This window comes from Pseudoalteromonas sp. SIMBA_162, from assembly GCF_046535955.1.
GTDB lineage: Bacteria > Pseudomonadota > Gammaproteobacteria > Enterobacterales > Alteromonadaceae > Pseudoalteromonas > Pseudoalteromonas marina.
The window spans coordinates 57,672-115,342 of record NZ_JAWJBQ010000002.1; the positions used below are offsets into that span (position 1 = coordinate 57,672).

Consider the following 57,671-nt stretch of genomic DNA (forward strand, 5'->3'; position numbering starts at 1 on the left):
AAGGAAAAGAAGAGTACGTCACACTAATTGCAAACTATATTCCATTACAGGATGCCTACGGCGGCCCTAATTATTTTGCAATGGACCCAGATGCAACTTACAGCATACACATAGATAACGATGGCGATGCCGTTGAAGACATTACTTTTGCATTTGATTTTCAAAGCATGCTACCAAACGATAATCAAGGTGTGCAATTAGCTGTAGGCCCAGAAGGCAACCAGCGTACTGTTTCTGTGCCACTTAAAAATGTGGGTGGTGTATCAGCCGGTGATAATAGCGCAACTAATTTCAGTGAATCATATACTCTGAGTATGATTAATGGGCCGCAGCGCACAGGTGTTGCAACCTCATTAAATAATACCACTACGGGCACATCAACATTCAGTAAGCCACTTGATTATATTGGTAATAAAACATTTACCTCTAAAGCTGACTATCAAACTTACGCAGATCAATTTGTATATAATGTGTCAATCCCAGGTTGTGAAAGCATGGCACAAGTATTTGTTGGCCAAAGAAAAGATGCGTTTGTCGTTAACCTTGGTAAAACATTCGATTTAGTAAACTACGTACCAGTAGAGGGCGACAGCGCTCCGGGTGCTGGTGATGCAGGTGGCTTCCCTGGAGGTATTACCCAATCGGCTGACAATGACGATCTTGCAGATAAAAACGTGACATCAATTGCTATTGAAGTACCAAAAAGCTGTATTGTAGGCGAAGGTAATGGCGTTATTGGTTCGTGGACCACTGCAAGTTTACCACAAGCTCGTATACTAAACCCGAATGCTAAATTTGCTAATAATGCAGTTAATGGTGGTGCACTTACTCAAGTATCGCGTTTGGGTAATCCACTTGTTAATGAGCTTGTTATTGGCATAAAGGATAAGGATACTTTCTCTACAGCACATCCCAAAGACGATGGACAGTTTTTAGATTATGTATCTCACCCAGCCCTTCCTGAACTTTTAAATATTTTATTCAAGGATGCTGTTAATACGACACTTGGCGCTAACCTCGAAACATTAGCCCCAACAAACTTTCCTCGTACCGATTTAATTACTGCATTTTTAACTGGTTTTGCTGGTGTTAATCAACAAGCAACCGTCACTCCCTCTGAAATGCTTCGTTTAAACACAAACATCGCGGCAACAGCGCAAAGTGAGCAGTCTGCATTTGGTGTTGCAGGAAACGATTTAGCTGGCTTTCCAAACGGCCGACGCCCTGGCGATGATGTTGTTGATATTGCTCTGCGCGTAGTAATGGGTCGTTTATGTCATCCTATTCCTGTTGCAGGCGAAGATACTGACCTAGGCTTATGTACTCCCGAAGATGCAAGCGTTGGTACAGTACCATTTACCGATGGCGCACCTGTTGATGCAACAATGATGGACTCAACCTTTCCGTACTTAGCTACCCCACTTGCGGGCTCTAAATAAGGAGTAAACTAATGCAACACTTAAAAATAACGCATATAGGTATTCTGCTTAGCGCATTAACGCTGGGAGCGTGTAGCAATGATGACGACAATAAAAAGCCGTTGCCTGTGGTTAATACAGCGCCTTCAGTTAACGACATCATGTTAACAACGCAAACGGAGGTAAATATTACCGACTCACTTACAGCCATAGATAAAGAAGGTGATTCACTTACTTATTCATTGGTCAGTGAGCCTTCATTAGGCATGGTAAATATTGACGCTGATGGCAACTTTACTTACACACCAAATAAAGAGGTTACGGGCACAGATAGCTTTACCTTTGGCGTATCTGATGGCGTTAACAGCCAAGTAAGTGCAATGGTTAATATCACTATTGAAGCTTTGCAAGTCGACTTTGCTCAGTTTACTAGCGATGCATTTAACCAAGCACCGAATGCAGAGCCACTCTCTGTAAATGGAAGAGAGTTTACAAATAAAGACACCGATATTAATAATTTAATTAGTAATCAGTAAATAAGCTGACCGGCCATGGATGGCTATTTTAAGGATACAAATATGAAATCACCTCTAGTAAACCTGATGATTACATTAAGCTTAGTGTGCTCATTTGAGCTTTTTGCAGCAGCTTATACACCTAATGACAACGACGTAATAGCAGTCACTAAATCGGATTTAACTGCCTCACTATCGATAAATGAAATAGAAAATCTTGTCAATAAAAGTCAATTCGTTGGACAAACGGAGCATATGCAAGGGATACTCAAAAACAGGCTCGCAGAAATATACTTAAATGAGCCAACGCCACAGGTAGGCTATTTATATGCACGCGTTTTACAAAAAGAGCATTTGTTTAATGATGCGATAAACATTGCTAATAGTGTTTTAAAAATAACGCCTGATCACAGCAACACTCACCTATTGCTGGCTAATTTGTACATGACACAAGGCCAGTTTAAACTTGCAAAACAGCATTGCTTAGCATTAATAACAAGGGTAAGTACATTAACGGCCAGTACTTGTGTATTAGACGTGCAAAGTCAGCACGGTAATTTATTAAGAAGTTATCAATCTTTAGTAAAGCTAACGAACAATAAGCCTATTGGACTCAATACAAAACATGTCCTAGCTGAAATGAGCTTTAGATTACAAAACTACACAAACGCATTAAAGCACCTTGAAAATATAAATTTAGTAAACTCTCCAGTAAGCCTAATTGCTTTATGGGCAGACATACAACTGGGCTTAAACAAGCCACAGCAAGTGATAACCAAATTAAGTAATTTATTAAAAGAATCGCACGATCTAGAAGATGCGCTTTTGCTGCGCTTAGCCATCGCAGAAAAAAAACTAAACACAACACAACACAAATGGCAAAACGCCATGAAGCAACGAGTAGAGCTCAGAGAAATTCGCCACGACAGCTTTCACGCAAGTGACCTCGCCAACTATTATATTCACGTGCAGCCAAACAAATCTAAAGCCTTGTATTGGGCCAATATTAACTGGCAACAAGCTAAAATGAATATCGACCAAGCGCTGATTGTTCAAGCAAAAAGGATGTAAATGTTATGAGAATATTAATACGCGTATTTTCTATTATGTTGTTAAGCTTATTATTTTCAACAGCAGCTTTTGCGCACCAGTTAAGCACCGGCTACATTACGCTTAATAGCAACAATACAGCTCAATACAGCGGCAATTGGGAAATCAATGTTGCAGATTTAGAGCACGTTATAGCACTCGACTTAGACCAAAACGCCAACATTACCTGGTCTGAAATAAAAGCAAAACGCGACTCAATTAACGCATTTATAAAAAACAATCTTATCGCAGAACAAAACGAACAAACTTGCGCACTCACTGTAAATAACAATTACCAGCTAAGTGAGCACTTTAATCAGCCTTACTTGGTATTACCTGTGTCATTTTCGTGTTTAACAAATAACGAGATTACGCTTAAGTATTCAGCCTTTTTTCAAGATGACGCAAATCATAAAGTCATTGTTAATGTGAATAACATAGCACGTGTGTTTAGTATAAATGAGCCTAGCCAAACCTTTAATACTAAGCAGTCGAGCTATTTAGATACCTTTACAGAATATGTGTATCAGGGCGTATTACACATTTGGATAGGCATCGATCATATTTTATTTTTAATTGCGCTATTACTAACTTGTGTTTTAACCCGTGATAAAAAAACCTGGCAGCCCATTAGCTCTAAAAAACACATTATCAAACACACTGCATGGATTGTTACAGCATTTACGCTTGCTCATTCTATAACGCTTACAGCAACAGCGCTTGATTTAATATCTCTCAATACTCGCTGGGTTGAACTAATTATTGCAATTTCTGTATTGTTTGCAGCCCTTAATAATGTTTGGCCCGTTGTTTTGCGTTTAGGCTGGCTGACATTTGCTTTTGGGTTACTTCACGGAATGGGATTTGCGAGTGTACTTGGTGAATTAGGTTTGTCGAGTAACTATCAATTAATGAGCATATTGGCATTTAATTTAGGGGTAGAGATTGGCCAACTAAGTATTTTATTAGTAGCGTTGCCTTTATTAATTGCATTTAGAAAAACCGCTTGGTATGTAAAATGGTTAATGCCTGCAGGGTCTATAGGTATTGCCGTTGTGGCTCTAAACTGGTCTATTGAACGCTTTTGAACATAACTATACCCATTCGCCTAATTAAGTGATCTATTTTGAAGATGGAAAAACGTCTTGATAACTAGGAAAACAATTCGCTATTTAGGTGTTATCGGCAATTTCTACTGCATTGCTCTGCATTCATGCAGTCGTAAATGAGAGTTTTTTAACGTAAATAGCGAGGCGTTTAGCCCCACAAAATGATTAAGTATTATTGCGACTTGGTATTACTTTAAACGGTTGTTAATACTATAAACCCGCTAATATAGCGGGCATATAGTTTATGCATTTTAATAGCACTATTTTAATCTTCAAACGGCATTAACAACGTTTTCATTGCCGGGCGAAGCGCAATTAAAACTGTCTCTTCAGTAAGTTCGGGGTAAAGCACTTTTCGCAAAAGTAAGCCTGCCATTACTGAAAAAATAACATTAATACGGCTTTCTAGCTCTACCTCATCTATGTCTTTTATCACACTGCGTTCACTTATTAGCAATTGGCGCATTCTATTTCGCGCTTGCGTGTCGGCATCACGTAATAGTTTAGCTACCTTTACGTTTCTACCAGCTTCAGCGAGCATTTCTAAATCAACCGCACATTCACCGGTATCCATATGCCTTTGAACGCCGATATTTAAACCGTTCAATAATACTGTGAGCGTATCTTCTGGTTGCCCTTCAAAATGCTCAAATATAGAAAACATTTCTTCCATATCTTTTTCAATAATACTTTCTATAATGGCTTCTTTACTTTCAAAGTAGTTATAAATATGCCCGGCACTCATTCCTGCTGTTCTGGATATTTCAGCCATACCTGCAGCATGAAAGCCTTTACGACGAAAGCATTCAGCCGCCGCAGTTAAAACCTGATCACGACGCGCTTTGGCTATCGCTGGATCTGTCTGTCTTTTAGTTTTCATACAAAGCTCCACTGCCAAGTGATTAGACTCGACAATAAGGCAAATACTTAATCATTTTGAAATACGCCTTTCACTCATAAATAAGTATTTAGCCCTATATAAATCTAGTTAATTAGCTGCAAAAAGGTGTTTACAGCTAAAACCCTTACTTAGTTGGTTTGATCGCTTTTCTCCCAGCCACCGCCCACTACTTTATAAAGGCTAATTTGGCTAGCTAACAAAGCCTGTTGACCCAAAATTTGCTGTTGATGTGCACTGTACCAGCTGCGTTGTGCATCAAGGACTTGTAAATAGCTATCAACACCTTTATCGTAACGCGCCTTTGATAGCGAAAACGTAGACTCTCGGCTTTGTAGTAACATATCAAGTGCACTTAATTGCGTTTGATAGCCTTCGTTATCTGCTAACGCATCGGCAACTTCGCGAAATGCTTGTTGAATTTTTTGCTGATAAGTAACTACAGCAATTTGTTGGTCGGCCTTAGCAACATCTAGCTGAGCTTGGTTTCTGCCCATATTAAAAATAGGTAAAGTAACTGATGGAATAAAACTCCACGTACCCGAACCTGCATCAAATAAATCACTTAAATCGTTAGAGGCAGTACCCGCATTAGCCGTTAAGCTAATACTGGGGTAAAAAGCAGCACGCGCTACACCAATGTTGGCATTAGCGGCCAATAACTGATGTTCTGCTGCTTTAATATCTGGGCGTTGAGTTAATAAATCAGAAGGTAAACCAACCGGTATTTTAGGCAACGCTAATAACGAGTCCAGCACCTTATTTGGCAGAAGTTCAGGGCTTACTGGTTTTCCTACTAATAAATCAAGTGCGTTTTTATCGCGCTTTAATAAACGCTTATACGTTGCAATATCAACCTTTGCGCTGGCAACGGTACTTTTCAATTGCTCTAACGTAATTTTAGATGCTGCGCCTAAATCAAAACTTTTTTGAGTAAGCCCAAGCGACGCTTGTTGCGATTTTAATGTTTCCTCAGCAAGCCCAAGTAACTGTTGATCGGTTGCATAATTAAGCCACGCATTAGCCAGCTCTGCTACCAGCGACACTTGCGTACTGTATTGAGTAAGCTCAGTAGAGTATAAATTTTGCAGTGCTTGTTGAGTTTGGTTACGAACCTTACCCCATATATCTAATTCGTAAGAGGTAATACCTACAGTAGCACTGTATTGCGAGCTTATACTCGCCTCATCAGTACTTGTTAAACTGGCAGGCAGACGCTGGCGAGTGCCCGAACCATTAACATTTAAGGACGGATACAATACTGAGTTTTCTATTTGATACAACCCACGTACCCGCTGCACATTGAGCATCGCAATTTGCAGATCTTTGTTGTGCTCAAGGCTTTGACCTATAAGCACCTGTAATTTTTTATCGCTAAAAAACTGCTGCCACTTTAATGTGTTAACTGTGGCTTGCCCTGTTTGAACTGAATACTTTTCGGGTACTGGCAGCGCCAAATTTTGCTGTTCAGGTGCCAACTGGCACCCACTTAAAGCAGCCAACGTAAGCACACTCAACGAAAAGGTTTTTATATGCATTATGCTATCTCCTCGTTAGTGTTTTTTTCTTTTGCAGGGAATACACGGCGTACTAATACAAAAAACAACGGCACAAAAACAACAACCAAAATAGAAGATGCGAGTGTTCCACCAATAATTGAAATGCCTAATGCGTTTTGCGCACCAGAGCCTGCACTTGATGCAATGGCGAGTGGAATAACACCACAAATAAAGGCCATTGAAGTCATTAAAATTGGGCGTAAACGCAGTCTTACTGCAGCCACAGCCGCTTCAACTAAATCAAGCCCTTTGTCCATTTTATGGATAGCAAATTCCACAATTAATATGGCATTTTTAGACGCTAACCCTATCGTAGTTAATAAGCCCACTTGCAAGTAAATATCGTTTGATAATCCGCTACCCAATGCAGCCATAGCAGCACCAAATATACCTAACGGAACAATCATCATAACCGCAAACGGTACCGACCAACTTTCATAAAGAGCCGCTAAACATAAAAATACAAATAACAACGACAAACCATACAATAAAGGTGCTTGGCCGCTGCTAGAGCGTTCTTGAAATGAAATACCGGTCCATTCAGACGATATACCATTTGGCAGCTGTTTTACCAAGCGCTCCATTTCATCCATTGCTTGTCCTGTGCTGTAACCAGGTGCAGCGGTTCCTTGTATTTCCATTGCTGAAAAGCCATTGTAACGCTCTAAACGCGGCGAACCATAAGTCCAATAGGCCGTTGCAAAGGCAGAAAACGGAACCATATCACCCTCATTATTACGTACATACCACTTATTTAAATCTTCAGGCACCATTCGAGATTCAGCATCGCCTTGCATGTATACTTTTTTAACACGCCCACGGTCAATGAAGTCATTTACATAACTACTGCCCCAAGCCGTAGCAAGGGTGTTATTAATATCGGTTTGCGACACACCCAATGCTTGTGCTTTAGCTAAATCGGTATCGAGTTGTATTTCTGGCATATCTTCTTGACCATTAGGGCGTACACCAGCCAATATCGGGCTTTGGCTTGCTAAACCTAATAGTTGATTACGTGCTGCTAAAAGCGCATCGTGGCCCAAACCTACACGGTCTTGTAAAAATATATTAAAACCATTTGCTGTTCCCAGTTCTACAATTGCTGGTGGTGGAAAAGCAAACACAAACGCTTCTTTAATACTGGAAAAGTACCCCATAGCTTTACCTGCTACACCTTGCACAGATAAATCATCACGTTGGCGTTCATCCCAATGCTTAAGATTAACAAACCCTATTGCTGAGTTTTGGCCAGAACCTGCAAAGCTAAACCCGGTAACAGTAAAAATACCGTTTACTGCTTCAGATTGTTCGTTCAAGTAGTGGTTTTCTACTTTTTTAACCACTTCAAGTGTTTGCTCGGTTGTAGAACCCGCAGGTAACGAAACTTGGTTAAATAATATGCCTTGGTCTTCATCTGGTAAGAATGCGGTGGGTAAATTTGAAAACACATAAGCCATTCCACCTACAATTAAAAAGTATATAACAAGGTAGCGTTTAGCATGTTTGATCATACGGCTCACAAAGCTTTGCGCACCCGAATTTGTTTTGTCGAACCCGCGGTTAAACCCTGTAAAAAATTTACCAAATAACGACTTATCATTATGAACATGGCTAGGCTTCAAAAGCGTTGCACACAGTGCCGGCGTAAGTATAAGCGCCACAAGTACCGATAAACCCATAGCAGAAACAAGGGTAATTGAGAACTGACGATAGATTATGCCCGTCGAGCCGCTAAAAAAGGCCATCGGAATAAATACAGCAGAAAGCACCATTGCAATACCAACAAGCGCGCCTTTAATTTCGTCCATTGATTTGCGGGTTGCATCAAGCGCTGAGAGTTTTTCTTCGGTCATCAGTCGCTCTACGTTTTCTACAACAACAATGGCATCATCAACTAGTAACCCGATGGCAAGCACCATGGCAAACATAGTCAATGTATTAATTGAGTAACCGAAAGTGTATAAAATACCAAACGTACCCAGCAATACCACTGGCACTGCAATTGTTGGAATAAGCGTTGCTCTAAAGTTTTGTAAAAACAAGTACATAACAACAAACACCAACACAACCGCTTCTATAAGCGTATGAATTACTTTTTCAATTGAAAGCGCCACAAATGGTGTAGTGTCGTAAGGCACAACCGCTTCAAGTCCCTCAGGAAAAAATGGCTCTAATTCGGCAATGGCATCTTTTACACCCTGCGCAGTATCAAGCGCGTTGGCGCCACTGGCCAATTTAATCCCTAAGCCAGAAGCTGGTTTTCCATCATAACGCGCGACAACCCGGTAGCTTTCACCACCTAGCTCAACACGGGCAACATCACTCAACTTTACAAAAGAGCCATCTGCATTGGTTTTAACTAAAATATCTCTAAATTGCTCAGGAGTTTGTAAGCGGCTTTGCGCGGTCACAGTCGCGTTGAGTTGCTGTCCCGCCACCGCAGGCATAGCACCTAGTTGCCCAGCCGACACTTGTGCATTTTGAGCACTGATAGATGCACTTATATCTGCAGGCGTTAATTTATAGTTTTGAAGCTTAGCCGGATCTAACCAAATACGCATTGCATACTGCGAGCCAAATAACTGAACTTCACCCACACCTTCAACACGCGAAACAATATCTTGCACGTTTGATGACACGTAGTCGCCAATATCAATGTTGGTCATGCTGCCATCTTTAGACATAAACGCATAAACCATCAAAAAGTTACGGGCTGACTTTGCAACCACAACACCTTGCCTTTGCACGGCTTCAGGTAATAGTGGCGTTGCAGTAGCTAACTTGTTTTGTACTTGAACCTGAGCAATATCAGGGTCGGTTTCAGCGCTAAACGACAGTGTGAGCGTTGCTGAACCGCTAGACTCTGACGTTGACGACATATATAACAAGCCATCTAAGCCTTTCATTTTTTGCTCTATCACTTGTGTAACAGTATCTTCGAGCGTACGCGCCGATGCACCTGGGTAGGTAGCCGTAATACTTATTGCTGGCGGCGCGATAGACGGATACTGCGCAATAGGTAAACTTTTAATTGCTAATATACCTGCTAGCATCACTACTATGGCAAGTACCCAAGCAAATATAGGTCTATCGATAAAAAATCGTGACATGTAAATTCTCCGTTATTGCGCTTTAGCAGTTTGAACTTCAGATGGGCTAACTGGTGCGCCTGGGCGAATTTTTTGTAGCCCTTCTACAATCAGTTTATCGCCTTCCATTACGCCATCAGTTACAAGCCAATTAGATCCAATGGTGCGGTCTGTTTTCAAAACGCGGCTCTCTACAGTATTGTTTTTGCTAACAACCATTGCGGTAGGTTCACCTTTCGAGTTTCGACTAACACCGCGCTGTGGAACTAAAATAGCGTCGTTTTTAACACCTTCAACAATTGAGGCGCGAGCATACATCCCTGGAAGTAGTAACTTTTCAGGGTTAGGAAATTTAGCACGTAATGTAACCGACCCTGTACTTGGGTCAACTGTCACCTCAGAGAACTGTAAAGTGCCTTTATGAGAATATAAAGAGCCATCTTCCATAGTGAGTTCAACATCGGTTTGACTGGTTGAATCCACACTTAGGTCGCCCGAAACAATCGCTTTTTTAAGCTTGGTTAATTCGCTACTCGACTGCGTTAAATCAATATAGATAGGATCAAGTTGTGTAACTGTTGCCAAAGAAGTGGCTTGGTTGGCACTTACTAACGCACCTACGGTGACATTCGATTTACTAATTTGCCCACTAATAGGCGAAGAGACATGACTGTATTCTAAATTAATTTTTGAGGTTTGCAGCTGCGCTTGAGCAGTAAGGAGTTCTGCTTTTGCTTGCTTGTAGGCTGCATCAGCCTCGTCGTAATCTTGCTGGCTAACCGCTTTAATTTTTAATAATTCACTATAACGAGACGCTTTAGCTTTACTGCTTGCAATGCTTGCTTCAGCGCGGGCAACAGCAGCTTCACTTGCCGCTAAGTTGGCTTCAAAAGTAGCAGGATTAATTTGGTAAAGCGCTTGACCTTTTTCTACTTGAGACCCCTCGGTAAATAAACGTGATTGCACAATACCGCTTACTTGCGGGCGTATTTCTGCAATTTGAAATGCACTAATACGTCCAGGCAACTCTTGCCTTAAAGTTAGCGATTGTTTTGTAAGCGTAATAACCCCTACCGGCACAGCTTTAGGAGCAGCTGCCTGCGACTGCTCTGTCACTTGGTCACAACCAGTCAACGCAACTGAACCTATGAGAATTGAAAATACAAATAAAGCGGTGCTAGAACGCTGCATGTTAAATACCTTTAATTTAGAGTGAACGATCATTCTAAATTAAATGTTAGTGAGAATACATCTTAATAAGCTGATCTTTACACAAAATTACACTCAATTATGCGACCTCATACTTAATCACGAAGTAATGTTAATAAGGCTTTTATAATAAATATTTGCACCTACAAGCTAACTATAGTGCTCAGCGCACTGTATTTTTTAAAAATAGAAAAGTACTTACGCAAAAACCTTCTTTGTTTAAATTAAAGCCTAAAAGTAGATAGTGAAGAGATTTAGATATTATATTTCAGTTAATTAGGGGGTGAGCCATTTAGCCAGATACCCATTAGGCTATAGCCAAATACAATTGTTATAACGAACAAATTTATAAACTTTCATTAACAAAAAAGCCAAGGCGAACTTGGCTTTTTTATTCATGACGTGGTTAAGCGTTTATAAAGAGATTAGGATGGCAAGCTTTAAACTAATCTAGATACAAGCAATTGCTCTACACGAATACCTTCAACATCAACAACTTCAAATTTAAAGCCCGCATAACTAATGTGTTCAGCGCGTTTTGGTATACGCTTCATTGTGTAAATTAAAAAGCCTGCCACCGTCTCAAAATGTATTTGCTCTGGGAACTCGTCTATATCAAGCACTTTAGCTAAATCGGTAATTGGCGTCAGCCCGTCAACTAACCAAGAGCTTTTATCTCGCTCGATTATTAGTTCATCCCCTTGGTGAGTTATTAAATCTCCCATAAAGCCTTTCATTAAATCTTTTACAGTAACAATACCAACAAGCAGCGCGTATTCGTTTACTACAATAGCAAATGGTTTAGCGGCGCTTTTAAATGCATTTAATGCCTCTGACAAACTTAATGTTTCTGGTAAGTAAAATACGTCAGTATCAACTAATTCGTCATTGATATTAGCGGCTTCACCTTTAAGTACTTGGCGTAAAATATCTTTTGATTCAACAGAGCCATGTAATTTGTCTAAGTTACCCGACACAACTAAAAAATGATTGTGCGGGTGATCAATAATTTTGGTCGCAATGTCATTACTGCTTTCGTTTAAATCGAAATACACAATTTGGTCACGCGGGGTCATTACGCTTGATAAAAAACGAGCTTCTAAATCAAACACATTACCTATTAAGTCATACTCTTGCTTTTGCAAACTACCATACTCAGCGCCAGCTTCCATCATGGCAACAATGTCTTCTGTGGTTACATTATCTTCACGCTCTGCGGGAACTTTAAACAGTCGCAGTACAAAGTTAGTCACGCCATTAAAAAACATGACTAAAGGCGTTAATGCAAATGTAACCCAACGCATTATGTTAACGACCTTAACGGCGACAGCTTCTGGCATGATCATCGCTAATCGCTTTGGCATTAAATCGGCGAATAAAATAAATAACGAGGTAATAGTAAAAAATGAGAATAAAAAGCTAATTTTCTCTACATATGCACCCTGATAAAATAAAACCAATACTTTTTCAACGTATGGCGATAACGCTTGTTCACCTACAATGCCACCTAAAATAGCGATAGCATTAAGTGCTATTTGTATCATGGCGAAGAACGCGCCCGGATTTTCTTGCAGTTTTAATACTGCAGCTGCATTTAAACTGCCTTCGTCTGCCATTACACGAAGTTTTATTTTTCGTGACGCTGCAATTGCTATTTCCGACATAGCAAACAACGCACTGATCAAGATCAATAGACTAATCCCGATTAAATCACCCATTTAACGCTCCAAAAAGTTAGCGCTTTTTATATAAAAAGCAGCTGATTATAGTCGCTTTTTTAATCGCAGCAATTGATATTTTTACTTTGTGTTTAAGTTTTTATTATTCAGCTAGTTAAATGATTTTTAGCCACTAATTAAGAGAGGAGGTTTGTCTAAATGCAAACTGTAACTGTGTAATTAACGACTCATCCATATTTATGTTACACGCAAAATATAATGGAGATTGAGCCGTATTTAAATCAAGCACTGGCTCGAGTAAATTTAACTTTGGTGATGTTTTGAGACGGTAATTAAATTGTTTTTTACTTAAAATGACAAAATCAAGAATGTCACGGCGTGCACTAATTAGCTTATCTATTTTATCTAAGTTATCAATCAGCAACAGATGCCGGGTTTCGTTAAAACCGCGTTCAAGTAAATAATGATGGCTAAAGTTATCTCTTAATACTGCTATTTTATAGCGCTTGGCATCATGTAAAGTCTTTAACTTTATGCCTCGAGATTTCAGCCCATAAATCGCTGACTCAAACTCTTCAAGTTCAGCTATCCACACAAAGTTATTTTCTCTTGGTGGCAAACGAACAATTGAGAAAATACAGGTGTTTTTATCTCGAAGGGCTGCGTTATAAGACACACTCCAATTGTTAGCCGACATAGTGTAACTAATACCAGCAGCATTAAGGGCGTTTTTTACCTTTTCTACAGAGCGACCAGCCAATTGCTTGTTTGCATCGAGATATTGAAAGTCAGGGAAAACTTCCGTAACTATATTAATTTCGTTAGCATGCGCAATAGGGTATAAAAAACAAAGTAAAAAAACGAATCCCTTCATTGGGTAAAAGCCTCAACTAAATTAGTGCAATTATTCAATAAATATAGTTGAGGCTTTGTAGACTGCTAGTTTTGAGTATTTAATAAAATAAGATTAAGTCAATAGTATTAGTTTTTAAGCACTTATTTATTCATCGCATTAATTAAAAACGCTGAAATTTTTGCGCCTTCTTTTAATGTTGTCTCAGAACTTGCTTGGCCCACAAGTGAACTGTCGGTAAATGGTGCTATTTCCATCATATCAGCGCCCGTAATAGGAAACTCATCGGCAATGGCCGATAAAATGTCTAGCGCGTGCTTTGGTGTTAAACCGTTATCTTCCGGTGTACCGGTTGCAGAAGCAAATTCGGCATCGAGTGCGTCAATATCAAAACTTACATACACTTCATCAACATTATCCGCTTTTAGTTGCGCGATAGTCTCTGCAGCAACAGCGGCTGCACCGCGTTCAATAATTTCATGCGCCCAATGTTGCTTAACCCCAAATGTGTTTTCCCAGTGTGATTTTGGTTTTCCACTTGAACGTATACCAAATTGAATTAAGTGATGGGGTGCAGGTAAAAACTCCAAAATATGTGTACACCAAGAGCCAAAACATAAATCTATACCCAAGCGCTCCACAAGCAAATCGGTGTGCGCATCAAAATGAATAATAGCTGTGCGCTTACCTTGCTCACGTTTAGCTTTTAAATACGCTTTGGTTAATGGATAACTAATAGAGTGGTCGCCACCAATACCAAAAATACCCTTATCTTTGAACGTCGCGTAAAAGCTGTCGCACACATCTTCAGTAATTGATAACGGACTTACGTAGTAGTCGTTATTTTCGTTTCCGTATAGCGCTTTTTGGCAATTAGAGATAGTTGCGTCGTTTAGGTATTTGTCATGTAACAAATGCGGAATAACACGCACATCGCCTAAGTCGAACGAATGACATTCAGGGTGCTGATCAATTAATGCTGAGCGAACAAACAAAGGCCCCCAATTGGCACCACGTAAAATACCGCCACCACAATCAGAACTAATTCCAAGCATGACCGCTTTATGGGGAGAGTGAGGCAACTCATTTAACGATTCGCGCCATAGCTTATCTACATTTTCGGTTTGACCATACAGTTTATTTCGAAGTGCCGCTTTTCGCTCTTTTGCAGTATTAACGGTAAAAACACCATCGCCAGGAGCACATAAGCAGTGCTCTACTTTACTATTAAATGCTTGAATTTCTTGACTCATAATAAATCCTTATGAATTGTTCAGTGCGTATTTTAGTGATTATTTATGCAAAACGATTAAACAGGCCTAAACTTTAAAAAATTAAAAATTAAAAATTTTCTTTGTCTGTATCATTAAAAACCCTTTCAAAACCAACTTAAAATAAAAACATAAGAAACTGATATTTAAAAACTTTTAATTAATGCAGGCAATCATCATTTATGACTAACCACTTAGTGAGTGATACTTATAATGCTTGCGCACACAAGTCAACCGCACAAGTAAACCAGCAATCCATGGGTGTGCTTGAATATTCATAGTTGATGAATAAAATACGCTAAAGCCCTATTTTACTGGCTTAAACAAGCACTCAATTATATTAATACGGACATACGTCCTGTACTTAAGAAAGGTTTCTAGCAATTATGCTAGATTGATAAAAATTATTTTAAAAAGGCTTAGATATGGAAAAGGTATTTCACTTAGGACTATGTATTGACGATCTACAAGGTGCAAAACTTGCGATTGTGCCCGGTGACCCAGATCGCGCTGCACGTATTTCTCAATTCCTAGACAACCCAACCTGCCTTGCTCAAACACGTGAGTTTCATGTTTATCTAGGTCAATTAAATGGCCACTCTGTGGTTATATGCTCAACCGGTATCGGCGGCCCATCTACATCGATTGCAGTAGAGGAACTTGCTCAATTGGGCGTGCGTCAATTTTTACGTATTGGTACTACGGGTGCTATTCAGCCGCACATTAATGAAGGTGAAATTTTAATTAGCCAAGCGTCTGTACGTTTAGACGGTGCAAGCCAACACTTTGCACCACTAAGCTACCCTGCTGTGTCTGATTTTTATGCAACACAAGCCATGGTTGAAGCTTGTAAAAACTTAAACATTGACTTTCATATTGGTATTACTGCATCTAGCGATACATTTTACCCGGGCCAAGAGCGCTACGACACACACTCGGGTTATGTACCAAAAGCATTCCAAGGTAGTTGTGAAGAATGGCAAAAGCTGGGCGTAATGAACTACGAAATGGAGTCGGCCACATTATTCACTATGTGTGCAGCTCTTGGCTTGCAAGCTGCCTGTGTTGCCGGTGTATTAGTTAACCGTACTCGTCAAGAAATTCCTAACGTTGACCACGGTGAAATAGAAAGAAAATCAGTGGCTGTTGTATTAGAAGCCGCTAAAGTGTTACTAGATTAATTTTACTTAATAAGTAAAATTAATATGTAAAAGCACAGCTTATTAGCTGTGCTTTTTTGACTCTACTTAAGCGCTGCACTAATTATTTTTAGCTCTGGCAAATCAGTAAATCCCGATAGTACCGCCTTCGAAACACCCGCTTGATTTTCGTGCCCTTTAGTTTCTAAAAGTGTGATGCCTTTCACCGTCTTTTTATCAAAACTAAGACCAGCTAAAAAGAACTGACTCAACGCGCTTTGCAAAGGCGATAAACTTGGGCTATAGGCTGCGTTTTCTGCATAACTGCCGTAAAAATCCCCATTATTAAATGTACTTAACTTGACCGCACTAAAATTTTGACTGTACGGTACATACGCATTTAACGCAAAGCCAGCAAAAGTCTCTTCGATCTGTTTGTCATCAAAAACCGCAAGCTGAGGCTTTGGGTTAAACAAGCTAAATTCGTTACCCAAATCGGTTGGTCCAAACGAGTGAGGTAATAGCTCTGCCAATTTAAAATGTTGACTTGGAAGTAAAATATCAAATTCTTTTGCATCGGCTAATTCATTCATAAATTGGCGACAGTAGCCACACGGAGCGTCGCTTATAGCAATTTTAAGAATTTTTTTAGCGCCATTTAACCAAGCATTATTAATGGCAGACTGTTCTGCATGAACAACGAGACTCAGTGCTTGGTGATCAAACTCTACATTAGCGCCAAAATAAAAATTAACTTGTTGCTGATCATCTAGAGCTTTGACAATAGCACCCACATGAAAATGTGATACTGGAGCTACTGAAAACTCAGACGCTAAAGGTACTAAACCTTGTAACAGTGAATCGACAGAAACATTAAACTCTTTGCAAAGCTGTTCAATGTTGTTGGTGTTTAATATGCCGCGTTGCGACTTTAATTGGCTACGTAAGGACGCGGTTTGCGCTACGTTTAACGTGATATGAGAATTTGTAAGGGCTGTATCTTCTTGTACAGTAAAAGTTGCTGAAGCCATAATGTATTTTAATTATTCAATGGCTAAGTAGTTTAAAAGTTTAAGAGCCAAATTGCTAGGGCCTGTTGACCTTTCAGGCTTAAAACTTGTTCAAACTAGAGACAATTTAATCGTGGCGCGAGGTTTGTAACCTAGTGGGCTAAGTAAAACCGAGCAAAGCTTCCTCGGGCAACGCGTGTTTGGTATTCATGCTGCGTTATCGCCTATTTATCGGGAATAAACACACTGCATAGGCGCTGCCTTGCCTAAGCACCAAATACACTGCTGAAAATTTAACCGCGAAAGGTAAATAGACCTTAGGTTATTAAACACAAAAAAAGGGAACACGGCGTGTTCCCTTTCTAAATAACAAACGTTAACGATTAACCAGTATTACGCATACCTGCAGCAATACCCGTCATAGTGATCATTAATGCATTATCGATATCACCTTCGTTGTGCTCCTCGTTAGAGCGAGCACGTCGAAGCAATTCAACCTGCAAGACATTGAGCGGATCGGTGTACGGGTTTCGTAAACTAATCGACTCTTTTATCCAAGGCTGAGCTGCAAGTAAGCTTTTTTGCGGGCTTAACGACTGCACAAGCTCAATGGCTTCTTCAAGCTCTTTTCGCAACGTTACACCTAACGGCTTGTACATATCTTCCACCAGCGCATTATCATAGTGCTCACTTAACCAGCTATCGGCTTTACTAAATACCATTTCAAGCATTTCTAAACGAGCTCTAAAAAATGGCCAATTGAGGCTCATTTCGTTTAGTGTTTCTAAGCCATATTGGTCTAGTGCCTTTTTTAAGCCTGTTAACGCACCTAACCAAGCAGGCAACATTAACCTGTTTTGACTCCATGCAAAAATCCATGGAATAGCACGTAAACTTTCAACGCCCCCATTAGGGTTGCGTTTTGCAGGGCGAGAGCCAAGCGGAAGTTTAGAAAGCTCTAATTCTGGCGTTGCCATTCTAAAGTAAGGAACAAAGTTTTCGTCGTGGCGAACAACATTGCGGTAATGCTCACACGACTGCTCACTAATAAGCTTCATAACTTCGCGCCATTGTGGCTTAGGCTCTGGCGGTGGTAATAAGTTACTCTGCAGTACTGCCCCTGCATATATATTTAGGCTTTGTAGTGCTACATCTGGCAAACCAAATTTAAAGCGTATCATTTCGCCTTGCTCTGTTACCCGTAAACCGCCTTTAAGTGAGCCTGGCGGTTGCGAATGCAGTGCTTGTGCAGCCGGTGCACCACCTCGACCAACAGTCCCTCCTCGGCCGTGGAATAACACAAGCTCAATGCCGCGCTCGTCTGCAAGCTGCACGAGTTTATCCATTGCTTCGTATTGGGCCCAACCTGCTGCCATCATACCGGCATCTTTAGCCGAGTCTGAATAACCAATCATTACATTTTGCGTATTTTGAATATGGCCGCGATACCACACGTTATCGAGTAATGTGGTGATCACGTCGCTACCATTATTTAAATCGTCTAATGTTTCAAATAATGGGGCAACTGGCAATTCAAAACTACAGCCGCTTTCTTTTAGAAGAAGCTGAACAGCTAAAATATCGGATGCAGTGCGTGCCATTGAAATAATATACAAACCAAATGTTTTTTCATCTTGCTTTGCAATTACATCGAAGGTGTCGAGCACTTCTTGTACATCAGGGCTTGGTTGCCAATGCTTAGGAATAAGCGGACGACGCGAATTAAGCTCCGCTAGTAAAAATGCTTGCTTGTCTTGCTCTTGCCACTGGTTGTAGTCCCCTAACCCTAAATAACGCGTAAGTTCAGAAAAAACGTCGCTGTGGCGCGATGAGTCTTGACGTACATCTAGTTTTGCCAAACGTAGGCCAAAACTGTTTAAACGATGCATTAAATCAAGTAGTAAGCCATCGGCAACGACTTTCATGTTACATTTTAATAGAGAACGATAGCACACCTCAATTGGGTGCTTAAGCTGGTTAATATCAGTAACAAGATCTTGTGCGTCAGTGCGTTTGTGTTTAATTTTTGCACCTAAATGTGCCACTGTTTCAGACACTTCGCCTTTAAGCTTTTTAAGCACAGTGCGGTAGGGTTCAAAATCTTGGCCTGCCAACTCAATGAGTTCGTCGCTAGCGTCAGACATAGATAGCTCAGCGCATAACGTATCAATATCTCGGCTATATAAATCAAGCGCCATCCAGCGACCATGGTCAAGAACTTGTGAAGTAACCTGTGCAGTAACAAATGGGTTACCGTCTCGGTCTCCACCCATCCAAGAAGTGAATTCAATTGGGCTGTAGTCAATGGGCAACTCTAGACTTAACTGCTCTTTAGCATGCTCCGAAAACTCACGTAAAAAACGCGGTACAGCATGCCAAAGGCTATTTTCAATAACTGCATACCCCCATTTAGCCTCATCAACAGGCGTTGGGCGCGAACGACGAATGTCGTCTGTATGCCACGCTTGGCTTATTAACTGAGCAATTCTATTTAAAATAGCTTCGCGCTCATGTTCCAAGTTATCTTTTCGCTCAAGCGATGCTAAACAATCGCTCAACTCAACGTGCTTGTTAATAATTGTACGGCGTGTAACCTCTGTGGGGTGGGCCGTTAGTACTAAATTAATGTGGAGTTTTGAGAGTGTGTCAGCAAGGTGGTTAGAGTCTAACTGACCTTCTTGTGCTTTAGCGGCTAACGTTTTTAATGTTTGAGTGAGAGGGTTTTGCTGGCCAAGACCAGCGTCATTAAAACGCGATACAGTATGAAACTGCTCTGCCACATTGGCTAAATTTAAAAAATGATTAAATGAACGGGCAACCGGTAAAAGCTCTTCATCACTAAGGGCATGTAATACTTCAATTAACGCCTTGCGATCGTCTTCATTACCACTGCGAGAGGATTTTGATAAAGCGCGAATTTCTTCTACTTTATCTAAAATTGCTTGGCCTTGGGCATCTTTTATAGTTTGACCTAATAATTGTCCAAGTAGACCTACATTACCTCGCAGGGCGGCATATTGTTCACTCATTTCTCAGTCTCCTTTGTTTCATGGAGGACTATTAATATCATTAAGAGCGCATATTTAATAGATCCATTTGCAATGTCATGTCGTAAAAAAGTATAGATAAAATAATCACAAAGCACTGATATGATCATTTTTTACGACGGTAACTGCCCACTTTGCAGCACTGAAATGCAACAGTTAAAACAAGCAGATAAACACAGCTTAATTACCCTTGAGGATTTAAATGCTGCTGATTTTAGCGAGCGCTACAGGCATATAAACAAAAACCAAGCACTTACATACCTACAAGCGCAACTAAAAAATGGCGAGTTAATTTATGGGCTAGACGTAACGTATCAAGCGTGGAAAACAGTTGGAAAACACCGCTGGTTGAAAATTTTTCGCTTGCCTGTTATTCGTATTTTTGCAGATTGGGGCTATATTTTTTTTGCAAAACATAGGCACTCTATAAGCAGGTTTTTAATGCCTAATACCCAGTGCAACAACGGCCAGTGCGCCATAAAATCAAAAGGAAAAAAATGAAGACAATTATTCTTTTTGGCGCTAGTAGCGCGATTGCTAAAGCCTACGTGAAGCACCTTCAAAACCAAACAATTGAATTTAACATTGTATGCGTCAGCTCAAGTAACCATGTTCCACAACACAGTAACAACATTACTTTTTACAATACTGATTACTCTACTGACAGCTTATTTGGCCTTACTCAACATTTAAAAGATGAGCAAGCCGACATACACCAGGTAATAATGTTCAACGGTAAGTTACATAACTTCGAGCACATGCCAGAAAAAAAGCTTGAAGACATCAACGCTGATTATTTTAATTTGTTACTAAACGCAAATACGCTTACCCCATTGCTCTGCTTACAAAGCGTTTTGCCTTTAATCAATCATAAAACGCACTGCACTATAACCGCGCTAAGTGCACGAGTAGGTAGTATTAACGACAACAAAATGGGAGGCTGGTACAGTTATCGAGCATCTAAATCAGCCCTTAACATGTTATTTAAAACTGCTGCAGTAGAGCTTGCTCGTCGTGCAAAGAACACCAAGCTTGTGCTATTTCATCCTGGTACAACTGACACTGACCTGTCTAAGCCTTTTCAAAAAAATGTACCCGAAGGCAAATTGTTTACACCTGAATTTGTAGCACACCAACTTTTTGACTTAACAAATAACAACCCTGATTTAGAACTAAATGGCGAGCCAGCTTATTTAGATTGGCAAGGCTCAACTATACCGTGGTAAGGATTTAAAATGCATTTTACTAAAGCGCGTATCGACGCACTTGAAAAACGTACTCGTACACATTTAATAAACTCGTTATCTGGGTTTAAAAGTGCAAACCTAATAGGCACACAAGACCTACTAGGCAACACTAATTTATCGATTGTTAGTTCGGTTATTCATTTGGGTGCTCACCCTCCCCTCGTAGGTATGATAATGCGCCCACACAGTGTACCGCGCCATACGTTTGAAAATATATTACAAACAGGTGTTTACACTATCAATCAGGTAAATAAGTCTATTTATAAACAAGCGCATCAAACCTCAGCACGCTACGACAAAGACGAATCCGAATTTGAGGAAACAGGGTTAACACCTGAGTACTTAAATGAGTTTTCGGCCCCTTTTGTAAAAGAGAGTCGCTTAAAATACTCAGTAAAATTTGTTGAAAGTAAACATCTTGAAATTAACGGAACTGAACTAGTGATTGGTGAAATTGTCGATGTGTATTTAGATGAAACCGCTCTGCAAAGCGATGGGTTTCTAGATTTACAAGCCATTGATACTGTTGCGGTTACAGGCCTTGACAGCTACCACACAGCAAATAAATTAACGCGCCTTCCCTACGCAAAAAAATAACTTTTAGGGGTGCATGTCACCCCTTTGTCATGACAAACGCACAACCCAACTTAACCCCAACGCACTAAAAACCTCAATCGATGTTGCTGATCGCAGAACATTGAATTTTAAAAATGCATTGCGCACAATAGCGAAAATTCCAAGGAGAATCCCATGAGCACAATCGGTATTGGCACGCAAACCCCAGAGCAAGCATTGGCCAGCTTAAGTAATATGACCCAATCGTTAACACCTATTCAGACTGACGAACACATTGAACGTATAGCAAAAGCACAAGCTTATATGACAGCTAATAACATTGATGCAATTTACCTAAATGCAGGGACCAACCTAACCTACTTTACGGGTATGAAGTGGTATGCGAGTGAGCGTATGGTTGGCGCAATTTTACCTGCGATTGGTGAAGTACAGTACATAGCACCTTATTTTGAAATTGGTACTCTAGATGGCTTTAAAGTGGTTGAAGGGCCAATACACGGCTGGCAAGAGCACGAAAACCCTTATGCGCTATTTGTTAGAGTATTAAAGCAACTAAACATTAGTGACGACGCCACCATCGGCATCGATGAAAGCGCACAGTTCTTTATATTCGATGGTATTAACAAAGCGCAAAAAGGCTTGAATATTATCAATGCACAAAGTGTTACTGCACATTGCCGTATGCACAAATCGGTTAACGAATTAGCACTTATGCAGTGCGCAATGGACATGACCTTAGCCGTTCACCAAGCCACTGCGAGTATGCTTTACGAAGGTATTACCACCACAGAAGTAGAAGCCTTTATAAAAAAAGCGCATCAAAAAGTAGGTGCTCCGGGCAACTATTTTTGTATTGTACTGTTTGGCGTAGCAACGTCGTTTCCACATGGTGTTAAAGATGCGCAAGTGCTTAAAAAAGGCGATATGGTATTAATAGATACCGGTTGTAAAGTACACGATTACCTTTCAGATATAACCCGCACCTATGTATTTGGTGAACCAACACCGCGCCAGCGCATGTTTTGGGATCACGAAAAAGCAGCGCAACTGGCCGCATTTAACACCGCAAACATTGGTACTACATGCGAAGATGTTGACGCAGGTGCTCGTAACTATTTAGCGGCTCAAGGGCTGGGCCCGCAGTACCAAACACCGGGTTGCCCGCATCGAACTGGCCATGGTATTGGTTTAGATATTCACGAATGGCCATACTTAGTTGGCGGTGATAAAACCCCACTTGCCCCAGGCATGTGCTTTAGTAACGAGCCAATGCTAGTGATACCCGATGAATTTGGGGTGCGTTTAGAGGATCATTTTTATATGACCGACAACGGTCCGCATTGGTTTACAGAGCCTAGCCACAGTATCGACGACCCATTTGGGCTTAACGCTTAATTCCTTCAAGAGCAGCTGTTTAGCTGCTCTTTTTATTTTATTCGTTGATAAAGTCCAGTTCATCCCAATATCGTTTGTTATACCAAAGCAATCCGCAAAAGGATGAATATGAAAAATTTTAAAATTGATATCGTGTCAGACGTAATGTGCCCATGGTGTGTAGTAGGTTATAAAAATCTTGAGACAGCACTTGGCCAACTTAAAGACGAAATGAGTGCAGATATTACATGGCATCCTTTTGAGCTAAATCCAGATATGCCAGTTGAAGGTCAAGACTTAAATGAGCATTTAATGCAAAAGTACAACCTAACTGAAGAACAAGGCGATGAAAATCGTAAAAACATGTTTGAAGCAGGAAAGCGTGCTGGATTTACGTTTAACTTTGATGGCAAACGTATCATGATCAACAGCTTTGATTTGCATCGTTTATTAATGTGGGCACGTGAAGAAGGTAAGCAAACCGAGTTAAAACTCGCATTTTTTGAAGCGCACTTCACCGATTTAAAATACTTAAACCAAGAAGACGCTCTGCTTGATGTTGTCGAAAGTGTTGGCCTTGATAAAGAAGAAGCCCGAAATATTTTGCACTCAGACAAATACGTTCAAGCTGTACGCCAAGAGCAAAATAACTTTAAACAAATGGGTATTACCTCAGTCCCTACGTTTATCATAAACGATAAATACGCACTCACTGGCGGACAACCAAGCGACTCATTTATTCAAGCACTAAAACAAATTAGCGAAGAAGAAGCCAAGCAAGATGCTTGATATACAAATAAATTTTAAAACAAAAAAAGGCTGCACATTGCAGCCTTTCTTATATATTTATGAGTTCAAAAATAATACAAACTTGTTATTTACCTTCGTTCTCTTTTGGTGTCATTATAGAAACTACATTTAACAAATCAATAATAGTACCTATAAAGGGATTTATAATGAAATATATAATTACAACACTAACTTCACTGTTTCTTTTAACTGCATGTTCGACAACACCTTTAGCTGATAGCCCTCACTCTACGCTTATAATGCCGAGTCCTCCGGAATATCCAATTAAAAACGCCCGTGAAAAGATAGAAGGTAGCGTGACAATGTCTTTTGATGTAGATACATCTGGTAAGCCAATTAATATTAAGGTGATCAAAGCTGAGCCTGTTAAAACTTTTGATAAAGCTGCAATTCGCTCTCTTTCTAAATGGCGTTACGCACCTAAAGTAGTTAATGGTATTGCAGTAGTTGATGAAGACTTAAAAATGACTATAGATTTCAATTTAGAAAAATAATAACTAACTAAAACAAAAAAAGGCTGCACATTGCAGCCTTATTTATATACCCAAAGATACATCTTTAATTAAAGTGAACTAAGTACGATAAAGTACTTTAATAACATGCCAGCCAAATTTAGTTTTAACTAGGTGTGGCTCTAAAATAGCGCCATTAAAGGCTATTTTGTCAAACTGCGGAACCATTTGCCCGCGTCTAAACTCACCTAAGTCACCGCCTTTTTTACCCGATGGGCACGACGAATATTTTTTAGCTAAGGTTTGAAATTTTGCACCTTTACCTAATTGCTTAATAATGTCTTCTGCTATTTCTTTGTGCTTAACCAATATGTGGAGTGCGTGCGCTGTACTTGCCATTTCAAAGCCCTGATAATTTAAAACGCGGCGATTTTAGCACAGCCCCTGTTTGAGGGCATCTAATTGATTCTATAAATAGTGAAGTTCATCACATTTAGAGGGAATACGGCAATACTGATATTTTCCAAATAAGGTATAACGGTTTAAAGCAATTTTATCGTACAGCCAATTATTAAAGGTATTAGGTAAAACACTAAAAATAGTTGCTAATTTGTAAGGGTAACCAAGCTGATTCACTACTTCAAAAAAAGCATGGCTTTGTGTGAACACTTTGCCGTTTTGTAAGTACACCATAGAGGCGTATTGTGTAGTTGAAAAACCAAAGTGAGTTAATAGCACTTCACCTTTTGGAGATTGCACGCTACATAATTTAAAAATGGCATTGGTATCATTACTAATTATAAAATTACACCACGCACTGCATAATTTACATTGTGAGTCGAATAATATAATTTTGCGATTACGCATTAGTGTGACTGCATTTTCACTCATTTATTTTCCTTAAGCGATTAGTGCTGGACCGGCTTTTTTTGTAACTTACGTTGCAATGTGCGTCTATGCATATTTAATTGCCTAGCTGTGACCGATATATTGCCATTATTACTGTGTAGCACTTGCTGAATATGCTCCCATTCTAAGCGTTCAGGCGACATAACAGCATCATCAATACTCGTTTGAAGCTCACTTGTTTCGTTATTAAGTGCTTTTAATAATGTTGCCATATCAATAGGTTTAGTTAAATAATCGTTTGCCCCTAAGCGCATTGCTTCAACCGCAGTGGCAATGCTTGCAAACCCGGTTAGTAACACTATATGTGTATTTTCTAATAAGTTGCGCAGTGGCTTTATAAGCATTAAGCCGTTGTCGTCCCCGAGTTTCATGTCTAATAAAATAGAGTCGGGTACTATTTGGCGCGCACGAAGTAACGCATCACTTTGGTTATGCGCAACATCACATATAAAGCCTTGCTTAGTTAAACGCCTAGCAAGCGTACTGGCTAAATTTATATCGTCTTCAATTATCAGTAACTTCATTGTGCTGCTTGCTCACTATTAATGATGGCTAATTGTACCTTTGCTACGGCACCGCCTTCTATATGGTTAAATAAGGTTAGCGAGCCATTTAGTCGCTCAAATGTGGCGTTAGATAATAACACGGCCAAACCCATGCCTTGTTCGCTAGGCATTACCTGCCCCCCTAGTTCAGCTAGTTGTGAGGGCGTAAAACCATCGCCAAAATCACGGATTAATAAGTCTATACATTGATCTTGCTGGTTAAGCTCCCAGCTTAACTCAAGCTCTGTTTTACCTTGTTTTTGATTAGCCGTAGCTGCATTTTGCAATAAATTTAATATAGCAGGCAATAACATCGCATCACTTAAAAGAATCGCATTAATGGGAGGTGAAAACCATTTTATATGTTGACCGGGGTATTGTAATAAAAAGGTATCGTTAATGGCTGTTTGTAATTGATCTATGGTTATTTGATCTTTAGCATTTTTAACCCGTATTTGCTCCGATAGCGCTCTAAAACTATTGAGCTGATCGCGACATTGTTCAAGTGGGGTTTGCATCTGTTTAACTATAGTATTGTTTGGTTGCTCCTCTAATAATTCTTCAAACAACAGTTGTAAGTTAGCTATCGGTGTTGCTAACTGATGAGTTATTTGTGCTGCAGCTCCATCAAGCGTTACTAGTTGCTCATTTCGTAGTTGTTTTTCTCGGGCTTTGGCAATGACGCGTTCGCGTTCTTTTAGTGCACGGCTCATAGCCCCTATCACAAGCGCTATTACACTGGTACTTAAAACAAAGTTAACCCACATGCCAACAAAGTGACCGCTCATGTTCATTTGATGCATACTGTGATCGGGCATGTTTATTAACAAAAAGCTGTATGCAGCAATGGCAAGCAAAGCAATATACGCTAAGCCTTTTTCACGTAGCGTTACCGCTGCTATCATAATGGGCAGTAATAATAACGACACAAATGCATTAGTTGCGCCGCCACTTAAAGAAAGCAAAATAGTTAAAAACAAAACGTCAGCAGTGAGTTGCATCAGCATAACCGAGGGCTTAGCGTGACTAACCTTTCGGTAAGCAAATAGACTAATTAATTGAAATGCAGCTTCTAAAGTAATAACACCAAGTAAGGGCAGTAATGCCAATTGGTAATCAAGTAAAAAATAAACACTTAACACTGCAATTAGTTGTACTGCAATAGCGCCGCTTCGAAGCATAAGTAAACGGCTGATAGTGGGATCGGTTTGCATTAACAAAACAATGATTTTCCAATTTAATATATAAAAATGAATTGAGTTAAAACGTTACTCGTCGTCCATTGAAATTGTAAAAGCAGCGCACGGTGTGCCTTGATGAAACACCATTTGCCATTCCTGCGCGCTATTTTTACGCCATAACGACATGCGAAGTGAATAATTAAATTCGGCACGGGCTGAGCGCCTATACGCTGCTTGATAACTTATTTGCGCCACATCTATACTCAACATTCGGCCTTTAAAATGCTGATTATAAAACTGCGGCACCACCTCTGTGGGTAGGCGTGTGAGTACTTGGTATTTATTAAACGACGTGCCATTAGCAGCAATTTCGATAAACTCATCGTCGAGTAAAGCGTCGAGTGCACGCTCTGATTGGCGAACTTCAGGCTCAAGTAATTGACGCTCAGCCTCAATTAAATGATTAAACAACGACGCTTTAATTTTGCTGCTCATGTGCTTCCCTATTGCTTGTAAATTTGCCCTGCTTTCATAACAAATTGCACGTTTTTAAGTACGTTTATGTCTTCAAGTGGCGAACCATTTACGCTGATAATATCTGCTTGCTTACCAACACTCAAGTCGCCTAACTGATGGCTTTGCCCTAACAATTTAGCAGCATACACTGTGGCTGACTTTATTGCATGCGCCTCACTCATTCCATTATCAACCATTAAACCAAACTCGTTTGCATTAAGACCATGACGCGATACACCCGAGTCGGTACCAAAGGCAATGTTTACCTTGTTTTTAAGCGCTAACTTAAACGATGCCTGCATTTTAGGCGTTACTTCTCGCACTTTATTCGCAATTGCCGCTGGCATATTAGGATTAGTAAGTACCTCTTCACTTACCGTGGCACCAGCAAGCAGTGTGGGAACTAAATAGGCCTGCGTTTTATTGAATAAATCGACTGTTTTTTTATCTAAATAAGACCCGTGCTCTATTGAGTCAACCCCAGCTCTAAGCGCTGCTTTAATTCCTTCTGTTCCGTGGGCATGCGCTGTTACCTTTCGCCCTAAATGATGCGCTGTATTTACAATAGCTGACAGCTCATCATCAGTGAGTTGTTGATTCACTCCCGCTGCGGTATTACTCAACACACCACCCGTTGCAGTAATTTTAATTACATCAGCACCACTTTTAATAACTTCTCTCACAGCACGGCGGCAATCGTCAGCGCCATTACAAATGCCTAATGTCGTTTTAAAAACATCGGTTATGTCTTTTCTGTAGCCATGCATATCAGCATGACCGCCGCTTGGCGATATTGTATTACCGGCTGCAAAAATACGAGGTCCTGCAATGTCTTGTCGTTCAATTGCGCGTTTTAACGGAAAAATAACTTGATAGTCGCTGCCTAAATCACGCACCGACGTAAAGCCGGCATCAAGCGTACGCTGTAAATATTTAATAGAACGAAGCGCATAATCGGCTTCATATTCTGTAGCCCAACGGTGTGGGTTTGCTTTAGCGTCACGTTCAAAAGTTACATGCACATGCATATCAATCAAACCTGGCATAACAAACTGGTTTTTTAAATTAACTATTTCAGCATCGGGTAAATTAAGTACTGACTTTGATACATAACCGTCTTTAATAGCCGTTATTTTGTCATTGGTAACAACTAAGGTTTGTTCTTTTTTTAATGCCTGCTCAGGTGCTACAAGTAAACTACCTGCGTAAATGATTTTAGAGTGTGCTGCGTTTACATTATTAACAAACATTGCCAATACAATTGACGATAATGTTATGAGTGTTGTTTTCATACATGCTCCTTTTTTATACTAGCTTTACTCTAAAAAACCTTTAATAGCGAATATTTACGATACAAAGCATGCTATAAACTAGTCTTATAAGTCGAATTTTGGTATAACTTGCCGGTAATAAATTGAAGTTATACCACCTTAAGAGAACACACTATGCCATACGCACATATCACTGGTTGGGGCAAATGCATACCACCAGCAAGTATTAGCAACGATGAAATTAGCGAAATAGTTGATACCACCGACGAGTGGATCACCACGCGTACTGGCATCAAATCTCGTCGTGTAAGCCATTTAAGCACGGCAGAGCTGGCAACTGTTGCAGCAAAACACGCACTTGCTTGCGCAGGTATTGACGCAAAAGACATTGATCTTGTTATACTTGCAACCTGTACGCCTTCAACAGTTGTTGCAAATACGGCATCCCAAGTGCAAAAAAATATTGGCGCAACAGGCGCAGCCGCCATGGATACGAATGCTGCGTGTTCTGGCTTTTTATACGCATTACAAGCTGCTACTGCGCAAATTCAAGCAGGCATGATCAAAAAAGCGGTCGTTATTGCTGCTGAACGAATGACTTGGTATGTAAACTGGGCGCGCCGCGACAGTGCAGTACTATTTGGTGATGGCGCTGGTGCTGTTGTACTAGAAGCTGCAGAAACACCGGCAGGTTTACTTGGCACTAAAACAGGGTGCGATAGTGAAGACCGCGACATTCTTCATATTACTAACTTTGGTAGTGATTTAAACAAATATGAACCCATTGGCCCGTCTGATCTGCTATTTGAAGGCAGAGAGATATTCAAGCGTGCCGTAAAAGGTATGAGTGAAGCCTGTGACGACGTTCTCGAGCAAGCTAATTTAAGCCTAGACGACATAAACGTACTAGTACCACATCAGGCTAATTTACGCATAATTCAGGCAATCCAGCACCGTTTAAAAGTACCTGATGAAAAAGTAATGGTTAACATTGCAGATTATGGCAACACATCAGCTGCAACCATTGCTATTGCGCTATGTGAAGCAGTTGAACAAGGGTTAATAAAGCCTCATTCAAATATTATGTCTGCGGCTTTTGGCGCGGGTTTAACATGGGCTGCAAGCTACATAAAATGGGGCGAACGTGTAACTCCAATTAGCGTTAGCGACGCACAATTAGCACCTTGCACCCAAACAGGTTTAGAGCTTGTGGCGCCAGCTGTAAAAGCATGTAAAGACGCTGAATAAGCTTGCTTTAAAAACGTATAATTAAAACGCACTTTTTAGTGCGTTTTTTATTTAAGGAAGATAAATTTATGGAGCTTTTAGGTATTCATCATGCTGCAATTATTTGCAGTAATTATCCTCGCTCTAAACATTTTTATAGTGAAATTTTAAAACTCAACATTATTAACGAGCATTATAGGGAAAAGCGTAATTCGTATAAGTTAGACTTAGCAATGCCTGATGGTAGTCAAGTTGAGTTGTTTTCGTTTGAGGGTGCGCCCTCAAGGCCTAGTTACCCGGAAGCACAAGGCTTACGCCATTTAGAGTTTAAAGTCGACAATGTAACTAAAGCAAAAGAATATTTAGAAAGTAAAAGTGTTGCAGTTGAAGAGATTAGAATTGATGAAATTACAGGTAAAAAATTTACTTTTTTTGCCGACCCAGATGATTTACCGCTAGAGCTATATGAAGTTTAAGCTTCATATAGCGCTAATGTTTTACGGGTAATTAATGATTAAAGCGGTTTTGCAAATAGTTAAACACGGCTCTAATGCCAAGTGCTTCACCGCCAGCAGGGCGACCTGGCAGCGCACGTAAATTCCATGCCATCACATCAAAATGCACCCAAGGCGTGGTTGGCTCTACAAATTCTTTTAAGTAAAGTGCGGCGGTAATTGCGCCACCAAATGGTGTACTTGCACTATTAGCCATATCTGCGACATCACTTTTCAAAAATCCACGATACTGCTCAAATAAAGGCAACTGCCAAACAGGGTCATTCACACTGATTCCTGCATCAATTATACCATTTGCTACATCACGCTCTGTAGAAAAGAAACCAGGTAACTCAGTACCTAACGCTACACGACATGCCCCTGTTAATGTTGCAAAATCAATAATAAGCTCCGGATTATCGTTTTGTGCTTCACTTAACGCGTCACACAAAACTAAACGCCCTTCAGCATCCGTGTTATCTATTTCAACCATAATACCTTTGCGCGTTTTTACAACATCGCCCGGGCGAAATGCATTTCGCGACACCGCATTTTCAACTGCCGGTACTAATACTCTCAAACGGACAGGCAATTTAGCAGCCATAATCAGCTGAGCTAATGCAATAACATGCGCAGCACCGCCCATGTCTTTTTTCATATTACGCATACCATTGCTTGGCTTTAAGTCGAGCCCGCCAGAGTCAAAACACACACCTTTACCAACAAGCGTTATTAGTGGCGCATCATCTGCTCCCCACTTTAAATCAAGCAAACGCGGTTTATTCTCGCTTGCACGACCTACCATATGAATAGTTGGGTAGTTTTGCTCTAACAATTCATCGCCTATCCATTGTGAAAAATCACCGCCATGAGTTGAAGCCAAATCTTCCATCACTTGCGATAAATGTTGCGGCATCATATCGACGGCAGGCGTGTTTACTAAATCACGCGCTAAAAAAATAGCTTCCGCTTGCTGTTTGATACGCGTGTAAAGCTGTTCATCGCCAATACACAACTCGGCTTTAACAGTCGGTTTTTCTTTGTATTCACTAAATTCGTAGCCACCAAGAACAAATCCTAATGCCACAAACTCTATAAACGTATCGTCACCTTGAATTTGATAACTACCCACTGGTAGCGTATTGGCCAAATTGCCAGCAGCCCAAAAGTCGTTTGGGCTTTGCATTAAACAAATTACTTGGGACAACTCCCCGGAATTGCTATCGGGAATTAACGCTAAACCTTGCTTTTCAAAGCCTGTATTGTTTAGCCAATTTTGAATAAATGTAGGCTGCTTTGCTTGCCAATCAGAGAGTTCGCTTTTAAGAATAAATGATAAAGGAATACCAGAAGATGTATTGCGAAGTAATGCACTCATTAAATAGCTCATAATTTGTAAAAATTGTTCTTATGAGGATATCAATAAGCACTATTAAAAGGTATCGCTAATTGTCGGGTTTTTAGTGTTATTTATTGTGTATATTTTTTTTAACTGATTCTTGATGCGATTGTTCTATTTCGTTATCAAGTTCTTTTATTGATTTATTAATGCTAAACGAGCTGGGCAATACATCCACCCCCACTAACCGCCCTAACTTAACAACAAGTGGAATAGTAACAGGTGAAAAAGGAAGCACAGCAAATACGCCCAATCCAAGGCCTTTTAAAATATCGACAAACTGCTCATTCGCTCGTTTAAGCTCTGCACTATTTGTTTGCCCTTGTGTGTAACGCTTGTATATGGCCAACATCTCTTTAGTTTCTTGTTTTTCTTGTGCAAGTGCAATTTTAAGCGCCACCATAGCACGACGAAAACGAAGCTGTTGACGCTTTTTACTAATTTTTACTACACGCCAAGGAGCACGGTGAATAACTTTATATAATCGCATTTCTATATTTTCACACATGCTGTTGGGTTAACAAAGAATAATTTACTTGATTATGACTATACTTTATCCTTCGCACCAAACTAGTGCCAAAAAGTAGCAACTATGACTGATTTCACAACTCAAATTCCACAAAAACCTGAAAAACCAAAATCTGATGAATGTTGCGGCAGTGGCAATTGTTATTCATGTGTGTGGGATGAATATAGAGAAAAATTAGCAACATGGAAATTAACAAATTTGCAAACTAAAACAAAAAAAAAGGATGACATTTAAAAAGCCAACCTCGAAAACCCCTTCCCCACCTGCATTAATATTCCCAATTATATCTTAACCTGCACACAAATGGTTATAACTAGCACTAAAATGCACCACCTTTGGATTTTTTACCTAATTAAAGTTTTGTTATTTAATAGTTAATTAATAATTGCTCTTGTTGTTTTTTATGTATAGTCTGTATTCAGGAGTTAACAAAAGTTGAGTATTTACGCTCTTTTGATTCGATATTTCAATCGCGTAAAACCACTCTGTTCGTTCCACAATTATGATTAAGGCGTGCTTTAAAGTACGACTAAAACAAAATTATTCTAACTGGGGAAATTTAGAATGAAATTAAAAAATAATACGCTAAACCAAGCGATTAAATTTGCATTAGCCACAACCACCGCCGGATTATTCATCTCGGGCTCTGCAATAGCAGCAGATGAACAAAGCGAAGTTAAAGTTAATAAGAATGTAGAGAAAATTGCTGTAGTAGGTACGCGTTCAGCTCCACGTTCAATTGGTGATTCACCCGTTCCTATTGATATCATAGGTGGCGAAGAGCTAGAAAAGTCAGGTAACACTGACATGCTAGAACTTCTTAAAGGCTCAGTTCCTTCTTTCAACGTTCATCAAAACCCTATTAGTGATGCAGCATCACTAGTTCGCCCTGCTAACCTTCGTGGTTTGCCATCAGACAGCACTTTAATACTTTTAAACGGCAAACGTCGTCACCGTGCATCTGTAATCGCCTTTTTAGGTGGTGGTATTAACGATGGTGCACAAGGCGCCGATATTTCAGTTATTCCTAGCATTGCAATTAAACAAGTAGAAGTACTCCGTGACGGTGCAGCCGCTCAGTATGGTTCTGATGCTATTGCAGGTGTAATGAACTTCCAATTAAAAGACGCTTCAGAAGGCGGTAAGTTTGAAGTTCGTAAAGGTCAATATTTTGAAGGCGACGGCGATACAACTCAAATTTCTGGTAACGTAGGTTTACCGTTTACAGACAGTGGTTTTGCAAACTTAAGCTTCCAATACAAAACAGCAGATGCAACGAGTCGTTCAGTTCAACGCCCAGATGCAGCAGGTTTTGCAGCAGCAGGCGTACCTGATGTTTCGTCTCTTGCTCAAGTTTGGGGTGCACCAGAAGTTGATGACGATATCTCACTTTTTGGTAATGTAGGCCTAGACTTAACAAACAACTCACAATTTTACATGTTTGGTAACTACTCTGAGCGCGATGTACGTGGTGGCTTTTACTATCGTAACCCGCATACTCGTTCAGGTGTATATTCAAACGATGATGGCGCAACACTCCTTGTTGCAGACTTAACTGACGACATGAGCGCCAACTGTCCTACCATTTCAATTACAGATGGTAATGTATTAGACGACCCGGCTTACATTAACGGTGTAGCTAACAACCCAGATTGTTTTGCATTTAACGAAATGATCCCGGGTGGTTTTACACCAAACTTTGGTGGCAACATTACTGATACCTCTTTAACCATTGGTACTAAAGGTGAATTTACAGACGGCTTCATGAAGGACGTATTGTATGACCTGAGTGGTACTGTGGGTTTAAATGAATCACGTTACTTTATTTACAACACGGTGAATGCATCTTTAGGTCCAGATACACCACGCGACTTTAGCCCTGGTAAATATGAGCAGTTAGAGAAAAACTTTAACTTAGACCTATCTAAAGGCTACGACTTTGGCCTAGCATATGATGTGAACGTAGCCGGTGGTTTAGAATGGCATGAAGAAACATTTACAATCATCTCAGGTGATGAAGCATCATACACTGCGGGCCCATTAACAGCGCAAGGTTTTGGCATTGGTTCAAACGGCTTCCCTGGATTCAAGCCGTCGCAAGCAGGTGAGTTTACACGCCGTAACTACGCAGCATTTGTCGACGTTGAAGCACCATTTACAGAAGACTTCTTAATGGGCTTAGCGCTTCGATTTGAAGACTACGACTCGTTTGGTAGCACAACAAACTACAAATTAATGGCTCAGTATCATGTAACTGAAGATCTAAATATTCGTGGTTCAATTAGCACAGGTTTCCGTGCACCAACCGTTGGTCAAGCAAACGTTAGTAACGTTCAAACAAACTTAAGTGACGGTGTGTTAAGAGATTCTGCATTATTACCACCAACTAACCCAGTTGCTGTTCAACTAGGTGGTACAGAACTTGAGCCTGAAGAATCGCAAAGTTATACATTTGGTGCAGTTTATACAATTGGCGATTTGTTCCTAACAGTTGATTACTACAACATTCAAGTTGAAGACCGTATCAGTCAATCTGAAAAAATTACGCTTAGCCAAGCTGACAAAGATACACTTTCAGCTGCGGGTGTACCTAATGTTGAAGGTCTTGCGCAAGTTAGTTTCTTCACTAATGACTTTGATACAACAACTCAAGGTGTTGATGTTGTAGCTAATTACACAGCAGATATTTTAGGTGGCAGCTCTACATTTAGCCTTGCTTACAACTGGAATGAAACTGAAGTAACTAAGTTCAGTGATATTACGGGTGAGTTTAAAGTTAAACGCCTAGAAGAAGACTTACCTAACCACCGTGCAACACTTACGTGGGCACAACAGTGGGAGTCAATCTCTGCGTTTACTCGTCTTAACTACTATGGCGAATATCAAGGTGTTCACGTAGATTACGATGCAACAGCTAAAACAGCAGACGCATCTGTAACGCTTGATGCAGAAATTACGTACTTTGTGAACGATTCAATCAGCTTCTCTGTAGGTGCACAAAACTTACTTGACCAAGATGCTGAAAAACTTGATTTCCAAGATGCAACGGGTATCCCAAATAATAACTGGGGTGGTAAATACTACGAAACATCTCCTTACGGTATTAACGGTGGTTTCTACTACGCTAAGGCCACGTATACTTTCTAATTTTTAGAATGAAAGCATTAAGGCGAAATGTTAAGACATTTCGCCTTTTTTATTTTATAGTAAATAAAAAATAAAATGCCCCACTATGCTACTAGATAAAGCCAACAAACTACTCGAACAAAACAAGCTCAAAGAAGCTGAATTTCATTACAAAACGATACTTGCTACTGAGCCCGAAAATGGCGAAGCCTTATTTGGTTTAGGTAAAATAGCACTAAGACTAGAAAAGTTTGATGCCGCAGTTTATTTACTACAAAAAGCCTGCGAACGTTTACCGCACATGTTAGAACCGCTTCACGCATTGGCAGACGCTTTTAATGGTGTTAATTCACCACAGGACGCACTTACCGTATTAGAATATGCAAAAAGCCTAGCAAGCCATAACCCTGAACCACATTATTACTTAGCCCAGCATTATTTAACACATGGTGATTTGGATAAAGCGCACACAACATTTGCACACGCATTGAGTATGGGCTTATACCCTGTCACAGCCTATATTTTATTTGAATTAGTACAACTTGGCCGTTTTAATAAAGAACACAATTACATTAGTAATTTGCATCACTTAGTAACTCAAACTAACAACCTACGTCTTAAAATGGTGTGTTACTACGCATTAGGCAAAAGTTACGATAAACTAAACGATACAGATCAAGCTTTTAACTATTTTGAGCTAGCAAATACGCTACAATATAAATTGAGTACGTTTACAACCAAAGAGCTTGACCCTTTTTATGATCAGATCATTAAATACAGTACTCTAGATTTATTAGCTTCACGTGAAGAAGACTTTTCCGCAACAATCACGCCTGTATTTATAATTGGCATGCCAAGAAGCGGGTCAACTCTACTAGAGCAAATGCTTATAAGTCATAGCGAATGTTCAAGCCTAGGCGAAAACACGAGTATTAGTAATAATGTTGTTGCCTTTTTAGAGCAAAAAACCAAAACTCCGTATCCTCAGTGCTTAGCCAATTTAACGCCTAGCCTAATTAATCAAGCTCGTAATATTTATATTGATACACTAAAAACAGCGACACCGTTAAAGCCGATTATTATTAATAAGCTACCAAGCAATTATCAATCGCTCGGGCTGATTTATATTTTATTTCCAAACGCTAAGTTTATTAATTTATCACGTAACGTTAATGCCACAGCATTTTCTGTATTTAGTAATTATTTTGCTGAGAACGAGCCGTACTTTTGCTCTTTAACTGAATTTAAGCACTACCATGGCTTATATGAAAAACTAATGACACATTGGAATACTTTAAGATTACCTGTGTTTAATTTAGCCTATGAAGACTTAGTAAATAATCCTGAAGACCAATTAAATACTCTTTTTGAGTTTTTAGGGTGTAAATATGAGCAAAACTGCTTATCGTTTTACAATCAAAAAAGAGCCGTCACAACACTGAGCAAACAAGCTGTTCGCCAGCCAGTAAATACAAATGCCGTTAGTAAATGGGAACGATACCAAGTCCCCTTGCTCAAGCTAATGAACAAGGGTGACTCTTAAACCATTGAAGTAAATCGTTAAATTGCTCTTTGCGGGCTATTGGATGAGTTAACATATTTATGTGGTCGTAATCTATACGGTGTCCATGGCGACGACCATAAATACGCATTTGTTGAATACCTGGGCCAGATTCATCAATAAACCTTTGAATATCAATAGGCTGCGCTAATGCTTTATCTTTAACCGCTGCAATATGTAGCGTAGGTGGCAAATGAAGTGAACGCAATGCTTTTGCATAATCAAAATTATCATCGGAATCAACCCAAGGCTTTTTTTTAGCCCACTGCATGCTTTGATAATGCGACTTTTGGGTTTCGTCGTCACTTCCCCACTTTAAGCGCTTTGCAGGTAAATACCCGTGCTTTTTAGCTAGTAATGGCGCCATAAAATACCAAATAAAATTAGCTTGAAGTAACTTTTTTGGATGATTGTTAAACAGTGAGCGTTTTGAACCAAAGTAAACACATGCTTTTACATCATCAATATAATGTGGAAAGCGTGCAAATACGCTATTCATTAAAACGCCACCCCACGAATGGGCCACCCAGTAATCTGGTTTAGAACCTTCGAGCTGCTCAATTTTATTAATAAACGCGGGAATATCTTCTAATATAGCTTCGGTTTGCCCATAGGCAGCAGATTTAGATATAACAGGCTTACTTTCTCCGCGCCCGCGCAGATCAGCGACATAGCAACGATATCCGTGCTCAGCTAAAAATGGAGCAAGACCTTTATTACTATGTGTATAAAAAATTTTGCCATTTTCGACTGCACCATGCATAAAGAATACGATGGGACCATTTTGTTGTTCATCGAATATTTTGCGTAAATGCAGTGTTTGTTTATCTGCTAAATTTATAGTTATTGATTGTTGAGAAATGGCCACGCTTAATCCTTATTGTTACCCTCAACTCATCGTACCAGTATTTTTAAATATGCCAAAGTAATTGTCTGCACTTTAATTACGAGGATTTGTTACAATTAACTATTGATATAGATTGCTAAAATAAATTCATGACTAAAAATACACCACGTGCAAAACTACACCCACGCAATCAGCATAATAACGGTTACGATTTTAACTTACTAACAGCTGCGCTGCCGGCTTTAAGCCCTTATATAGTTAACACGCCTGCAGGTACTAAAAGTATTGACTTTGCAAATAATAAAGCAGTAAAAACACTCAACCAAGCGCTACTCAAAGCGCACTATAATATTGAATTTTGGGATATTCCCGAGCACAACTTATGCCCACCAATACCAGGGCGGGTAGACTATATCCATCACTTGGCCGATCTATTAAGCGAAGATAATAAACAAACAATCCCGCAAGGTAAGCAGGTTAAAGTACTTGATATAGGTACTGGTGCAAATTTAGTTTATCCATTAACAGGGACGAGTGAATATAACTGGCACTTCACTGGCTCAGATATAGACCCTGTCTCGGTTAAAATAGCCAAGCAAATTGCACAATTTAATGCCTTAAAAATAACGGTTAAGCTGCAAAAAAAACCGGCTAATATATTTAAAGGTGTTATAAACCAAAAAGATTTATATCACTTAACGCTTTGTAACCCGCCATTTCATGCAAGCGAACAAGAGGCAAAAAAAGGAAGTGAACGGAAATGGAAAAACTTAGGAAAAGCGCCCAGTAAAACGCTTAACTTTGGTGGTAACAACAACGAGCTTTGGTGCGAAGGTGGTGAAGTACAATTTATTACAACAATGATTGCAGAAAGTGAAGAATTTGCACAACAAGTGTTGTGGTTTACATCTTTAGTCTCAAAAAAAGACTCACTTAGTACACTTGAAGCAAAACTAAAAACATACCCAATTGCGGAATATAAAATTATTGATATGGCTCAAGGGCAAAAAGTTAGCCGATTTCTTGCTTGGAGTTACTTTGATAAAGAGACGCGTGAACAAATTTGTAATGAACTTGATTAAATAAGAAAAAGGAAAAATATGATAGATTTTCGTTCAGATACGGTCACCAAGCCAACAATAGAAATGCGCGATATCATGTACAGTGCACCAGTCGGTGATGATGTTTATGGCGACGATGAAAGTGTAAATAACCTAGAAAACTTCGCTTCTACTCGTTTTAATTTTGAAGCCGCACTTTTTTGCAGCTCTGGAACACAAGCAAATTTACTTGGTTTAATGGCACATTGTGAACGTGGGGACGAATATATTTGTGGCCAAAATGCGCATAATTATAAATTTGAAGGTGGTGGTGCAGCAGTTCTAGGCTCTATACAGCCACAACCGATAGAAAACGAACAAAACGGTTCCATTAACTTCAATAAAATAGCCGCTGCAATTAAACCAGACGATAGCCACTTTGCAAAAACGCGATTACTAAGCCTAGAAAATACCATTGGCGGTAAAGTACTTAGCCTAGAGTACCTCGCCCAAGCACGAGATTTTGTTAATGAGCATAATTTAGCTCTGCATTTAGATGGCGCACGTGCGTTTAATGCATCAGTTGAGTTAGAAGTTGATATTAAACAAATAACGAAACATTTTGACTCTGTGTCTATTTGCTTATCTAAAGGGTTAGGTGCACCGGTTGGATCTTTATTATTGGGGTCATCTTCGTTGGTAAATAAAGCTAGGCGATGGCGTAAAGTACTTGGTGGTGGTATGCGACAAGCCGGAATGCTCGCTGCTGCTGGGCAATATGCGCTTGAAAATAACATAAGTCGCTTAAAAGACGATCATGCTAATGCGCGCTACCTAGCTGAATGTTTAAGCTCACTTGAAGGCTTTAACGTAGATATGAGTAATACGACCAATATGGTGTATGCATCTTGTGATGAAGATTTTAATATTGTAGATATAGCTGAGAAGCTAAAACAGCAAGGTGTTCTAATAAGCCCAAGTAAACAACTTAGGCTAGTCACGCATTTAGGGATAACTCGAAAAGATATAGACACCTTTATTAACGCGTTATCGGCCCATATTTAAAGCGGCTTTGTAATGTTTGCGGCATACCGATACATAACGATCGTTGCCGCCAATTTCAACTTGATTACCATCGGCAATCGCATCACCATTTTCATCTGTACGTAATACGTGATTGGCTTTGCGCCCACAATGGCACACCGTTTTAAGCTCAATTAGTTTATCAGCCCAAGCTAGTAGGTATTGAGAGCCAACAAACAACTCACCTCTAAAGTCGTTTCGTAAACCGTAGCAAAGCACAGGAATGCCTAACTCATCTACTACATCAGTTAACTGCATGACTTGCTCTTTGGATAAAAACTGACATTCATCGACTAATATACAATGGCGCTTTTTTTCATTGTTAAGCAATTGAATCAACTCATACACATCTTTACTTGCATCAAATACATGTGCATCTGCTTGCAAACCTATTCGAGACGAAACCTTGCCAACACCTTCTCTATCGTCAATAGCTGCAGTAAGGATAACTGGCTCCATACCTCGCTCTTTATAATTAAAAGCCGATTGTAATAAGGTGGTAGATTTTCCCGCATTCATTGCAGAATAGTAAAAGTATAATTGAGCCATGATGGTGCCAAGTTACAAAAAGTGCGCTTATGCTACCCTAATATGCACTGAATACCAATTTCAAACGCCAAATAAGCTTATGATTTAAAGTATTAGTTTTGAGGTTGTTTGGCAGAATTTAAATAATCAATGTAGATAGGAGCCGAATCAAATTCACTAACCCACTGCCACATTTTATGACTAAGCGTCGGATGATTTTCATAAAATTGATGCGAAAAAACTAAATAACCAAGCGTAAATTCGTATGGGGGAAATAGTGCTTTTACATCGGTGTCACTATAAGGGTAACTAGACGCTTTAATTTTATCAACTTGGCAAATATCTATGCTTGAGTCCACAACCCCTTTGTTAAGTAGCTCAAATGCACTTTCTTTTGACACCGTCTCGTGAACAAAAAGAGGTTCTTTTTTTAAAACAGCGCTCAAGCCATAACCGCTTGGCACAGCAATTGTAAATGTTTTGGTATTAAACTTATCGCGTGATTGCCATTGCGATCGAAATTTATCACGACCTAACAAGCAGCTGCCAAACCTGCTAATAGCAAACTGAGCATTAGGTTTTGCATCTTCATCCATTGGGTAAACGGCTATTCGCTCTCTGCCTTCTCTGAAGCTAGCAATAACTGCATTTACTTTATTTGATTCAAGATCTTTCAAGCACCTTCGCCAAGGTTTCCTTACAAACTCAATATCAACGCCATCAACCGCATCATCTAATAGCCGGAGTACGTCTGCCGAAGCTCCGGGCCTTTGAGTTGGGATCTCTTGCCCTGCACCTAAAAACATTGGCGCAATTTCCTTGTCTTCATAGCAAAAAAGCAACCTTTTAGCAGCGGCGTTTGCAACATTAATAGGTACGATGCATAAAAAGATAAATATATAAAATAGTGTATTAAATTGCATAGCTATTTTTTATTAGAGTATTTTTTATAGTGTAACCTTTATAATATATGATACAAAACTTAAGGCTACTAATTCACAAAACCCCTTCGTGTTTTAGGAGCCAGCGTTTTCTTTCGAGTCCACCAGCGTATCCTGTGAGCGTTGCATTTGCGCCAATAATTCTATGACAAGGCACGATAATGCTAATTGGGTTTTTACCGTTAGCTGCCCCCACCGCTCTTACCGCTTTTGGGTTATTTAATGCGTGAGCAATATCACCATACGTATTGGTTTTACCGTAAGGAACATCCAAAAGTGCGTTCCATACACTTTTTTGAAATTCAGTCCCTTTAGTATCCAATGGAACATTAAATGTTTTACGCTTTTTATTAAAATACTCTTTTAATTGCAGCGCACAGCTTAATATCGGCTCATTAGTTGCTTTAGCAAGAGGCACATGTGGGTAGGTTTCAAGCGGATAAAAGCCAACGTAACTCACCCCTTTTTCAGTTGCTTGAATTATTATATTGTCTATGGGACTTGTTATGTATGTTTGAATAATCATGATAGTTGCTGCCAAAGTTGAAACGTTAAATAGGAACGAAATGGGGTGCACTTTTCACTGTTAAACGAACTTGCCGCAGCTTGTGCTTTTTTAATTCCTAAATCACCATCAAGTAATATATCGGGTTGGCTTTGCCCTCTTAATTTTGCATAGTTCACAGTCCATGGGCCTATTCCTTTTAAGTTAAGCCATAAATCTAAGTCACTATTGCCAGGGTTATTGGCGCAAAACAAAGCTAAATTATGTAGCGCATTTTTGCGCGCTTGTGGCATTTTAAAAAAATCAAAGCTGCTTTGTGCTACCTGTTCGGCACTCGGAAAATACACATGGTTTACGTCTTTTTCTCCAAGCTCATCAACTAGTTTAGTGACTAAGCTATGCGCTGCGGCTACGCTTACTTGTTGTCCTAGCACAGCCCTAATACCAGCCTCAAACTCTGACCAAATACCTGGCAACCTAAGTCCGTTACAGAGTGTGAATGCATTGTTTATGTTTGTATTTAAATGAGTTTCTATTAAATTAATATCAGCATCTAAGTCTAGAACCCGCCGTATGTTATTTATAACTGTTTGCAAATATTGCGTGTCGTCTATCTCTACCTTTACTTTAAAGTGATGCTTATTTTCGATAAATTCGGCAGTGAAACATCCTTTATAAAGCGTATTTGAAAACGTACGCCCGTAGCTATTTTCCGAAATCCATTCAACAGGTTTAATTAAACGTTTTTCTATAAACGAGCGTAAAGCAAGCCAATTATAAGGAGGCCTAAAAGGAAGGGTTAAGGTAAGTGACGTACTTTGAATTTTGGTATTTTGACGCAGTGCTGATGGTGTCATATTTAATTGTTTGAAAAAAGCATCGTTAAATCGCCTTGTACTTTTAAAACCTGCCGCATATGCAATGTCGGTTAGCGATAAATGCGTTTCTTGTATCAGCTTTTTTGCAAAATGACATTGCTTAAATAAACGATATTGCGTAAGCGACAAACCAAAATGTTGTTTAAACAAACGTCTTAAATATCGGCTACTCACTCCTAACCTTTCAGCTAACTTTTCGCAATCATGTTCATCGTATTGGTCAATGAGCTGCTTTGCCCTCATAGCGGTTGTTTTGACCCCTTGCCAAGCCGCACTTCCCGGTGCACTGTCTGGCCTACAACGAATGCAAGGCCTAAAACCGTCTTGCGCTGCATTATGAGCAAATTCATAATAAATAACATTTTTTTCAAGCGCAGTAGGCGCTGGACAAATAGGCCTGCAGTAAATACCCGTGCTTTTAACCGCAACATAAAAAAGACCATCAAATCGGTGATCGCGACTTTGACGTGCTTTTTGCCAGTAAGATGAAATCATAAATAGCTCTTTTAATAAGTGATCAGCACAAAGTTTAAATAAATTTTTAACCATTGCTAGCCACAATCGGAACTTAACTATTTAGCAAAATCTATTAACTCTTGACCCGTCAATCGATAAATAATCCATTCAGTTTGGGGCTTTGCACCTATACTGTCATAAAAATCTATAGCAGGCTTATTCCAATCCAAAACAACCCATTCAAAACGACCACAATTATTGCTCAACGCCTTATTAGCTAAATGCTTCATTATGGCTTTACCAGCACCTTTACCACGGCTATCTGGACTTACGTATAAATCTTCAAGATACAAACCGTTTTTACCTAGCCAAGTAGAATAATTGTAAAAGTAAACTGCAAAGCCTATAGGTTCATCGCCATCTAAACATATAATACTGTGCGCTGTGGCGCCTTCGCTAAATAATGTATCTAAAATAGCTTGCTCATTTGTTTTGACCGCATCTGGCTCTTTTTCATATATCGCAAGCTCTGTAATAAAATGTAAGATAATTTTGGCATCGCTTGGCTTCGCATCGCGAATTATAATTGACTTGCTCATAGTAGTGACCCTAAGTGTGCTGCACTATTGTTAAATTAAAATATGTGTTCAGTAAGTATTTATGGTGCTGATAATGTATTACACACCATGAAATTAATGTGTGTTTGAGTATGCCATACATTAATTAGCTTAATTGATTAATAAACAAAAAATATAATTGAATTAAAAACTATTAATGTGGTTTGCTATTTTTTGCACCTGAGTTCAGCGCTATAAAGTTAATTACGACACCCGTATTACCTAAGCTGTTTTAAATATATTTAAGCTACTCTTATTCAAGCAAAAATTGATTATGCGCCCAAAACGCAGAGAGCCTATAAAGCAAGCAACAATGCAAACTTAAATAAGAATCAAAACCAATAGTAACACAATGATTTTTATAGAGAAAACTTGCAATTACTTGGTTTTACACTACACTAGCCATAATTAACAAAGCTATGGTGACATATCATGAAAGGTAATCAAAAAGTAATCGACGCATTTAATGCGCTACTCGCCAACGAGTTAGCTGCAATCGATCAGTATTTTATACACTCTCGCATGTATGATGATTGGGGTTTAAATAAACTTTATGAGCGCCTTAATCATGAAATGGAAGAAGAAAAAGACCATGCTGACTGGTTAATCAAACGTATTTTATTTTTAGAAGGTGTCCCAAACCTTACCAAGCGTCGTGATTTGCTTATTGGAAACGATGTTAAAAGCATGATGCAAAATGATTTAACACTCGAATTAGAAGTTGTTGCCTGCGTAAAAGATGTAATTGCCATCTGTGAAGAACAGCAAGACTACCAATCTCGTGCGATACTCCAAAAACTATTGTTCGATACAGAAGAAGATCATGTTTACTGGTTAGAACAACAACTTGGCCTAATTGAAAAAATTGGCTCAGAAAATTACCATCAATCTCAAATGGGTTAGCAGGAGCTAAAGTTATGAAAGGCGACTTAGAGGTAATTAAAGCGTTAAATAGCGTACTTGCTAATGAACTTGTCGGAATTAATCAATACTTTTTACATGCACGTATGTTTAAAGACTTTGGTTTTAGCCAGCTTGATAAAGCAGACTACAAAGTGTCAATTCAAAAAATGAAAAACGCCGATCGTTTAATTGAGCGCATTTTATTTTTAGAGGGTTTACCAAACCTACAAGACTTAGGCCGTTTACGTATTGGTGAAAACAGCGAAGAAATGATTGCTGCTAACATGAGCTTTGAGCTTGATACTATAGACGAACTTCGCGCTGCGGTTAAATTAGCTGAAAGTAAAAAAGACTACATTAGCCGAGAAGCACTCGACCAAATTTTAAACGAACAAGAAGAGCAAATGGACTGGCTGGAAACACAGCAACAACTTATTGAGAATGTAGGTATAGAAAATTATCTTCAATCTCAACTTTAACAACACGTTATAAACATAAAAAAAGCAGCCACATGGCTGCTTTTTTATGCAGTGTTTTTTAAAATAATTAAGCGACTTGATCTGTTATGTCTGCAATTTGAATCAGCTTGCGATTCAAAATCTTCTTAGTACAACCACAGCATTTTCCGCATTGGCTGCCGACGTTAAGCTCTTTTGCCAACTCACGCATAGTTGTTGCACCATCATCAATTGTTTGTTCAATTTTTTTATCTGTCACACCGTGACATAGACAAATGTACATGATTACAAACCACTCTAATTACTTTCGATATAGTTATATTAATCTAAATAGTAATAGTTATCAATAATTTTTAGGGCATTATTTGAATTTTATTTTAAACCCAATTATAACTTTAGGGTAACCTTTCATACAAAAATTGGTAACTCATTGTTCCCCTGATCTTTTGTCAATTTTATTTAGTATCGCCATTGATTCAAATTAATAGATTGATCATTAAAATCTAATAATTAGTGAATATAGATTAGTTCATTTGAGAGTTGACTAATAAAACTTTCACTCAAAAGTGTGCACTAACACAAATATAAAGCACTTGCATAAAACTACTGACTACTCAGTTAGGCTCTTTTTGATAAAGAAAAAAGAGTGTGATTTAACACTCAACAAATTTACTTTAAGGAAGCGGCCCCCTGAAGCTAAACCCTATTTTTGCAATAACAGCCTTTAGTATCTGCTACAAGTAATTTTGAGTTAAACCCAGCAACTAAGTTAGTCATTGCCGTTTCTACAAAACCACTGCCCTGTGAGCAAGCCAATCCTTCGGATAATGGCCCCGCATAAACAAACTCGCCATTCTTATCCATAATTACTGCGGCTGGCGTAGCTGGAATAACGTGTTGTAACTTAGCTGAATATGGATGTTGAATAATATTAAAGCCTTTTTCGTCAGCAAACCGTTTAAGTGCGGTAATGTGTGCTTTAGCCTGCTTCGCGCAACCACAGTTTTGCTCTATGACAAGAACTAAAGACGCCTCGTGTATTTGCGTATTCAACCCTAGCTGCTTTTTAAAACTTAAAAACCAACCATCCTGTAATAATATTCTGTCACTATCAAACGATTTTAGCTGGCTAACCTGAAAATAAACTAAGCCTGATATAACGAATCCTAACCAGGCTAGTATTATAAACTTTAAAAAATGTGGGCTACTTAAATTTAGCAATTGATTGCTCAAGTACATCAATACTCACGTCGATTAACTGTACTTTGTCGGTGAGCTGCTTAACGATATTGGAATCTTCGTACTGGTTTTGGCGCATTTGGTCTGTGCTATTAGCAATTTGTTCTGTATTACCAGCTTGCTCTGAAACAACTTGTGCAACCGAGGTAGTACTACTGGATACCGCTTTTATCTGTTCACTCATTGCTGAAATGTTTTCTTTCATTGCAGTGCTTATTTCAGTTAAATCAACAACAAAGCTTACGCACTGAGTCATTGATTGAGTAGATGTTTTACTATTTGTAACCAAGTCTTTAAGAGTCAGGCCTATTTTGTCAGTAGTTGCTTTGCTATGGTTTGCCAATGATCGTACTTCATCCGCTACAACTGCGAAGCCCCTTCCGTGCTCGCCAGCTCTGGCGGCTTCAATGGCTGCGTTAAGCGCAAGTAAATTTGTTTGTTCAGCAATTCCAGATATTTCGTTTAATAAGCTTGAGATGACATCGCCGGCAGCAACGAGTTGATTAATTTGCTCTTCTGTATGATTTAACAAATTCAGTAGCTCTCTACTTTTGCTGTCGGTCTGCAATACGTCGTCTAGAGCCCCTTTAGCAGATTGTGTGATGCTATCTACTTGTGTTTTCAACACTTCGCTTTCTTGCTCTACTAATTTGAAACCATGCGCAACTTGAGCACCCGAATTAGCTATATCGTCTGTTTGCTGAGTTCGCTGCTGTGCACCATTCGCTAGTTGATCATGAACTTGTATTAATTCACCCGAATTGGTTTTAAGAGAATACGATTGAGTTTTAACTTGCTTAATAACGTCCGACAAGTAATCGAGCAAGGTGTTAAAACCAACAACGGCTTCACTTTGCGTGTAATCTGCTCTAAGAGATAATTTAATGTGCTCAGAGTTTTCCATGATTTGCTCAGTTGCTGAGCTAAGTGATGTTCCAGCCCGGCGCTCTCTCTCTAAAGTAATTGCTATGTAACCTACAACAAGCACTTCAACTATTGCATAAGCTGCATGAATAATCACAGTGCTAAAAGCAAGCCTATCAGGGTCAAAAACATAAAAGCCCGTATTTTGGGTTTGTAAGTAGTAGAAAGAAAGGTGATGGACGGCAACAAATACAATGGCTGTAATAAAAACTCGCCACTGAACAAAAACAATTAAAATAGGCATTAATATAAAAATTTCAAAATGCACTTCAATTAAGCCAAATGCTTGCTGTATGTGTAAAAAAGAAAACATCATAATTGCAGCAGCGACTATGTGGGGAGTAATAGGGTTATTTTCTTGAGTTTTAAGTAGCCATATTGGTAATAAACACAACGGTAAACCGACTATAAATGCTTGAGTTAACGTACCAAAATAAAGGCCTAATCCTATAGATTCGACGAATAAGATGACAAAAATAACTGTTAATAAACGACTAACACTAGACATAAAGACCCTAACTTTTAATTTTACTAATACATTTAACTTAGTACAAATACAGCCAAATAGTACCAATATTATCAATGAATAATTTAAAATTTAACATTAATAAACATTTAACTTACACTATATACAACTAACCTATTTAATTATAGGTAATATTTTCTTAAACGTAGGCGTAGCTGCAGTTTTTGTCCATTGAAATATAATAATTTCTGCACATGAAATTACCGCTCCGCCATGCTTTAGCTGTTCTATTGCGATACTTTTATGCTCAGCATTACGAGAGCCTATTGCATCTATTACTAAAACCACTTCAAATCCATTTTTTAATAAATCAATACACGTTTGTAAAACACACACGTGCGCCTCAGTGCCCACTACAACAATCGTTTTTTTGCTAAAACTAATTAACTTATCTAAGAAGCCAGCTTCTTCACAAGCACTAAAATGCACCTTACTAAAATACGTAGCATGCGGTAAAACAGATTTAATTTTGTTGTCGGTTTCTCCTAATCCTTGGACGTACTGCTCTGAGATAAGTGTTGGTATGTCGTGCACACAAGATGCCTGCGCTAATTTTAGTGTATTTTTTAAAAGACTTTGAAAATCACTAATCATAGGAGAAAGTCGCTCTTGAATATCTATGATCAGTAAAAGACTATCTTTAGCTTGTATGTTTGTTAAAGCCATTTTAAGACCTCCCTAAAACCCTTAAATAATGTTAAATATTAGTTCATTGCATTAAATTTGCACTGACAAAATATGTTTTTTTTTTGTAAAAACAAAATAAAAACTGTGCTATATTTAACACTTAGCTGTATGTAGCTGCACCTGTTTTGGAGATCGGTCATCAGTGCCAATAAGTAAATTTTGCCTTTTTTTTCTATTTATAATGTTGTGTATTCCTCATGCATTTGCATCGCAAAATTATGCCCAACAGCTACAGCGTCTTTCTACTGATGAAGGTCTTTCACAAAATTACGTTGTAAAAATACAAGAAGATGAGATTGGCTACATTTGGATTGCAACGCAACAAGGACTAAATAGGTTTGATGGCTATAACGTTGAAACATTCGACGGTGGTTTTGAGTTAGACAAACATTACATTTTTACAGTACTAAAAACACAAGACGGTAAGTTACTTGTTTCTACTGATATAGCTGGGGCATACCTAATAGATCCACTAACCCTTAAAACAGAAAAAATTTACTCTGGTCAGCTCGATAAAGAAAAACAGATTTATTCACCTGTTGAAGCAATGGCTGAAAAAAACGAACTTTATTACTTAGCAATTGATAACCAAATAGTCACTTACAACAAAATCACTGGAGCTTTTACACAAACAGCCGCTTTAGCTGAAAAAACTTCGTTTATTCGCGCTTTAACACTACACAATAATACACTTTTCATTGGTGCCAATAATGGGCTATATGCGTTCAACCTTGTAAGTAATCAGCTTACAGAAATACCACTTCACTCTGCCGAAAAAACAACAATAGACAACATCAATGTAAAGTTTTTACAGGTAGATAAAGAGCTTGGCCTTCTAGTTGGCACGGTAGAAGGGCTGTATAAGTTCGCATTTTCAGAAGATAACCTTGTACTCAGCTCTAAAATAACGACGCTTATTCCCGATCTTAATATCTGGGATTACATTAATTCTGACCAAGGTGAGTTTGTAGCAACAGAAAAAGGGTTATATAGTTTTAGCCGGGTAAACGGCGAAATAGAGTTCATATTAAATTATGAAAAAAGTAAATTTAATATAAACGATAACTCAATTGACGATTTAACAATAAGCAAAACAGGAGTACTTTGGTTATCATCAAGAAGCCAAGGGGTATTCACGTGGCCCATTAATACAAGACGATTTAAAAATATTAAGTTGCCCGTCAATAATACAATAAACAAAATTCACGAAGACGAAGATAATACTATTTGGTTTGGTACAAACGATGGCCTAGCTCAATACAACCCTAAAACAAAAACTACACGTACTTTTTTAAACTCAACCGACGCTAAAGCAGTGTTTGGTTCGTCAGCAGTTTATGATATTTTTGCTTCCTCTCTTGGAAACAACCAATATTTATGGCTATATTCTTACAATGGGTTTGAATTGTTTGATAAAAATAGTAAGCAATTAGTATCAAATTTAAGTACTAATAACGATTTACTTACTCAACCTACTGTTTTCGGTTTTGCCAAAATTGGCACTCATCAATATGCATTTGCAAACGACAAAAACTTTTACCTATTTAACGAAAAAACAGGTGATATAAGGGTTATTGAAGGACTTAAAAACTTTCTAGACCCGATATATGCCTATGTGTTCCTTCCGCCAATAGAAACACACCCAAATGAACTTTTAATTAGTATGACCAACAGCCTATATAGGTATAACGAGTCAACACAAAGCTTAAACCAAATATTTCAGTCATCAAAGAATAGAGACGACATCTATTACACTGTAGATAATTATTACCTTGACTTAAAAAGAAATGTTTTATGGCTTGCAACTACTTATGAAGGCTTGATTGGCATAGACCCACAAACCTATGAACGTAAACATTCTATGGGGCTCAAAAGCTCTTTAAATTCTAATTCAATTTTGTCTTTAGTGCCTGAAGAAAACAAGTATCTTTGGGCAAGCTCTGAGAATGGACTCTACAAGATAAACCTCAACACACTTAATGTTACAAGTTTTTCTGTTAAAGATGGTTTAAGCACCAATAAATTTACAGACTACACACAAAGAAAATTGAATAACGGGCAAATAATATTAGGTAGTAATGCTGGCGCGCTTCTTTTTAATCCTGCTGATTTCAATACAAAAGCAACAACTAAAAAAGATAAATTAGCAATTACAGATGTCAGTCTATTGACAAGAGAATTACCTTTTTCACCTCTTGCATACAGTAATCAACCACTCAAATTGAGCCATGATGATATGGGGTTAACGGTAAGGTTTTCTGACTTTTCTTACCCAGATACAAATAAAACGTTATATGATGTGGTTCTTGATGGCCCAACATCACTTACCTATGACAACTTAAAATCAAATCAGGTGTTTTTTACTAAACTTCAACCAGGAAGCTACTCTCTCACTATCAACGCTCATTTTAAAGATGGTGTAATTAAAGCCCCACCAGTTAAGCTGAGCATGAATGTAGCCTATGCTCCTTGGAAGTCACCCTTTGCGATATTCACATATATTATAGTTATGTTAAGCCTCTTCGCTTTATTTTTCTGGCAATACCGTAACCGCCAAAATGTTATTCAACAAGCGCATACAGACACTATAAATTCGAAAAAACAAACAGAGCTCGCTCTTAAAAATAATAAAAGTGGAATATGGGATTTTCGATTTAAAGATGGTTCTGTAAATACCTTACGCGGCATAGAACTGGGTTATGAGAACCTTGAAGAACGAGTATCGATAGAGCTGTTTTATTCTATTATACACCCTGACGATAAGCGTCGATTTGAAACCAAATGGCAAGGCTTTATAAGCAAAAAAAGTAAAAATAAAAATTGGCAATTAACATATCGTCTCCGCCATAAAAATGGGCAGTGGTTGTGGTATCAAGACACTGGCCAAATAATTTTTGACACTCAAACAGGCAAACCTTTGTATGTATCTGGTATTTATACCAATATTACAGAGCAGCGTGCCAATGAAGAACAAGCCAAAATACTAGGTGAAGCATTTAGCCAAATAAACGATTGGTTACTGATTTTAGACGATCATTTAATGCCATTTTCAGCAAATAATAGTTTTATAAGAACGTTCTCTGATTCAGAGGAATTTACAAATATTAGCCCGAAACTATTTATAAAGTCTATTGGTAAAGAAAACTGTAAAGAGTTCGCAAAAATACTTAAAAAATTGCAACCAACTGAAAACTGGCATATTGATACGTTAATAAAAACAGCTAAAAGCAGTAAGCACCCAGTGCATATTAATGTGACTGCTGTAGCAAAAAGTACAACAGAAGTAAGCTACTATGTAATTGTTATTTCTGACCTAACAGAGCAAAAAAGAGCTGAAAATGAGCTGCGTTATTTGGCTAATTACGACGCACTAACAAAGCTACCAAATCGTAGTTTAATGTATCAAGAAATTGAGGAAGCCATTAAACAAGCCGAAAGTTCAAATACACATTGCGCACTCTTATTTATAGACTTAGATAAGTTTAAACCAGTAAATGACTCTTTTGGTCATGCTGTAGGTGACAAGCTTCTTTGTAATATTACTGAACGGGTGGGTAATATCCTTAACGAAAATGCACAGCTTGGCCGTCAAAGTGGAGATGAGTTTTTAGTTCTGATTAAAAATGTAGAATCTCAGGACTCATTAAAAGAAACAGTTATGCTAATTAGTAAAGAATTAGCAAATAAAGTGATGATTGAAGACTTTGCGATTAATATTTCTGCCAGTATAGGCGTTGCTTTGTACCCATTTGATGCAATAACAACCGACATTTTAATTCGTAACGCAGACGTCGCTATGATGCAAGCAAAGCAAAATGGCAGGAATGGTTTTAGCTTCTTTAGCGATGAAATGAACGAACAAATAAAACAAAAGCTAATGCTCGAAAATGATTTAAAAGATGCAGTAAAAGCCGACTTATTTTTTAATCATTATCAGCCAATTGTTGATATTGAAGCAAGAACAATAAATGGTGTAGAGCTACTAATGCGCTGGAAAAACAAAGAGCAATTTGTTTCACCCGCAGTGTTTATTCCAATTTCAGAAGAAACCGGTTTAATCGAGCGCTTAACTGAGTTAGCCCTTAAACGCGCACTTATTGAATTAGCGCCACTACTGAATGACAATCCATTATTTTATATTTCCTTAAACCTATCACCAAAACATATTTTAAAGGAGAATATAACCGAACGTTTACAATGCATACTAGCAGACGCGGGTATTCTGCCAAAGCAACTGAGGCTCGAAATTACAGAGACTATATTGCTTGAAGATAAACTGAAAGCTGCTAAGCAGTTACAAAAATTAAAAGCAGCAGGATTTAAATTATTGCTTGATGACTTTGGTACAGGCTATTCATCGCTGACTTACTTAAGCCAATTCCCAATTAACGTTATAAAGATAGATCAAAGTTTTGTAAATAGTATTGGTGAGGACAAAGGAGACGAGTCAATTATTAAAACTATTATTTCTTTAGCTGAAAATTTAAACTTATATTGTATTGCCGAAGGCGTTGAAAATCGTGACCAAATGGAGTTTTTAGTTAACGCTGGTTGCCATGTGCTTCAAGGATACTACCTTGCAAAACCAATGAGCGCTGAAGCACTTAATGAAAATAGTTGTTTTAGAAAAATTATTGAGCTTATTTGAAGCAACTAGCAAGGCATTAGAGCCCCCATCCACTAACACACAGTTCTAATGACCTTTGTGGGTTAGTGTTTGTTAAAACTTAAAGCGGTTTAATCGCAGCACCAGGTTGGCTACTACTCCTGCACTACTCTTCAGCCTTTACACGGTGTAACAGTAAACCAAAGCCGAGCAACAAGAATTAAACTGCCCCGGGAGATTCCTTTGGGGCCGCGTCTGCTTGCATTAATTCTGCGTTATCAACTATTTGTGAAGGTACACACCTTATGTGCACTGTCTTGCCTAAGCACCATGTAGGCCGTTGGAATTTAACTTTGAAAGGTTAATAAACTCTAGTGAATATGATGGCATTCATGGCTTTCAATTTGCAGTACGCTACTCGTTACTCTAAACCTTTCAGCAAGCAGATTCTCTACCTTTAAGCGACATGCTTCGTCATGCTTTTCAATAGTACAGTGCTTTTTGAGTACCACATGAGCCCCCACCACTAGGCCATCGTAATTACGTGTTACAGTTACATTATGTACGTTATGTACGTGTTCTATGCTTGTGATTTCGCTTTCAATATCTGTTACCTTGGGAAGTTTTGCTTTATTTAAACGCAAACCTTTAATACAACTTATAATTACTTTAATGCCCGTAAACAATACAAACGACGCTATAAGCATACTCGATAAAATATCGATGACCGCAAGGCCTGTGAAATATATTAGTACACCAGCAACAAAAGTGGACACAGTAGAAATCAAATCAAAAAACGAATGTAAGAACACGGCATAAACATTAATGCTTGCTTTTCGCCCCTTGTATAATACCCAAGCAGCGGCACCGTGGAACAAAAAGCCTAGCCCCGCAATTACCGACATTAAGTAACTATTTATCTCAAGTTCGTTACCTTCATGCTGATGAATAAATCGCTCCCCACCTTCATATAGAATCACCAAACTAATTGCGAGATATAAAATGCCATTAATAAGCCCACCCATTAACTCAGCCCGTTGATAGCCATCATTGAAAGTTTTAGCTAAGTGAATAGCAAAACTTGAAGCAATTAAGGCAATAAATAGCGAACTATTATGCACAAACAAATGTCCTGCATCAGCTAATACAGCAAGCGAATTAGCATAATACGCGCCAATTACTTGTATGATCATAAATGAGCATGTTATTGCAAGCGCAATGAGTAAGCGCCTACGAGAAGCTTGGTGTGTTGTAATTTCGGTCATGAAATACTTGGATTACCTATACTTAAAATGCAAGTAAGCCGCTAAAGGCTCACTGAAGAAAGGAGTAATGATATACAGTATCAATTATAATGCGTGACTCACATAAACGCACTAAAAAAGTTAGTAATATCAACAAAACTGTACTAAAACTATATTATAAGAATAAAAATCAATCGGATATGTCCTATCTTTTATAGAAAATGAGGTAACTTAAACGTTGAACTCGATTAAAGAGATCTGGAGTACATTAAAGTGTCTCCCTTTTGCTGTTTTGGTCCACGACTCAAAAACACGCAACTACAAAGCGAACGAATCCGCGTTAAACCTGTTTAATTTAAAGCAGCATTCTGACTTGAATGAAAATCACTTTGGTCACATAAAGCTAATAAGCCCTTTAAGTAAAAAAACTTTATTATTACAGAACCTTTTTGATGTTTATCTTATACCTAATGTTCAAAATAAAGTGGTGCTTGAAGTAGATCAAACAGCCTTCTTACTGAACATTAAATTTGCCAATATTACCGAGACCGTTTCAATGATCACCTTTGAAATAGAAAAACAAACAATTGATGAACAATATAACTTTGATGTTGTTATATCGAATATATCAGCCGATCTCATTGATATTCAAAACGATGATGTAGATAAACATATTAATTATGCATTAAAAGCAATTGGCACTGTATGCCATGCAGATCGCAGCTATTTATTTAAATTTAACGATGAAAATACGCAAATGAGTAATACTCATGAGTGGGTAAATACGGGAATAACACCATTCAAAGATTCACTACAAAATATTCCTAAAAGCGAACTTCCCTACTTTTTTAAATTAATGAACGACACTTACCTTTTTAAAGTAAATGATGTTGCGGATTTACCAGCCTCTGCAGGTGGTGAAAAAAAAGAATTTGAACTACAAAAAATCAAATCAGTAATGTGCATTGGCTTAAGCTACGAAAAAGAGCTTGTTGGTTTTATTGGTTGCGATTGTGTAGCAGTAAAACGTGAATGGACAAACCTTGATTTAATCAGAATAAAATTAGTGGGTGAAATACTAACCAACGCGTTCAAAAATATAAACTATAAACAAAAATTAGAACTTACTCAGCAGCAACTTATCACAGCCAATCAACAATTAAGTGAGCTGGTAAATACAGACGGCTTGACTAACATAGCTAATCGTCGATGCTTTGATCAAACTATAGATGACGAAATACAAAGATGCGTTCGTTACCAACAACCCATTAGTTTACTTATTTGCGACATCGACTTTTTTAAAAAATACAACGATAGTTATGGTCATCAAAAAGGGGATGAGGCATTAAAACAAGTTGCTGAAACACTGCAAAATTTATGTAAGCGCCCCGGCGATCTAGCAGCTCGATATGGTGGTGAAGAATTTGCACTTATTTTACCCTGTACCAATACTGATAATGCATATTGCTTTTCCACTCTAATTCAAAAAGAAATAGCCAAGTTGGGCATAGAGCATAAATATTCAGAAGTAAGTGATATGCTTACTTTAAGTATTGGTTTTTATAGCCTAATTCCTAACACAAAAACAATAGCAGAAGACATTATTGCAAAAGCAGACGCTGCTCTTTATAACGCTAAAGAAACTGGTCGAAATAAAATTTCCGAGAGCCCCCCTCGATAATATGTACTTCTTAAGTGCCCACTTTTTGTAGGTAATTACATTGAAAAGTGGTAGTCTTTATTAGTTTAAAATTAAAACAATACACCATTTTATGATTAATTATTATAAGGAATATTTAAATGGATCCAGTGTCACAAATCCTCGATGTCGTATTTACCGTTGAGGCATTTTTACTCATATTTGTTATTGTGCTTCTAAAAAGCAGTGTTAAATTTGTCCCTCAAAATAGAGCTTGGCTAATTGAACGTTTTGGTAAATACCAATCAACCAAAGAAGCCGGCCTTAATTTTATTATTCCGTTTATCGATAGAATATCTGCCGACCGCAGCTTAAAAGAACAGGCCCAAGATGTTCCATCTCAATCAGCTATAACAAAAGATAACATCTCGTTAATTGTAGATGGCGTATTGTACTTTCGAGTATTAGACCCGTACAAAGCTACCTATGGTGTTGACGATTATACATTTGCAGTTGTTCAGCTTTCGCAAACAACAATGCGCTCAGAGCTTGGTAAAATGGAGCTAGATAAAACTTTTGAAGAGCGTGACCTACTAAACACAAATATAGTAGCTGCAATAAACCAGGCATCTGAGCCATGGGGTATTCAAGTACTGCGTTACGAAATTAAAGATATTGTGCCACCGAACTCGATTATGGAAGCTATGGAAGCACAAATGAAGGCTGAGCGTGTAAAACGTGCTCAAATTTTAGAGTCTGAAGGTGACCGTCAAGCAAATATAAATGTCGCTGAAGGTAAAAAGCAAGCACAAGTGCTTGCTGCAGAAGCAGATAAAGCTGAGCAAATTTTACGTGCGGAAGGTGAAGCTACCGCAATTACAACCGTCGCTGAAGCACAAGCCAATGCACTATTAAAAGTCGGTGAAGCCGCTGATACAGAGCAAGGGCAAAAAGCGATTCAACTTGATTTAGCAACTAAAGCCATTTCGGCTAAAGAAGCCATTGCACGTGAATCATCTGTTGTTCTTCTCCCTGACAACGCAACAGATGCAAGCTCAATGGTTGCGCAAGGCATGGCAATCATTAATAGTTTAAACAAGCAAAATAAAGGTTAACACCTAAAGAGGTTTGTATGGATTTTATTATGCAAAATTTACCACAAGCACTTATGGTGCTTGGTATAATTGCCTTAATAATAGAAGTAGCCGTGCTGGGTCTCTCTACTATTATTCTATTATTTTTTGGCTTATCACTACTGATAACTGGTTTTTCAATGAGCATAGGAATATTGCCTGACTCATTAACAACTGCACTATGGAGTAACACAGTGGTAACGGCTATTTTAGCCATTGGCCTGTGGAAACCTCTAAAAAAAATGCAAAACCGTGTGGATACAAAGCCCGTAACAAACGATTTTGCAGAGCTTACGTTTACTCTAGATAACGATG

General features: G+C 38.8%; 52 protein-coding genes (2 of these 52 cut by a window edge). 24 read left to right on the top strand and 28 right to left on the bottom strand.

The features are described 5' to 3' along the window. The 4 genes in view from R0J88_RS01930 to R0J88_RS01945 are tightly spaced (at most 42 nt apart) and all read left to right on the top strand, a layout consistent with a single transcriptional unit that may run on beyond the window. Positions 1 to 1,439, top strand: partial view of a DUF4331 domain-containing protein gene (locus R0J88_RS01930; protein ID WP_058429784.1) — the 3' portion only. The gene continues 154 nt to the left of window position 1, outside the view; 1,439 of the gene's 1,593 nt are visible here — the last part of the coding sequence; the start codon falls outside the window, past its left edge; it ends in the stop codon at positions 1,437 to 1,439. A gap of 11 nt (positions 1,440 to 1,450) precedes the next feature. Beyond that, positions 1,451 to 1,954, top strand: a complete 504-nt coding sequence (locus R0J88_RS01935) for an Ig-like domain-containing protein (protein WP_410898897.1) — start codon at positions 1,451 to 1,453, stop codon at positions 1,952 to 1,954. 42 nt (positions 1,955 to 1,996) lie between these two features. Then, on the top strand, positions 1,997 to 3,004 hold the full coding sequence (locus R0J88_RS01940; RefSeq protein ID WP_410898898.1) for a tetratricopeptide repeat protein: 1,008 nt from the start codon (positions 1,997 to 1,999) through the stop codon (positions 3,002 to 3,004). A 5-nt stretch (positions 3,005 to 3,009) separates the two neighbouring features. Next, positions 3,010 to 4,110 carry a HupE/UreJ family protein gene (locus R0J88_RS01945; protein ID WP_410898899.1) on the top strand — a complete coding sequence of 367 codons (1,101 nt, stop codon included), beginning with the start codon at positions 3,010 to 3,012 and terminating at the stop codon, positions 4,108 to 4,110. 286 nt (positions 4,111 to 4,396) lie between these two features. Here R0J88_RS01945 and R0J88_RS01950 read toward each other — a convergent pair whose 3' ends face one another. The 7 genes from R0J88_RS01950 to R0J88_RS01980 form a co-directional block, all read right to left on the bottom strand. Further along, positions 4,397 to 5,011, bottom strand: a complete 615-nt coding sequence (locus R0J88_RS01950; protein WP_039037614.1) for a TetR/AcrR family transcriptional regulator — start codon at positions 5,009 to 5,011, stop codon at positions 4,397 to 4,399. Positions 5,012 to 5,160: 149 nt separating this feature from the next. Then, complete coding sequence (locus R0J88_RS01955; protein WP_410898900.1) at positions 5,161 to 6,567, bottom strand: efflux transporter outer membrane subunit; 1,407 nt, start codon at positions 6,565 to 6,567, stop codon at positions 5,161 to 5,163. Next, a complete protein-coding gene (locus R0J88_RS01960) occupies positions 6,567 to 9,698 on the bottom strand; it encodes an efflux RND transporter permease subunit (protein ID WP_410898901.1) in 3,132 nt (1,043 codons plus the stop codon). Before R0J88_RS01960 ends, R0J88_RS01955 begins: the two co-directional genes overlap by 1 nt. Before the next feature lie 12 nt (positions 9,699 to 9,710). Then, on the bottom strand, positions 9,711 to 10,868 hold the full coding sequence (locus tag R0J88_RS01965; RefSeq protein WP_410898902.1) for an efflux RND transporter periplasmic adaptor subunit: 1,158 nt from the start codon (positions 10,866 to 10,868) through the stop codon (positions 9,711 to 9,713). 458 nt (positions 10,869 to 11,326) lie between these two features. Continuing rightward, positions 11,327 to 12,604: a hemolysin family protein gene (locus R0J88_RS01970; protein WP_410898903.1), complete on the bottom strand. Its 1,278-nt coding sequence runs from the start codon at positions 12,602 to 12,604 to the stop codon at positions 11,327 to 11,329. Between the two features lie 133 nt (positions 12,605 to 12,737). Next, a complete protein-coding gene (locus R0J88_RS01975; RefSeq protein ID WP_219422088.1) occupies positions 12,738 to 13,439 on the bottom strand; it encodes an amino acid ABC transporter substrate-binding protein in 702 nt (233 codons plus the stop codon). A 122-nt stretch (positions 13,440 to 13,561) separates the two neighbouring features. Further along, positions 13,562 to 14,671, bottom strand: a complete 1,110-nt coding sequence (locus R0J88_RS01980) for an arginase family protein (protein WP_219422089.1) — start codon at positions 14,669 to 14,671, stop codon at positions 13,562 to 13,564. A 443-nt stretch (positions 14,672 to 15,114) separates the two neighbouring features. Here R0J88_RS01980 and udp point away from each other — a divergent pair, with 443 nt between their 5' ends. Further along, positions 15,115 to 15,870: a uridine phosphorylase gene (gene udp / locus R0J88_RS01985; RefSeq protein WP_010556752.1), complete on the top strand. Its 756-nt coding sequence runs from the start codon at positions 15,115 to 15,117 to the stop codon at positions 15,868 to 15,870. A gap of 62 nt (positions 15,871 to 15,932) precedes the next feature. Here the strand turns inward: udp and cdd are convergent, their stop codons facing one another. Together cdd and ppc are read right to left on the bottom strand one after the other, a co-directional pair. After that, the gene (gene cdd, locus R0J88_RS01990; RefSeq protein WP_010556753.1) at positions 15,933 to 16,859 is read right to left on the bottom strand and encodes a cytidine deaminase; all 927 of its coding nucleotides are present in this window, start codon (positions 16,857 to 16,859) and stop codon (positions 15,933 to 15,935) included. A gap of 362 nt (positions 16,860 to 17,221) precedes the next feature. Next, the gene (gene ppc, locus R0J88_RS01995; protein ID WP_006791658.1) at positions 17,222 to 19,867 is read right to left on the bottom strand and encodes a phosphoenolpyruvate carboxylase; all 2,646 of its coding nucleotides are present in this window, start codon (positions 19,865 to 19,867) and stop codon (positions 17,222 to 17,224) included. Between the two features lie 120 nt (positions 19,868 to 19,987). Between ppc and R0J88_RS02000 the strand changes: the two genes are divergently transcribed. From R0J88_RS02000 to R0J88_RS02025, 6 genes are all read left to right on the top strand, one after another. Then, complete coding sequence (locus tag R0J88_RS02000) at positions 19,988 to 20,386, top strand: thiol-disulfide oxidoreductase DCC family protein (RefSeq protein WP_138739622.1); 399 nt, start codon at positions 19,988 to 19,990, stop codon at positions 20,384 to 20,386. Next, positions 20,383 to 21,111: an SDR family NAD(P)-dependent oxidoreductase gene (locus R0J88_RS02005; RefSeq protein ID WP_410898904.1), complete on the top strand. Its 729-nt coding sequence runs from the start codon at positions 20,383 to 20,385 to the stop codon at positions 21,109 to 21,111. Before R0J88_RS02000 ends, R0J88_RS02005 begins: the two co-directional genes overlap by 4 nt. 9 nt (positions 21,112 to 21,120) lie before the next feature. Then, the gene (locus R0J88_RS02010) at positions 21,121 to 21,729 is read left to right on the top strand and encodes a flavin reductase family protein (protein ID WP_006791655.1); all 609 of its coding nucleotides are present in this window, start codon (positions 21,121 to 21,123) and stop codon (positions 21,727 to 21,729) included. 153 nt (positions 21,730 to 21,882) lie between these two features. Next, a complete protein-coding gene (locus R0J88_RS02015; RefSeq protein ID WP_138739621.1) occupies positions 21,883 to 23,103 on the top strand; it encodes a M24 family metallopeptidase in 1,221 nt (406 codons plus the stop codon). Between the two features lie 108 nt (positions 23,104 to 23,211). Further along, on the top strand, positions 23,212 to 23,871 hold the full coding sequence (locus tag R0J88_RS02020; protein ID WP_006791653.1) for a DsbA family oxidoreductase: 660 nt from the start codon (positions 23,212 to 23,214) through the stop codon (positions 23,869 to 23,871). A gap of 167 nt (positions 23,872 to 24,038) precedes the next feature. Further along, a complete protein-coding gene (locus R0J88_RS02025) occupies positions 24,039 to 24,386 on the top strand; it encodes an energy transducer TonB (protein ID WP_410898905.1) in 348 nt (115 codons plus the stop codon). A 78-nt stretch (positions 24,387 to 24,464) separates the two neighbouring features. On the opposite strand, the gene R0J88_RS02030 is transcribed toward R0J88_RS02025, so the two are convergent. The 6 genes from R0J88_RS02030 to R0J88_RS02055 form a co-directional block, all read right to left on the bottom strand. Next, the gene (locus R0J88_RS02030; protein WP_004588770.1) at positions 24,465 to 24,743 is read right to left on the bottom strand and encodes a peptidylprolyl isomerase; all 279 of its coding nucleotides are present in this window, start codon (positions 24,741 to 24,743) and stop codon (positions 24,465 to 24,467) included. 69 nt (positions 24,744 to 24,812) lie between these two features. Then, on the bottom strand, positions 24,813 to 25,235 hold the full coding sequence (locus R0J88_RS02035) for a thiol-disulfide oxidoreductase DCC family protein (protein ID WP_410898906.1): 423 nt from the start codon (positions 25,233 to 25,235) through the stop codon (positions 24,813 to 24,815). A 17-nt stretch (positions 25,236 to 25,252) separates the two neighbouring features. Next, complete coding sequence (locus R0J88_RS02040; protein ID WP_058429798.1) at positions 25,253 to 25,777, bottom strand: response regulator transcription factor; 525 nt, start codon at positions 25,775 to 25,777, stop codon at positions 25,253 to 25,255. Then, on the bottom strand, positions 25,774 to 27,012 hold the full coding sequence (locus tag R0J88_RS02045; RefSeq protein ID WP_410898907.1) for an ATP-binding protein: 1,239 nt from the start codon (positions 27,010 to 27,012) through the stop codon (positions 25,774 to 25,776). The genes R0J88_RS02040 and R0J88_RS02045 overlap by 4 nt, the downstream gene beginning before the upstream one ends. A gap of 54 nt (positions 27,013 to 27,066) precedes the next feature. After that, the gene (locus tag R0J88_RS02050; protein WP_039037600.1) at positions 27,067 to 27,474 is read right to left on the bottom strand and encodes a DUF4440 domain-containing protein; all 408 of its coding nucleotides are present in this window, start codon (positions 27,472 to 27,474) and stop codon (positions 27,067 to 27,069) included. 8 nt (positions 27,475 to 27,482) lie between these two features. Then, entirely contained in the window at positions 27,483 to 28,787 is a 1,305-nt protein-coding gene (locus tag R0J88_RS02055) for an amidohydrolase family protein (RefSeq protein ID WP_410898908.1), read from the bottom strand. 153 nt (positions 28,788 to 28,940) lie between these two features. Between R0J88_RS02055 and R0J88_RS02060 the strand changes: the two genes are divergently transcribed. Next, a complete protein-coding gene (locus R0J88_RS02060) occupies positions 28,941 to 30,014 on the top strand; it encodes a ketoacyl-ACP synthase III (RefSeq protein ID WP_410898909.1) in 1,074 nt (357 codons plus the stop codon). 68 nt (positions 30,015 to 30,082) lie between these two features. Beyond that, on the top strand, positions 30,083 to 30,469 hold the full coding sequence (locus R0J88_RS02065; protein ID WP_410898910.1) for a VOC family protein: 387 nt from the start codon (positions 30,083 to 30,085) through the stop codon (positions 30,467 to 30,469). Between the two features lie 31 nt (positions 30,470 to 30,500). Here R0J88_RS02065 and R0J88_RS02070 read toward each other — a convergent pair whose 3' ends face one another. Then, positions 30,501 to 31,865, bottom strand: coding sequence for a leucyl aminopeptidase family protein (locus R0J88_RS02070; RefSeq protein WP_138739613.1), 1,365 nt, complete (start codon positions 31,863 to 31,865; stop codon positions 30,501 to 30,503). 88 nt (positions 31,866 to 31,953) lie between these two features. Continuing rightward, complete coding sequence (locus R0J88_RS02075) at positions 31,954 to 32,376, bottom strand: hypothetical protein (RefSeq protein ID WP_033018928.1); 423 nt, start codon at positions 32,374 to 32,376, stop codon at positions 31,954 to 31,956. 102 nt (positions 32,377 to 32,478) lie between these two features. Here R0J88_RS02075 and R0J88_RS02080 point away from each other — a divergent pair, with 102 nt between their 5' ends. The 3 genes from R0J88_RS02080 to R0J88_RS02090 all read left to right on the top strand — a co-directional run bounded on the left by R0J88_RS02080 (position 32,479) and on the right by R0J88_RS02090 (position 37,084). After that, positions 32,479 to 32,649, top strand: a complete 171-nt coding sequence (locus R0J88_RS02080) for an oxidoreductase-like domain-containing protein (RefSeq protein ID WP_410898911.1) — start codon at positions 32,479 to 32,481, stop codon at positions 32,647 to 32,649. 330 nt (positions 32,650 to 32,979) lie between these two features. Further along, positions 32,980 to 35,562: a TonB-dependent receptor plug domain-containing protein gene (locus R0J88_RS02085; RefSeq protein WP_058429804.1), complete on the top strand. Its 2,583-nt coding sequence runs from the start codon at positions 32,980 to 32,982 to the stop codon at positions 35,560 to 35,562. An 85-nt stretch (positions 35,563 to 35,647) separates the two neighbouring features. Beyond that, the gene (locus R0J88_RS02090) at positions 35,648 to 37,084 is read left to right on the top strand and encodes a tetratricopeptide repeat-containing sulfotransferase family protein (RefSeq protein ID WP_410898912.1); all 1,437 of its coding nucleotides are present in this window, start codon (positions 35,648 to 35,650) and stop codon (positions 37,082 to 37,084) included. On the opposite strand, the gene R0J88_RS02095 is transcribed toward R0J88_RS02090, so the two are convergent. Continuing rightward, positions 37,056 to 37,970 carry an alpha/beta fold hydrolase gene (locus R0J88_RS02095; RefSeq protein ID WP_006791639.1) on the bottom strand — a complete coding sequence of 305 codons (915 nt, stop codon included), beginning with the start codon at positions 37,968 to 37,970 and terminating at the stop codon, positions 37,056 to 37,058. The genes R0J88_RS02090 and R0J88_RS02095 overlap by 29 nt on opposite strands. Before the next feature lie 128 nt (positions 37,971 to 38,098). Here R0J88_RS02095 and rlmF point away from each other — a divergent pair, with 128 nt between their 5' ends. Both rlmF and ltaE read left to right on the top strand, forming a co-directional pair. Then, on the top strand, positions 38,099 to 39,031 hold the full coding sequence (rlmF, locus tag R0J88_RS02100) for a 23S rRNA (adenine(1618)-N(6))-methyltransferase RlmF (protein ID WP_410898913.1): 933 nt from the start codon (positions 38,099 to 38,101) through the stop codon (positions 39,029 to 39,031). Between the two features lie 18 nt (positions 39,032 to 39,049). Next, positions 39,050 to 40,054, top strand: a complete 1,005-nt coding sequence (gene ltaE, locus R0J88_RS02105) for a low-specificity L-threonine aldolase (protein WP_410898914.1) — start codon at positions 39,050 to 39,052, stop codon at positions 40,052 to 40,054. Here ltaE and R0J88_RS02110 read toward each other — a convergent pair. The 5 genes from R0J88_RS02110 to R0J88_RS02130 form a co-directional block, all read right to left on the bottom strand. Continuing rightward, positions 40,037 to 40,621 (bottom strand): thymidine kinase, encoded by a 585-nt coding sequence (locus tag R0J88_RS02110; RefSeq protein WP_006791636.1) that lies wholly within the window; start codon positions 40,619 to 40,621, stop codon positions 40,037 to 40,039. The genes ltaE and R0J88_RS02110 overlap by 18 nt on opposite strands. A gap of 92 nt (positions 40,622 to 40,713) precedes the next feature. Continuing rightward, positions 40,714 to 41,523 carry an amino acid ABC transporter substrate-binding protein gene (locus tag R0J88_RS02115; protein WP_410898916.1) on the bottom strand — a complete coding sequence of 270 codons (810 nt, stop codon included), beginning with the start codon at positions 41,521 to 41,523 and terminating at the stop codon, positions 40,714 to 40,716. A gap of 73 nt (positions 41,524 to 41,596) precedes the next feature. Continuing rightward, complete coding sequence (locus R0J88_RS02120; RefSeq protein ID WP_410898917.1) at positions 41,597 to 42,067, bottom strand: methylated-DNA--[protein]-cysteine S-methyltransferase; 471 nt, start codon at positions 42,065 to 42,067, stop codon at positions 41,597 to 41,599. Beyond that, the gene (locus tag R0J88_RS02125) at positions 42,064 to 43,419 is read right to left on the bottom strand and encodes a DNA-3-methyladenine glycosylase 2 family protein (RefSeq protein ID WP_410898918.1); all 1,356 of its coding nucleotides are present in this window, start codon (positions 43,417 to 43,419) and stop codon (positions 42,064 to 42,066) included. Before R0J88_RS02125 ends, R0J88_RS02120 begins: the two co-directional genes overlap by 4 nt. 77 nt (positions 43,420 to 43,496) lie before the next feature. Beyond that, positions 43,497 to 43,979, bottom strand: a complete 483-nt coding sequence (locus R0J88_RS02130) for a GNAT family N-acetyltransferase (RefSeq protein WP_410898919.1) — start codon at positions 43,977 to 43,979, stop codon at positions 43,497 to 43,499. A 450-nt stretch (positions 43,980 to 44,429) separates the two neighbouring features. Between R0J88_RS02130 and bfr (R0J88_RS02135) the strand changes: the two genes are divergently transcribed. Then, positions 44,430 to 44,900, top strand: coding sequence for a bacterioferritin (gene bfr, locus R0J88_RS02135; RefSeq protein WP_006791631.1), 471 nt, complete (start codon positions 44,430 to 44,432; stop codon positions 44,898 to 44,900). A gap of 14 nt (positions 44,901 to 44,914) precedes the next feature. Further along, positions 44,915 to 45,379, top strand: coding sequence for a bacterioferritin (bfr, locus tag R0J88_RS02140; protein WP_410898920.1), 465 nt, complete (start codon positions 44,915 to 44,917; stop codon positions 45,377 to 45,379). Between the two features lie 67 nt (positions 45,380 to 45,446). Here bfr (R0J88_RS02140) and R0J88_RS02145 read toward each other — a convergent pair whose 3' ends face one another. From R0J88_RS02145 to R0J88_RS02160, 4 genes are all read right to left on the bottom strand, one after another. Next, positions 45,447 to 45,641: a (2Fe-2S)-binding protein gene (locus tag R0J88_RS02145; RefSeq protein WP_006791629.1), complete on the bottom strand. Its 195-nt coding sequence runs from the start codon at positions 45,639 to 45,641 to the stop codon at positions 45,447 to 45,449. Positions 45,642 to 46,054: 413 nt separating this feature from the next. After that, positions 46,055 to 46,597: a DUF6436 domain-containing protein gene (locus R0J88_RS02150; RefSeq protein WP_410898921.1), complete on the bottom strand. Its 543-nt coding sequence runs from the start codon at positions 46,595 to 46,597 to the stop codon at positions 46,055 to 46,057. Then, a complete protein-coding gene (locus R0J88_RS02155) occupies positions 46,563 to 48,029 on the bottom strand; it encodes a methyl-accepting chemotaxis protein (RefSeq protein ID WP_058429850.1) in 1,467 nt (488 codons plus the stop codon). The genes R0J88_RS02150 and R0J88_RS02155 overlap by 35 nt, the downstream gene beginning before the upstream one ends. A gap of 132 nt (positions 48,030 to 48,161) precedes the next feature. Next, positions 48,162 to 48,713, bottom strand: coding sequence for an isochorismatase family protein (locus R0J88_RS02160; RefSeq protein ID WP_410898922.1), 552 nt, complete (start codon positions 48,711 to 48,713; stop codon positions 48,162 to 48,164). A 202-nt stretch (positions 48,714 to 48,915) separates the two neighbouring features. Here R0J88_RS02160 and R0J88_RS02165 point away from each other — a divergent pair, with 202 nt between their 5' ends. Then, positions 48,916 to 53,382 carry an EAL domain-containing protein gene (locus R0J88_RS02165; RefSeq protein WP_410899019.1) on the top strand — a complete coding sequence of 1,489 codons (4,467 nt, stop codon included), beginning with the start codon at positions 48,916 to 48,918 and terminating at the stop codon, positions 53,380 to 53,382. Positions 53,383 to 53,711: 329 nt separating this feature from the next. Here R0J88_RS02165 and R0J88_RS02170 read toward each other — a convergent pair whose 3' ends face one another. Further along, entirely contained in the window at positions 53,712 to 54,605 is an 894-nt protein-coding gene (locus R0J88_RS02170) for a cation diffusion facilitator family transporter (RefSeq protein ID WP_410898923.1), read from the bottom strand. A gap of 217 nt (positions 54,606 to 54,822) precedes the next feature. Between R0J88_RS02170 and R0J88_RS02175 the strand changes: the two genes are divergently transcribed. The 3 genes from R0J88_RS02175 to R0J88_RS02185 all read left to right on the top strand — a co-directional run. After that, a complete protein-coding gene (locus R0J88_RS02175) occupies positions 54,823 to 56,265 on the top strand; it encodes a GGDEF domain-containing protein (protein WP_410898924.1) in 1,443 nt (480 codons plus the stop codon). Positions 56,266 to 56,384: 119 nt separating this feature from the next. Continuing rightward, positions 56,385 to 57,338, top strand: coding sequence for a slipin family protein (locus R0J88_RS02180; RefSeq protein ID WP_006791622.1), 954 nt, complete (start codon positions 56,385 to 56,387; stop codon positions 57,336 to 57,338). A gap of 17 nt (positions 57,339 to 57,355) precedes the next feature. Further along, a protein-coding gene (locus R0J88_RS02185) for an NfeD family protein (protein WP_305472227.1) crosses the window boundary here: on the top strand, positions 57,356 to 57,671 show its 5' portion. Its footprint extends 143 nt past the window's final position; 316 of the gene's 459 nt are visible here — the first part of the coding sequence; it begins with the start codon at positions 57,356 to 57,358; its stop codon lies off the right edge, out of view.

Excerpts from the sequence above, each read along its gene's own strand:
- R0J88_RS02040 (WP_058429798.1), bottom strand. The coding sequence starts at position 25,777 with ATGAAGTTACTGATAATTGAAGACGATATAAATTTAGCCAGTACGCTT.
- R0J88_RS02020 (WP_006791653.1), top strand. The coding sequence starts at position 23,212 with ATGAAAAATTTTAAAATTGATATCGTGTCAGACGTAATGTGCCCATGG.
- R0J88_RS02025 (WP_410898905.1), top strand. The coding sequence starts at position 24,039 with ATGAAATATATAATTACAACACTAACTTCACTGTTTCTTTTAACTGCA.
- R0J88_RS02155 (WP_058429850.1), bottom strand. The coding sequence starts at position 48,029 with ATGTCTAGTGTTAGTCGTTTATTAACAGTTATTTTTGTCATCTTATTC.
- R0J88_RS02075 (WP_033018928.1), bottom strand. The coding sequence starts at position 32,376 with ATGCGATTATATAAAGTTATTCACCGTGCTCCTTGGCGTGTAGTAAAA.
- R0J88_RS02090 (WP_410898912.1), top strand. The coding sequence starts at position 35,648 with ATGCTACTAGATAAAGCCAACAAACTACTCGAACAAAACAAGCTCAAA.
- R0J88_RS02035 (WP_410898906.1), bottom strand. The coding sequence starts at position 25,235 with ATGAGTGAAAATGCAGTCACACTAATGCGTAATCGCAAAATTATATTA.
- R0J88_RS02150 (WP_410898921.1), bottom strand. The coding sequence starts at position 46,597 with ATGTACTTGAGCAATCAATTGCTAAATTTAAGTAGCCCACATTTTTTA.
- R0J88_RS01940 (WP_410898898.1), top strand. The coding sequence starts at position 1,997 with ATGAAATCACCTCTAGTAAACCTGATGATTACATTAAGCTTAGTGTGC.
- R0J88_RS02065 (WP_410898910.1), top strand. The coding sequence starts at position 30,083 with ATGGAGCTTTTAGGTATTCATCATGCTGCAATTATTTGCAGTAATTAT.
- R0J88_RS02085 (WP_058429804.1), top strand. The coding sequence starts at position 32,980 with ATGAAATTAAAAAATAATACGCTAAACCAAGCGATTAAATTTGCATTA.
- R0J88_RS02045 (WP_410898907.1), bottom strand. The coding sequence starts at position 27,012 with ATGCAAACCGATCCCACTATCAGCCGTTTACTTATGCTTCGAAGCGGC.
- R0J88_RS02060 (WP_410898909.1), top strand. The coding sequence starts at position 28,941 with ATGCCATACGCACATATCACTGGTTGGGGCAAATGCATACCACCAGCA.
- R0J88_RS02055 (WP_410898908.1), bottom strand. The coding sequence starts at position 28,787 with ATGAAAACAACACTCATAACATTATCGTCAATTGTATTGGCAATGTTT.
- R0J88_RS02050 (WP_039037600.1), bottom strand. The coding sequence starts at position 27,474 with ATGAGCAGCAAAATTAAAGCGTCGTTGTTTAATCATTTAATTGAGGCT.
- R0J88_RS01970 (WP_410898903.1), bottom strand. The coding sequence starts at position 12,604 with ATGGGTGATTTAATCGGGATTAGTCTATTGATCTTGATCAGTGCGTTG.
- R0J88_RS02145 (WP_006791629.1), bottom strand. The coding sequence starts at position 45,641 with ATGTACATTTGTCTATGTCACGGTGTGACAGATAAAAAAATTGAACAA.
- bfr (WP_410898920.1), top strand. The coding sequence starts at position 44,915 with ATGAAAGGCGACTTAGAGGTAATTAAAGCGTTAAATAGCGTACTTGCT.
- R0J88_RS01955 (WP_410898900.1), bottom strand. The coding sequence starts at position 6,567 with ATGCATATAAAAACCTTTTCGTTGAGTGTGCTTACGTTGGCTGCTTTA.
- R0J88_RS02005 (WP_410898904.1), top strand. The coding sequence starts at position 20,383 with ATGAAGACAATTATTCTTTTTGGCGCTAGTAGCGCGATTGCTAAAGCC.
- R0J88_RS02015 (WP_138739621.1), top strand. The coding sequence starts at position 21,883 with ATGAGCACAATCGGTATTGGCACGCAAACCCCAGAGCAAGCATTGGCC.
- udp (WP_010556752.1), top strand. The coding sequence starts at position 15,115 with ATGGAAAAGGTATTTCACTTAGGACTATGTATTGACGATCTACAAGGT.
- R0J88_RS02080 (WP_410898911.1), top strand. The coding sequence starts at position 32,479 with ATGACTGATTTCACAACTCAAATTCCACAAAAACCTGAAAAACCAAAA.
- R0J88_RS02110 (WP_006791636.1), bottom strand. The coding sequence starts at position 40,621 with ATGGCTCAATTATACTTTTACTATTCTGCAATGAATGCGGGAAAATCT.
- R0J88_RS02180 (WP_006791622.1), top strand. The coding sequence starts at position 56,385 with ATGGATCCAGTGTCACAAATCCTCGATGTCGTATTTACCGTTGAGGCA.
- R0J88_RS02170 (WP_410898923.1), bottom strand. The coding sequence starts at position 54,605 with ATGACCGAAATTACAACACACCAAGCTTCTCGTAGGCGCTTACTCATT.
- R0J88_RS02120 (WP_410898917.1), bottom strand. The coding sequence starts at position 42,067 with ATGATTATTCAAACATACATAACAAGTCCCATAGACAATATAATAATT.
- R0J88_RS01975 (WP_219422088.1), bottom strand. The coding sequence starts at position 13,439 with ATGAAGGGATTCGTTTTTTTACTTTGTTTTTTATACCCTATTGCGCAT.
- R0J88_RS02030 (WP_004588770.1), bottom strand. The coding sequence starts at position 24,743 with ATGGCAAGTACAGCGCACGCACTCCACATATTGGTTAAGCACAAAGAA.
- R0J88_RS01965 (WP_410898902.1), bottom strand. The coding sequence starts at position 10,868 with ATGCAGCGTTCTAGCACCGCTTTATTTGTATTTTCAATTCTCATAGGT.
- R0J88_RS02165 (WP_410899019.1), top strand. The coding sequence starts at position 48,916 with ATGTTGTGTATTCCTCATGCATTTGCATCGCAAAATTATGCCCAACAG.
- R0J88_RS02160 (WP_410898922.1), bottom strand. The coding sequence starts at position 48,713 with ATGGCTTTAACAAACATACAAGCTAAAGATAGTCTTTTACTGATCATA.
- R0J88_RS02115 (WP_410898916.1), bottom strand. The coding sequence starts at position 41,523 with ATGCAATTTAATACACTATTTTATATATTTATCTTTTTATGCATCGTA.
- R0J88_RS01945 (WP_410898899.1), top strand. The coding sequence starts at position 3,010 with ATGAGAATATTAATACGCGTATTTTCTATTATGTTGTTAAGCTTATTA.
- R0J88_RS02070 (WP_138739613.1), bottom strand. The coding sequence starts at position 31,865 with ATGAGTGCATTACTTCGCAATACATCTTCTGGTATTCCTTTATCATTT.
- R0J88_RS02125 (WP_410898918.1), bottom strand. The coding sequence starts at position 43,419 with ATGATTTCATCTTACTGGCAAAAAGCACGTCAAAGTCGCGATCACCGA.
- R0J88_RS02130 (WP_410898919.1), bottom strand. The coding sequence starts at position 43,979 with ATGAGCAAGTCAATTATAATTCGCGATGCGAAGCCAAGCGATGCCAAA.
- rlmF (WP_410898913.1), top strand. The coding sequence starts at position 38,099 with ATGACTAAAAATACACCACGTGCAAAACTACACCCACGCAATCAGCAT.
- R0J88_RS01950 (WP_039037614.1), bottom strand. The coding sequence starts at position 5,011 with ATGAAAACTAAAAGACAGACAGATCCAGCGATAGCCAAAGCGCGTCGT.
- ltaE (WP_410898914.1), top strand. The coding sequence starts at position 39,050 with ATGATAGATTTTCGTTCAGATACGGTCACCAAGCCAACAATAGAAATG.
- cdd (WP_010556753.1), bottom strand. The coding sequence starts at position 16,859 with ATGGCTTCAGCAACTTTTACTGTACAAGAAGATACAGCCCTTACAAAT.
- R0J88_RS02000 (WP_138739622.1), top strand. The coding sequence starts at position 19,988 with ATGATCATTTTTTACGACGGTAACTGCCCACTTTGCAGCACTGAAATG.
- ppc (WP_006791658.1), bottom strand. The coding sequence starts at position 19,867 with ATGAGTGAACAATATGCCGCCCTGCGAGGTAATGTAGGTCTACTTGGA.
- R0J88_RS01980 (WP_219422089.1), bottom strand. The coding sequence starts at position 14,671 with ATGAGTCAAGAAATTCAAGCATTTAATAGTAAAGTAGAGCACTGCTTA.
- bfr (WP_006791631.1), top strand. The coding sequence starts at position 44,430 with ATGAAAGGTAATCAAAAAGTAATCGACGCATTTAATGCGCTACTCGCC.
- R0J88_RS02010 (WP_006791655.1), top strand. The coding sequence starts at position 21,121 with ATGCATTTTACTAAAGCGCGTATCGACGCACTTGAAAAACGTACTCGT.
- R0J88_RS01935 (WP_410898897.1), top strand. The coding sequence starts at position 1,451 with ATGCAACACTTAAAAATAACGCATATAGGTATTCTGCTTAGCGCATTA.
- R0J88_RS01960 (WP_410898901.1), bottom strand. The coding sequence starts at position 9,698 with ATGTCACGATTTTTTATCGATAGACCTATATTTGCTTGGGTACTTGCC.